50 protein-coding genes are annotated in these 57,671 nt (G+C 40.8%); 30 read left to right on the top strand and 20 right to left on the bottom strand.

Annotated elements, in window-relative coordinates:
• Positions 1-190: 190 nt before the first annotated feature.
• Both I3259_RS10880 and I3259_RS10885 read right to left on the bottom strand, forming a co-directional pair.
• Positions 191-736, bottom strand: a complete 546-nt coding sequence (locus I3259_RS10880; RefSeq protein WP_238029640.1) for a regulatory protein ToxS — start codon at positions 734-736, stop codon at positions 191-193.
• Positions 727-1,596 (bottom strand): transcriptional regulator, encoded by an 870-nt coding sequence (locus I3259_RS10885; protein WP_238029641.1) that lies wholly within the window; start codon positions 1,594-1,596, stop codon positions 727-729. The genes I3259_RS10880 and I3259_RS10885 overlap by 10 nt, the downstream gene beginning before the upstream one ends.
• Positions 1,597-1,790: 194 nt before the next feature.
• On the opposite strand from I3259_RS10885, the gene htpG reads away from it, so the two are divergent.
• The 4 genes from htpG to I3259_RS10905 all read left to right on the top strand — a co-directional run bounded on the left by htpG (position 1,791) and on the right by I3259_RS10905 (position 7,133).
• Positions 1,791-3,692: a molecular chaperone HtpG gene (htpG, locus tag I3259_RS10890; protein WP_238029642.1), complete on the top strand. Its 1,902-nt coding sequence runs from the start codon at positions 1,791-1,793 to the stop codon at positions 3,690-3,692.
• A 140-nt stretch (positions 3,693-3,832) separates the two neighbouring features.
• The gene (gene adk, locus I3259_RS10895; protein ID WP_238029643.1) at positions 3,833-4,477 is read left to right on the top strand and encodes an adenylate kinase; all 645 of its coding nucleotides are present in this window, start codon (positions 3,833-3,835) and stop codon (positions 4,475-4,477) included.
• Positions 4,478-4,703: 226 nt separating this feature from the next.
• The gene (hemH, locus tag I3259_RS10900; RefSeq protein WP_238029644.1) at positions 4,704-5,681 is read left to right on the top strand and encodes a ferrochelatase; all 978 of its coding nucleotides are present in this window, start codon (positions 4,704-4,706) and stop codon (positions 5,679-5,681) included.
• A 147-nt stretch (positions 5,682-5,828) separates the two neighbouring features.
• Positions 5,829-7,133: an inosine/guanosine kinase gene (locus I3259_RS10905; RefSeq protein WP_238029645.1), complete on the top strand. Its 1,305-nt coding sequence runs from the start codon at positions 5,829-5,831 to the stop codon at positions 7,131-7,133.
• Positions 7,134-7,212: 79 nt separating this feature from the next.
• Here the strand turns inward: I3259_RS10905 and asnB are convergent, their stop codons facing one another.
• The 5 genes from asnB to nagB form a co-directional block, all read right to left on the bottom strand.
• On the bottom strand, positions 7,213-8,883 hold the full coding sequence (gene asnB, locus I3259_RS10910) for an asparagine synthase B (RefSeq protein ID WP_238029646.1): 1,671 nt from the start codon (positions 8,881-8,883) through the stop codon (positions 7,213-7,215).
• A 320-nt stretch (positions 8,884-9,203) separates the two neighbouring features.
• On the bottom strand, positions 9,204-10,796 hold the full coding sequence (locus I3259_RS10915) for a cation:proton antiporter family protein (RefSeq protein ID WP_238029647.1): 1,593 nt from the start codon (positions 10,794-10,796) through the stop codon (positions 9,204-9,206).
• A gap of 112 nt (positions 10,797-10,908) precedes the next feature.
• The gene (locus I3259_RS10920; RefSeq protein WP_238029648.1) at positions 10,909-12,123 is read right to left on the bottom strand and encodes an ROK family protein; all 1,215 of its coding nucleotides are present in this window, start codon (positions 12,121-12,123) and stop codon (positions 10,909-10,911) included.
• A gap of 120 nt (positions 12,124-12,243) precedes the next feature.
• Positions 12,244-12,504: a hypothetical protein gene (locus tag I3259_RS10925; RefSeq protein ID WP_238029649.1), complete on the bottom strand. Its 261-nt coding sequence runs from the start codon at positions 12,502-12,504 to the stop codon at positions 12,244-12,246.
• 55 nt (positions 12,505-12,559) lie between these two features.
• The gene (gene nagB / locus I3259_RS10930) at positions 12,560-13,360 is read right to left on the bottom strand and encodes a glucosamine-6-phosphate deaminase (RefSeq protein ID WP_238029650.1); all 801 of its coding nucleotides are present in this window, start codon (positions 13,358-13,360) and stop codon (positions 12,560-12,562) included.
• A 256-nt stretch (positions 13,361-13,616) separates the two neighbouring features.
• Between nagB and nagE the strand changes: the two genes are divergently transcribed.
• The 3 genes from nagE (at position 13,617) to glnS (ending at position 19,891) form a co-directional block, all read left to right on the top strand.
• Positions 13,617-15,107, top strand: a complete 1,491-nt coding sequence (nagE, locus tag I3259_RS10935) for an N-acetylglucosamine-specific PTS transporter subunit IIBC (protein WP_238029651.1) — start codon at positions 13,617-13,619, stop codon at positions 15,105-15,107.
• 171 nt (positions 15,108-15,278) lie between these two features.
• Complete coding sequence (locus I3259_RS10940; RefSeq protein ID WP_238029652.1) at positions 15,279-17,942, top strand: beta-N-acetylhexosaminidase; 2,664 nt, start codon at positions 15,279-15,281, stop codon at positions 17,940-17,942.
• A gap of 284 nt (positions 17,943-18,226) precedes the next feature.
• On the top strand, positions 18,227-19,891 hold the full coding sequence (gene glnS / locus I3259_RS10945; RefSeq protein WP_238029653.1) for a glutamine--tRNA ligase: 1,665 nt from the start codon (positions 18,227-18,229) through the stop codon (positions 19,889-19,891).
• Positions 19,892-19,991: 100 nt separating this feature from the next.
• Here the strand turns inward: glnS and I3259_RS10950 are convergent, their stop codons facing one another.
• Both I3259_RS10950 and fur read right to left on the bottom strand, forming a co-directional pair.
• A complete protein-coding gene (locus I3259_RS10950) occupies positions 19,992-21,032 on the bottom strand; it encodes a linear amide C-N hydrolase (RefSeq protein ID WP_238029654.1) in 1,041 nt (346 codons plus the stop codon).
• A gap of 143 nt (positions 21,033-21,175) precedes the next feature.
• Complete coding sequence (fur, locus tag I3259_RS10955) at positions 21,176-21,622, bottom strand: ferric iron uptake transcriptional regulator (protein ID WP_238029655.1); 447 nt, start codon at positions 21,620-21,622, stop codon at positions 21,176-21,178.
• Positions 21,623-21,814: 192 nt separating this feature from the next.
• Here fur and I3259_RS10960 point away from each other — a divergent pair, with 192 nt between their 5' ends.
• Entirely contained in the window at positions 21,815-22,282 is a 468-nt protein-coding gene (locus I3259_RS10960) for a DUF4442 domain-containing protein (protein ID WP_238029656.1), read from the top strand.
• 96 nt (positions 22,283-22,378) lie between these two features.
• Here the strand turns inward: I3259_RS10960 and fldA are convergent, their stop codons facing one another.
• The 3 genes from fldA to I3259_RS10975 all read right to left on the bottom strand — a co-directional run bounded on the left by fldA (position 22,379) and on the right by I3259_RS10975 (position 24,254).
• Positions 22,379-22,906 carry a flavodoxin FldA gene (gene fldA / locus I3259_RS10965; RefSeq protein ID WP_238029657.1) on the bottom strand — a complete coding sequence of 176 codons (528 nt, stop codon included), beginning with the start codon at positions 22,904-22,906 and terminating at the stop codon, positions 22,379-22,381.
• Positions 22,907-23,099: 193 nt separating this feature from the next.
• The gene (locus tag I3259_RS10970; RefSeq protein WP_238029658.1) at positions 23,100-23,318 is read right to left on the bottom strand and encodes a DUF2788 domain-containing protein; all 219 of its coding nucleotides are present in this window, start codon (positions 23,316-23,318) and stop codon (positions 23,100-23,102) included.
• 171 nt (positions 23,319-23,489) lie between these two features.
• Entirely contained in the window at positions 23,490-24,254 is a 765-nt protein-coding gene (locus tag I3259_RS10975; RefSeq protein ID WP_238029659.1) for an alpha/beta fold hydrolase, read from the bottom strand.
• Between the two features lie 104 nt (positions 24,255-24,358).
• Between I3259_RS10975 and seqA the strand changes: the two genes are divergently transcribed.
• Both seqA and pgm read left to right on the top strand, forming a co-directional pair.
• On the top strand, positions 24,359-24,904 hold the full coding sequence (gene seqA, locus I3259_RS10980; protein WP_238029698.1) for a replication initiation negative regulator SeqA: 546 nt from the start codon (positions 24,359-24,361) through the stop codon (positions 24,902-24,904).
• Between the two features lie 37 nt (positions 24,905-24,941).
• Positions 24,942-26,588 carry a phosphoglucomutase (alpha-D-glucose-1,6-bisphosphate-dependent) gene (gene pgm, locus I3259_RS10985; RefSeq protein WP_238029660.1) on the top strand — a complete coding sequence of 549 codons (1,647 nt, stop codon included), beginning with the start codon at positions 24,942-24,944 and terminating at the stop codon, positions 26,586-26,588.
• A 56-nt stretch (positions 26,589-26,644) separates the two neighbouring features.
• Here pgm and I3259_RS10990 read toward each other — a convergent pair whose 3' ends face one another.
• Positions 26,645-27,433: a DUF1853 family protein gene (locus I3259_RS10990; protein WP_238029661.1), complete on the bottom strand. Its 789-nt coding sequence runs from the start codon at positions 27,431-27,433 to the stop codon at positions 26,645-26,647.
• Between the two features lie 126 nt (positions 27,434-27,559).
• On the opposite strand from I3259_RS10990, the gene I3259_RS10995 reads away from it, so the two are divergent.
• Both I3259_RS10995 and I3259_RS11000 read left to right on the top strand, forming a co-directional pair.
• Positions 27,560-27,757 (top strand): DUF2517 family protein, encoded by a 198-nt coding sequence (locus I3259_RS10995; RefSeq protein ID WP_238029662.1) that lies wholly within the window; start codon positions 27,560-27,562, stop codon positions 27,755-27,757.
• A 156-nt stretch (positions 27,758-27,913) separates the two neighbouring features.
• Complete coding sequence (locus tag I3259_RS11000) at positions 27,914-28,672, top strand: Nif3-like dinuclear metal center hexameric protein (protein WP_238029663.1); 759 nt, start codon at positions 27,914-27,916, stop codon at positions 28,670-28,672.
• Between the two features lie 85 nt (positions 28,673-28,757).
• Here I3259_RS11000 and I3259_RS11005 read toward each other — a convergent pair whose 3' ends face one another.
• Positions 28,758-30,047: a citrate synthase gene (locus tag I3259_RS11005; protein WP_238029664.1), complete on the bottom strand. Its 1,290-nt coding sequence runs from the start codon at positions 30,045-30,047 to the stop codon at positions 28,758-28,760.
• A 391-nt stretch (positions 30,048-30,438) separates the two neighbouring features.
• Between I3259_RS11005 and sdhC the strand changes: the two genes are divergently transcribed.
• From sdhC to sucD, 8 genes are all read left to right on the top strand, one after another.
• Positions 30,439-30,840, top strand: coding sequence for a succinate dehydrogenase cytochrome b556 subunit (gene sdhC / locus I3259_RS11010; RefSeq protein WP_238029665.1), 402 nt, complete (start codon positions 30,439-30,441; stop codon positions 30,838-30,840).
• Complete coding sequence (gene sdhD, locus I3259_RS11015; protein WP_238029666.1) at positions 30,834-31,181, top strand: succinate dehydrogenase, hydrophobic membrane anchor protein; 348 nt, start codon at positions 30,834-30,836, stop codon at positions 31,179-31,181. The genes sdhC and sdhD overlap by 7 nt, the downstream gene beginning before the upstream one ends.
• Positions 31,182-32,948 carry a succinate dehydrogenase flavoprotein subunit gene (sdhA, locus tag I3259_RS11020; RefSeq protein WP_238029667.1) on the top strand — a complete coding sequence of 589 codons (1,767 nt, stop codon included), beginning with the start codon at positions 31,182-31,184 and terminating at the stop codon, positions 32,946-32,948. It abuts the gene before it with no gap.
• A 15-nt stretch (positions 32,949-32,963) separates the two neighbouring features.
• The gene (locus I3259_RS11025; RefSeq protein WP_005370542.1) at positions 32,964-33,677 is read left to right on the top strand and encodes a succinate dehydrogenase iron-sulfur subunit; all 714 of its coding nucleotides are present in this window, start codon (positions 32,964-32,966) and stop codon (positions 33,675-33,677) included.
• A gap of 117 nt (positions 33,678-33,794) precedes the next feature.
• Positions 33,795-36,626, top strand: coding sequence for a 2-oxoglutarate dehydrogenase E1 component (gene sucA / locus I3259_RS11030; protein WP_238029668.1), 2,832 nt, complete (start codon positions 33,795-33,797; stop codon positions 36,624-36,626).
• 27 nt (positions 36,627-36,653) lie between these two features.
• Positions 36,654-37,859 carry a 2-oxoglutarate dehydrogenase complex dihydrolipoyllysine-residue succinyltransferase gene (gene odhB, locus I3259_RS11035; protein WP_238029669.1) on the top strand — a complete coding sequence of 402 codons (1,206 nt, stop codon included), beginning with the start codon at positions 36,654-36,656 and terminating at the stop codon, positions 37,857-37,859.
• 151 nt (positions 37,860-38,010) lie between these two features.
• On the top strand, positions 38,011-39,177 hold the full coding sequence (gene sucC, locus I3259_RS11040; RefSeq protein WP_238029670.1) for an ADP-forming succinate--CoA ligase subunit beta: 1,167 nt from the start codon (positions 38,011-38,013) through the stop codon (positions 39,175-39,177).
• Positions 39,177-40,049, top strand: a complete 873-nt coding sequence (gene sucD / locus I3259_RS11045; protein WP_238029671.1) for a succinate--CoA ligase subunit alpha — start codon at positions 39,177-39,179, stop codon at positions 40,047-40,049. Before sucC ends, sucD begins: the two co-directional genes overlap by 1 nt.
• Before the next feature lie 72 nt (positions 40,050-40,121).
• On the opposite strand, the gene I3259_RS11050 is transcribed toward sucD, so the two are convergent.
• The 3 genes from I3259_RS11050 to znuC form a co-directional block, all read right to left on the bottom strand.
• The gene (locus I3259_RS11050; RefSeq protein WP_238029672.1) at positions 40,122-42,179 is read right to left on the bottom strand and encodes a PhoX family phosphatase; all 2,058 of its coding nucleotides are present in this window, start codon (positions 42,177-42,179) and stop codon (positions 40,122-40,124) included.
• 142 nt (positions 42,180-42,321) lie between these two features.
• Complete coding sequence (gene znuB, locus I3259_RS11055) at positions 42,322-43,107, bottom strand: zinc ABC transporter permease subunit ZnuB (RefSeq protein ID WP_238029673.1); 786 nt, start codon at positions 43,105-43,107, stop codon at positions 42,322-42,324.
• The gene (gene znuC, locus I3259_RS11060) at positions 43,104-43,868 is read right to left on the bottom strand and encodes a zinc ABC transporter ATP-binding protein ZnuC (RefSeq protein ID WP_238029674.1); all 765 of its coding nucleotides are present in this window, start codon (positions 43,866-43,868) and stop codon (positions 43,104-43,106) included. Before znuC ends, znuB begins: the two co-directional genes overlap by 4 nt.
• A 165-nt stretch (positions 43,869-44,033) precedes the next feature.
• Between znuC and znuA the strand changes: the two genes are divergently transcribed.
• From znuA to I3259_RS11085, 5 genes are all read left to right on the top strand, one after another.
• Positions 44,034-44,990: a zinc ABC transporter substrate-binding protein ZnuA gene (gene znuA, locus I3259_RS11065; protein ID WP_238029675.1), complete on the top strand. Its 957-nt coding sequence runs from the start codon at positions 44,034-44,036 to the stop codon at positions 44,988-44,990.
• 3 nt (positions 44,991-44,993) lie between these two features.
• The gene (gene mepM, locus I3259_RS11070) at positions 44,994-46,355 is read left to right on the top strand and encodes a murein DD-endopeptidase MepM (RefSeq protein WP_238029676.1); all 1,362 of its coding nucleotides are present in this window, start codon (positions 44,994-44,996) and stop codon (positions 46,353-46,355) included.
• A 264-nt stretch (positions 46,356-46,619) separates the two neighbouring features.
• Positions 46,620-46,847, top strand: a complete 228-nt coding sequence (locus tag I3259_RS11075) for a FeoA family protein (RefSeq protein ID WP_105060630.1) — start codon at positions 46,620-46,622, stop codon at positions 46,845-46,847.
• Positions 46,847-49,132, top strand: a complete 2,286-nt coding sequence (feoB, locus tag I3259_RS11080; protein WP_238029677.1) for a Fe(2+) transporter permease subunit FeoB — start codon at positions 46,847-46,849, stop codon at positions 49,130-49,132. Before I3259_RS11075 ends, feoB begins: the two co-directional genes overlap by 1 nt.
• Complete coding sequence (locus tag I3259_RS11085; protein WP_238029678.1) at positions 49,129-49,371, top strand: FeoC-like transcriptional regulator; 243 nt, start codon at positions 49,129-49,131, stop codon at positions 49,369-49,371. Before feoB ends, I3259_RS11085 begins: the two co-directional genes overlap by 4 nt.
• Before the next feature lie 67 nt (positions 49,372-49,438).
• Here the strand turns inward: I3259_RS11085 and I3259_RS11090 are convergent, their stop codons facing one another.
• Complete coding sequence (locus tag I3259_RS11090; protein ID WP_238029679.1) at positions 49,439-49,870, bottom strand: HIT family protein; 432 nt, start codon at positions 49,868-49,870, stop codon at positions 49,439-49,441.
• Positions 49,871-50,012: 142 nt separating this feature from the next.
• Between I3259_RS11090 and I3259_RS11095 the strand changes: the two genes are divergently transcribed.
• Positions 50,013-50,618, top strand: a complete 606-nt coding sequence (locus tag I3259_RS11095) for a DUF924 family protein (RefSeq protein WP_238029680.1) — start codon at positions 50,013-50,015, stop codon at positions 50,616-50,618.
• 79 nt (positions 50,619-50,697) lie between these two features.
• Here the strand turns inward: I3259_RS11095 and argS are convergent, their stop codons facing one another.
• Positions 50,698-52,428 (bottom strand): arginine--tRNA ligase, encoded by a 1,731-nt coding sequence (gene argS / locus I3259_RS11100; RefSeq protein WP_238029681.1) that lies wholly within the window; start codon positions 52,426-52,428, stop codon positions 50,698-50,700.
• Between the two features lie 418 nt (positions 52,429-52,846).
• Between argS and I3259_RS11105 the strand changes: the two genes are divergently transcribed.
• Complete coding sequence (locus I3259_RS11105; protein WP_238029682.1) at positions 52,847-53,431, top strand: VOC family protein; 585 nt, start codon at positions 52,847-52,849, stop codon at positions 53,429-53,431.
• An 81-nt stretch (positions 53,432-53,512) separates the two neighbouring features.
• On the opposite strand, the gene purU is transcribed toward I3259_RS11105, so the two are convergent.
• A complete protein-coding gene (gene purU, locus I3259_RS11110) occupies positions 53,513-54,346 on the bottom strand; it encodes a formyltetrahydrofolate deformylase (RefSeq protein ID WP_238029683.1) in 834 nt (277 codons plus the stop codon).
• A gap of 227 nt (positions 54,347-54,573) precedes the next feature.
• On the opposite strand from purU, the gene I3259_RS11115 reads away from it, so the two are divergent.
• From I3259_RS11115 to I3259_RS11125, 3 genes are all read left to right on the top strand, one after another.
• Positions 54,574-56,529, top strand: coding sequence for an ATP-dependent DNA helicase (locus I3259_RS11115; RefSeq protein ID WP_238029684.1), 1,956 nt, complete (start codon positions 54,574-54,576; stop codon positions 56,527-56,529).
• Entirely contained in the window at positions 56,530-57,231 is a 702-nt protein-coding gene (gene tsaB, locus I3259_RS11120) for a tRNA (adenosine(37)-N6)-threonylcarbamoyltransferase complex dimerization subunit type 1 TsaB (RefSeq protein WP_238029685.1), read from the top strand.
• A gap of 75 nt (positions 57,232-57,306) precedes the next feature.
• Positions 57,307-57,600, top strand: coding sequence for a hypothetical protein (locus I3259_RS11125; protein ID WP_238029686.1), 294 nt, complete (start codon positions 57,307-57,309; stop codon positions 57,598-57,600).
• The last annotated feature ends 71 nt before the right edge of the window (positions 57,601-57,671 follow it).

Below are 57,671 nucleotides of genomic sequence, written 5' to 3' on the forward strand. Positions count from 1 at the left end.
GACTAAACAATGGTTTTTAGAGCAAGGTTTAGTTGATCTTGGGCACGTTGCAACATGGTATGTGTTCAGTGAATATACTGAATGGAAATGTGCATGAGCCGTATACGAGACCCGTACGTACGGTTCTGTGAGAGGGATGAGGGGGCAACGCCTCACCCTACTCGATATGTGTTATTTAAAGTTTGTATTTTTACAGCGAGTAAAGAATATTGGAACCGTAGGTCAAACTGGTTAATAACAGTGAATTTTTATTAATCACATCAATCCGGCGGCTTTCTTGTGCATTCATCCTGAAAATATCTTTTACAACATTGAGTTGTTGGTCATCAAAATCAACATTTGTTCCTGATGTGACGTCTTTAAATTCGGTAGGTTCAGTCAGTAAGTAGCCACCACTGACATCCCAATGCCCTGATTCAGAAATATGAATCGTTACGGGTTTAGGTGTATTGCTGTATAGCTCTAACATCGTAATACGTGAGTATGTATGATTGGGTAAATACACCATATTACTGCTTTGTTTTACTTTACGTAGTGTGCCTAAATTATCGAGTTGTGTTGGTTCAATACGGCTAAATGTCGTACTTTGCCATTCTCGAGACATTAGCAGTTGCTCTTGCTTGTAATCAGTTGAAAAATAAACCCAACTACAAATAGTGATAGAGATAGCAAGGATCACAAAAGGCCAATACTTACGAATAATGTGAGGGAAGGTAGCCGGAGAATTTACTGACATAATTTCGCATTATCCTCATGGCTAGTTAATAAACGCAATGTAATGTTTTCCATTGGCACGCTACTACCATGTAAGTAATTTAAATACAGTTGATTATTCTGCCCACCAGTGACAATGACTTCGGTTGGTTTACCTTCATCTTGATGATTTTTCAAATAATTACTTACACAACTGCTGATCATATTGTTCCAATCTTTCATCACTGGATTACTTATAGGCGTGTAAACTTTTATACCTTCTACTTGGAGAAGAGGACGAAAAGCTGCTGACTTTGGTGGCATACTTAAATTCACCGCTACTGGTAATATCAAGGCGATCACCAATGCAATCCAACCAAGCCATGTTACTTTTGTTTTGGTTTCTGTTGATGATGGTATAGAGGATTCAAATACTAATTTTTCTTCTACGATCTCGCTATCTGGAGCATCAACACTTGGTGACTCAAGAGGAGGGGTATGCTCTTGATGTGGTAGGTTTTCAAGAGGTGTGACATTACTATCAGCCTCTTCCTCACCGACATAAGTTTCAACAGTAGCAATGATTTGATAACCGCGTTTAGGCACGGTTTTTACAAATGCGGGTGACTTAGTTGAGTCTTTTAATGCTTTACGTAATGTTGAAATCGCTTGCGTTAAACTTGAGTCATCGACTTCAAAGCCTTGTTCACGCCAGACATAATCGTGAATACGTTGGCGAGTAATAATAAGGCTTGGGTCTTCGATTAGAAGATTCAAGGCACGGCTCTCATTACTGCCCAAACGAATTAACTCATTATTTTCTAGTTTATCAATCAAACTGTTATCGTTTGGATCAAAAATGAATCGTTGTCCGATTAAAAACTTTTTTGCGTGTGTAGGCATTTATGTAACCTTAGCAATGGTCTTCTAATTATTCATTGTTCTATAAGTTTGCTGAATGGTTTCTTAATCTAAAAATATAAAACGTAATCTGAAAAAATATAAAAAATAAAAAACGTGCTATTTTAGGTTGAAATTATACCGTTTGACCATATTTATCTTAAAAATAACACCTAACAATTTTCAATGGAGTAGAGATGAGCGAGCAAGTCGTTGATAATAATAAGGAAACTCGTGGTTTTCAATCAGAAGTAAAACAATTACTTCACCTAATGATCCATTCACTTTACTCGAATAAAGAGATTTTCTTACGTGAATTGATCTCAAATGCATCTGATGCTGCAGATAAGTTACGTTTCAAAGCGTTATCGCAACCTGATCTGTACGGTAACGATTCTGACCTATGCGTTAAGTTATCAATCAATGAACAGGCGGGTACATTAACTATTAGTGATAATGGTATTGGTATGACCCGTGAGCAGGCGATTGAGCATTTAGGCACTATTGCTAAGTCCGGCACGAAAGAATTTTTCTCTCAGCTAAAAGAAGATGAAAGTAAAGACTCACAATTGATTGGTCAGTTTGGTGTCGGTTTCTACTCAGCATTCATCGTGGCAGATTCGGTAACGGTTAATACACGTGCAGCTGATGTTGCTGCTGATGATGCGGTAAGTTGGCAGTCTGCTGGTGAAGGTGATTACAGCATTGAAACCATCACTAAAGCGAATCGTGGTACTGATATTATCTTGCACTTACGTGAAGATGATAAAGAGTTCCTAAATGAGTATCGCTTACGTGAGATCGTGGGTAAGTATTCAGACCATATTGGTATTCCTGTTCTTATTCAAACCGAAGAAAAAGACGAAGAAGGTAAAGTAACAGGAACGAAGTGGGATCAGATCAATAAAGCCCAAGCATTGTGGACACGTAATAAGTCCGACATCAGTGAGGAAGAATATAAAGAATTCTACAATCACGTTGCGCATGATTACGCAGAGCCATTGGTATGGTCACATAACCGCGTTGAAGGTAAGCAAGATTACACTAGTCTGCTTTATATCCCGTCGACTGCGCCTTGGGATCTGAATAATCGTGATGGTCAGCATGGCTTAAAGCTGTATGTACAACGTGTATTTATTATGGATGATGCACAGCAGTTCATGCCGACATATCTTCGCTTCGTGCGCGGCTTAATTGATTCAAACGATCTGCCACTGAATGTATCACGCGAAATTTTACAAGATAACAAGGTAACTCAAGCGCTACGTAAAGCGTGTACCAAGCGTGTGTTGCAAATGCTTGAGCGTATGGCGAAAAATGATGCTGAGAAGTATCAGACGTTCTGGAAAGCGTTTGGTCAGGTATTAAAAGAAGGTTTAGCTGAAGATTTTGCGAATCGCGACAAAATTGCTAACTTGCTGCGTTTTAGCTCTACAGAAAATGACTCACAAGAGCAAACAGTATCGCTTGCCGATTACGTGAGCCGCATGAAAGAAAACCAAGATAAGATCTATTATCTAACCGCAGATAATTTCAATGCAGCGAAACATAGCCCACACCTAGAGCAATTCCGTGCGAAAGGGTTGGAAGTGATTTTGATGTACGATCGTATTGATGAATATCTAATGGGCCACTTGCCTGAATTTGAAGGTAAGCAGTTCCAAGCTATTACCAAATCTGATCTTGATCTTTCAAGCTTTGATGATGAAGAAGTGAAAGAGAAGCAAAAAGAGACAGAAAAAGAATTTGCTTCAGTGACTGAGCGTACAAAAGGTTACCTAGGCACACGTGTAAAAGATGTACGTGCAACGTTTAAACTTCATGACACGCCAGCCGTTGTTGTGACAGATGAAAACGAAATGGGTACCCAAATGGCGAAACTGCTAGCAGCAGCAGGCCATGATGCGCCAGAGGTTCAATACATTTTTGAATTAAACCCAGAGCATGCATTGGTTAAGAAAATGGCTGATGAAGCGGATGAAGAAGTGTTTGGTCGTTGGGTTGAATTCTTGCTGGGTGAGGCGATGTTAGCAGAACGCGGTACGATGGAAGATCCTTCTCAGTTCCTTGCTGCTATTAACAAGTTGCTGATTAAATAACCAAATAACTTACTTATATCAAATACTATTCTGATAAAGTATGTAATCCAAGCTCAGTAATTGTACTGGGCTTGCGAGTCTCGCTTAATCAGTGTATTTTCACTTTTTTGCAAAATTCCACTCTATTAAAGGGGTTCACAATGCGCATCATTCTTCTGGGCGCTCCAGGTGCAGGTAAAGGTACTCAAGCTCAATTCATTATGGAAAAGTTTGGTATTCCTCAAATTTCAACTGGTGACATGCTACGTGCTGCAATCAAAGCAGGTACTGAGCTAGGCAAACAAGCGAAATCAGTGATCGATGCAGGTCAGTTGGTATCTGACGATATCATTCTTGGTCTTGTAAAAGAGCGTATTGCTGAAGAAGACTGTGCAAAAGGCTTCTTACTAGATGGTTTCCCACGCACAATTCCTCAAGCTGATGGCCTAAAAGAAAATGGCGTTAATGTTGATTACGTTATCGAGTTTGATGTGGCTGACGATGTGATCGTTGAGCGTATGGCGGGTCGTCGTGCTCACCTTCCTTCTGGTCGTACTTACCATGCAGTTTACAACCCACCAAAGGTTGAAGGTAAAGATGACGTAACAGGTGAAGATCTTGTTATCCGTGAAGACGACAAAGAAGAAACAGTTCGTGCACGTCTAAATGTTTACCACACACAAACTGCTCCTCTTATCGAATACTACGGTAAAGAAGCAGCAGCGGGTAACACGAAATACCTTAAGTTTGACGGTACACTTCCTGTTGCTGAAGTGAGCGCTGAGCTAGAAAAAGCATTAGCTTAATATTGATATAGGCTGTTTTAGATAGCTTGTAGCAATGAAAAAAAACGGGCTTACCTATTGGTATAGTCCGTTTTTTTATGGTTTAAATAGTGGTTAATAAAGGCGGGATACGTCTTTTTCTGATCAAAGTGATCTAAAAGCAGTGGGCTTTCGTTTAGGTCCAGTTGCATGATTATTATTTTCTTGATCAGAAAGCTTGATATAGGACAGATAAGAGCGAAAACCGATGAATAAAGACAATAAAAAATACGGTGTATTGTTAGTTAACTTAGGCACTCCTGATGCGCCAACGGCTGCTGGAGTAAAACAATTTCTATCTCAATTTTTACATGATCATCGTGTCGTTGATATGACCCGTTGGTTATGGTGCCCAATTTTACACGGCGTAATTTTGCCGATTCGCTCACCGAAAGTTGCTAAATTATATCAATCTGTTTGGATGGAAGATGGCTCCCCATTGATGGTGTATTCAAAACGCCAACAAAAAGCATTAACAGAGATACTTCAAGTCCCAGTTGAACTGGGTATGACTTATGGTAACCCGAGTACTCAGGCTGGTTTGGAGCGTCTAAAGCAGCAAGGTTGTGATAAGGTTTTAGTTTTACCGTTATATCCGCAGTATTCAGGCACTACAACGGCTGCTGTATTTGATCGTATTGCGAAAGATTTAAAGTCAATATCGTATATCCCAGAGTTGCGCTTTATTAATCATTATTATGATCACCCTGATTATATTTCAGCGTTAGCCGAGTCGGCAAAAACGGTGTGGGCAGAAAAAGGCGAGCCTGATTACTTTTTATGTTCATATCACGGTATTCCTAAACGTTATGCTGATAATGGCGATCCGTATCCAGATCATTGTAATGGTACAACGGAGCTATTAGCGAAGATGCTTGAGATGCCGCGTGAAAAAATGAGTATGAGCTATCAGTCGATTTTCGGACGTGAAGAATGGTTAAAACCGTATACTGAAGGCACGATAAAATTATTGGCTGAGAAAGGGGTAAAACGTCTTGATGTGATGTGTCCTGCATTCTCTGTTGACTGTTTAGAAACCCTAGAAGAAATTGCCGAACAGTGTAAAGACGTCTTTATTGAAGCGGGTGGGGTAGAATTTAATTTGATCCCTTGCCTCAATGATAGCCAAGCCCACATCGCAATGATGGAAAACTTGGTGAAACAACACGTTCAAGGTTGGGAGTAGTCAGTTTCTTTTCTGTAAATCACATTGACGGTAACGTTTACGCTCTCATTTGTGTTGATATATCTCAAAACCAATGAGAGCTTTTGCTTTTATGTTCTATATTCTGTGATAGAATTCGCAAAATTTACAACTTGATAGCGCATAGACATGAAATTTCCAGGCCAACGAAAATCTAAGCATTACTTTCCGGTACATGCTCGCGATCCACTTTTAAGTCAAACAAAACAAGAGAAGCGTCTAGCACGTACTCATGTTGTTGGTATTGACCAGACATTGGTAGATATTGAAGCTTATGTGGATGATGAATTCCTGGAACGCTATGAGTTAAGTAAAGGCCATTCTTTGGTTATTACTGATGAAAAAGCAGAAGCGCTATATCAAGAGTTAAAAGAGAACAACCTTGTTACTCATGAGTTTGCTGGTGGCACGATTGGTAACACGCTACACAACTACTCTGTGTTGGCGGATGACAAATCTGTTCTTCTTGGTGTGATGAGTAAAGACATTGAGATCGGTAGTTACGCGTACCGTTACCTTTGTAATACATCCAGCCGTATGGACATGAACTACCTTCAGCCTGTAGATGGTCCTATTGGTCGTTGTTTTGCTCTTATTTCAAAAGATGGTGAACGTACGTTTGCTATCAACGAAGGTAAGATGAACCAACTTGAACCAGATAGTATTCCTGAATGTGTGTTTGAAAATGCTTCTGCGCTTGTGCTAACCGCTTATTTAGTGCGTTGTAAGCCTGGTGATCCTATGCCAGCAGCAACAATGCGTGCCATTGAATATGCGAAAAAATACGATGTGCCAGTGGTATTAACATTAGGTACTAAATTTGTTATTCAAGACGATCCACAATGGTGGCGTGACTTCCTTCGTGATCATGTAACGGTAGTTGCTATGAACGAAGATGAAGGTGAAGCGTTAACCGGTGAATCTGATCCGCTTGTGGCTGCTGATAAAGCATTAGAATGGGTTGACCTTGTTCTATGTACAGCCGGTCCTGTCGGTTTATATACTGCAGGTTACACCGAAGATAATGCTAAGCGTGAAACAAGCTTACCGTTACTTCCTGGTGATATTGCTGAATTTAACCGCTATGAATTTAGCCGACCAATGCTTAAAGCAGCTTGTGATAACCCAATTAAAGCATATTCACATATTGCACCATACATGGGTGGTCCTGAGCGTATTAAGAATACTAACGGTGCTGGTGATGGTGCTCTATCTGCTTTATTGCATGATATGTCTGCAAACCGTTACCATAAAGAAAACGTACCAAATTCGAGTAAACACCAATACACGTTTTTAACTTACTCATCGTTCTCACAGGTTTGTTTATATTCAAACCGTGTAAGCTACGAAGTATTGGCACAGTACTCTCCTCGTTTATCTCGTGGTCTGCCAGAGCGTGAAGATAGCTTGGAAGAAGCATACTGGGAACGTTAAGTTTCATATAGATATAAAAAAAACCGCCAACGCATTTTCATGCTTGGCGGTTTTTTATTACATGCAGTTTAGAGCAAGTTTATTTTTTATAAGCTTCGTTATGTACTGCAGCAATAGCACGACCTGATGGATCAGCAGCATTTTTAAAGCTTTCATCCCATTCAATCGCTTTTGCGCTTGAACAAGCGATAGATGGACCACCCGGAACACATTTCGCTGCACTTTCTAGCGGGAACAACTCTTCAAAGATCTCACGGTATGCGTAAGCTTCTTTGGTTGTTGGTGTGTTGTAAGGGAAGCGGTAAGCCGCCGTTTCAAGTTGTTGATCCGTTACTTTCTCTTCCGCAACTTCTTTGAGCGTATCAATCCAGCTGTAACCTACACCATCAGAGAACTGCTCTTTTTGACGCCATGCAATAGATTCTGGTAGGTAGTGTTCAAAACACTCGCGTAAGATGTGTTTTTCCATCTTACCGTTACCACACATTTTATCTTCAGGGTTCAGACGCATTGCCACATCGATGAATTCTTTATCTAGGAATGGTACTCGACCTTCAACACCCCATGCCGCTAGTGATTTGTTTGCACGTGCACAGTCAAACATGTTAAGCGCAAGTAGTTTACGTACAGTTTCTTCGTGGAACTCTTTAGCGTTTGGCGCCTTGTGGAAGTATAAGTAACCACCAAAGATCTCATCTGCACCTTCACCAGAAAGTACCATTTTGATACCCATCGCTTTGATTTTACGTCCCATTAAGAACATTGGGGTAGAGGCACGAATGGTTGTAACATCGTAAGTTTCAATGTGATAAATAACATCACGGATCGCATCAAGGCCTTCTTGAATGGTGTAAGTCATTTCATGGTGAACGGTACCAATCTTATCTGCAACTTCACGCGCAGCTTTTAAATCAGGCGCGCCTTCAAGACCCACGGCAAAAGAGTGAAGTTGTGGCCACCATGCTTCAGATTGATCATTATCTTCAATACGCATTGCAGCAAAGCGTTTTGCCACTGCTGATGTAATTGATGAATCTAAACCACCTGATAGTAGTACACCATAAGGTACATCTGTCATTAACTGACGCTTAATAGCCGCTTCTAGTGCTTCAGTTAATTCTTCTTTGCTGGTTGAGTTACCTTGTACGGCTGCGTACTCATTCCAATCACGGGTGTAATAACGCTGAGGCTCTGCGTCAGTACTACCGTAGTAACAACCAGGAGGGAATTCGCTTACTGTTTTACACACAGGCACCAGCGCTTTCATTTCTGATGCAACATAGTAGTTACCGTTTTCATCAAAGCCTTGGTACAACGGAATAATACCAATGTGATCACGACCTACAAGGTAAGTATCTTTTTCTTCGTCATAAAGAACAAAGGCGAAAATGCCGTTAAGCTCTTCAAGTAACTCTTCGCCCATATCTTGGTATAGCGCAAGAATAACTTCACAGTCTGAATCTGTTTGGAAATCGTATTTGCCTTCATAGCGAGCACGGATTTCTTTGTGATTGTAGATTTCACCGTTAACAGCAAGGATTAATTTTTTATCTGGGCTATAAATGGGCTGAGCACCACTGTTTAGACCAACGATAGCAAGACGTTCATGCGCAAGAATGGCATGTTCTGATGCATAAATACCTGACCAGTCTGGGCCGCGGTGACGAAGCTTTTTCGACATTTCTAATGCGATAGGACGCAATGCTGCTGCGTCGCTCTTAATGTCTAGGATCCCAAATACAGAACACATAGTAATACCACTCCAACGTTATCTTTTTATATCCATAAATCTTAGAAACACTGATGTAACCAAAAGGTTTTTATAATGAAAACAAATCTTTTTATTTCTGTGTGTTTCTCTTTGATTGTTAAAATTGCGTATTCTGAAGTAAATTGCAATAAAAAATCTTCAATCCATTAAAATAAAACGTCTTAGGTGAATAATATTCAGTTTAAGTATCGTTAACTGAATTAAATCTAATGTCTTTGGCTTTTTATTTAAAAAAAATAAACAGTAGTTGTTACCACTGTTTATTTTTTGCTGCGAAATAAGGAGGCGTTCCTATAGGATTATGATTTGATTGCTGTTATGTCAGGCTTTAAGTAATCACACACATTACGAGCAAAACCACTGCCAGCCTCACTGAAGATGTTGAATACAGCATCGATACCTTGTTCATACAGTAACTCTTCATCATCATTGTACTGAGCTATTGCCGCTATTTTACCTTGGAAGTGACGAGCTTTAATCTGCTCTAAGGCATAAACATTCGCCTGACTATGCGGCATTGCTAATAAAATAAGCGTGATGCGTTCTTTGCTGATCACTCGCGCCCAAAAATCAGGATCAGTCGCATCGCCTTGAATTACATTGCGTCCTTCTTTGCGTTGCTGCTCGGCAGATTCTTCTCGAGTTTCTACACCAATGATTTGCTTGCCGTAACGCGCTTGTAATTCATCATATGCGCCTGTACCTATTCGACCCATACCAAGAATTAACACTTTTGATTGTCCGAGATCGATCAGTTTATCGTCGGCATTTAACTTTTCGGGTTCAAATTCTTTTAGCCATTTTGATGCTTCCGTATAAAGTTTATGGCTCATACTATTAAGGGGGGCTGCGAGCAAAAATGAAAAAGAAACGGCGATAGCAATCGCGACTAAGAAAGTACCTGGCAATAGTCCTAGCTTATAAGCTACACCACCGACAATTAAACCAAACTCGCTGTAATTAAATAACGTTAACGTCGCAAGCATAGAGGTACGGACGCGATAACGACATAAATGGAATACACCGTAGTACAACAGACCTTTAAGCGGTAGTAAGAGTAGTAATACAAATGCCATCAGCAGCCCATTGAGGGTAGGGGTTTCTGATAAGCCAATATTTAAGAAGAAGCAAACAAGCAGCAGTTCTTTAAAGTTAAAGAGTGATTTTGCCATTTCAGAAGACTTGGCATGTCCAGCCATTAACATACCGATTAATAGGGCGCCTAAATCGGGCTTCATGCCAACCCATTTAAATAACCCAGCCCCAAGCACTAAAGCGAGAGTAATGGCATAGAGAACAAGAACTTCACCATGACCTGCTTTGTCTAATATTTTGTATAGGATCGGGCGTAATAGCGGTAGTGCAAAGAGACCAAGTGCGTACACTTCCGGCATTTTTCCACTTGAGATAGTCAAAAATATAACGGCGAATATATCTTGCATAACCAGTATACCGATAGATACGGTACCGTATTTTGCATTTAATTCGCCTTTTTCTTGTAATAGCTTAATAGCAAATACTGTACTTGAAAAAGATAGTGCAAATCCGATGAGGATTAATTGGCTTAAGTCCATATCGCCAAACATAGTTAAGCCAAGCTGTTTCAATACCAATAAACATAGGGTAAATAAGGCGGTTGATAACAGGTTATGTAAGGTAGCGCCACCCCACACTTCTTTTTTAAGTAAGGATTTTACATCCAGCTTTAAACCGATGGTAAAAAGCAGCAATGTGACACCTAAATTAGCCAAAGTTTCTAATGCAGGTGTAGAGGTAAAACCAAAACTGTTAAGGCTAAAGCCTGCGACAAGGAAACCAACCAAAGGAGGGAGTTTACAGCGTAAGGCTATAAAGCCGATGATGAAAGCAGTAAGTATGTAGATAAATTCCATATCTTGTACAACATCCTTGCAAGATAATTATTGGATAGAAATAGAATAGTGAGATAAGGGGCGTATTGAATAAATACGCCCCTTATCTATTGTTATAATCGTTTTATTGAAATCAGTCTTCGAGTAAACGCTGTAACAACACACCATTTAGCATTGCGCGTTTAATCATAGAAAACGCACCAATGGTTGGTTGGTTATAAAGTTCAGATGCAACAATCGGTAAATCATGATGAAACCTTGATAGTGATTGCGTTTCAATGCAGCGACGAATTGCTGGAAAGACAATGTCTTGAGCGTGTGTAATGTTACCCGCAAGAATGATTTTTTGAGGGTTGAACAAATTAATCGTCATCGCAAGTGCTTTACCCAATTGATTTCCAACTTTTATCAATGCTTGGGTTGCTAATTCATCACCACTATTAGCCGCATCACAAATAGCAAGCATTGTTAAATCTTCAAGCTCTTGTAATGAGCTAGGATAACCTTGGTCGAGTAACTGTTGAACATGTTTAACTATAGCGGGATCGGCTGCTACTGTTTCTAGGCAACCAAAATTACCACACTGGCATTTATCGCCTAAAGGATCGATCTGAATATGGCCGATCTCGCCCACGTTACGGTTAAAGCCTAGGAATACTTGACCATTAACAATAATGCCAGCACCAGTGCCGTGGTGAACACTGACTAAAATTGAATCTTTACAATCACGGCTGGCACCAAAGTAATGTTCAGCTAATGCTAAACCTCGAATATCATTACCAACAAAACAAATAACACCGAATTGTTTTTTAATAATGTCGGCTAATGGAAAGTTATTAACATCAATATGTGGCATATATTCCACAATACCATGTTCAGGGTTCACTAAACCGGGAAGTGCAATACCAAATGCAACCAGCTCTTTCATTACATTTTGGTTATTACTGATGAAGTTTTGGATATGCTCGAGTAAGCCATCAATTAAAGCTTGTTGATCGGTATAAGAAAATGGGTGAGCAGTACCTGTGATATGGGTACCACTTAAATCATAAAGGGTTATTTCAATATAATTTCGACCAATACGTACTGCAATCGAATGAAATGCTGCTGATTCTGTTGTTAGCGATATTGCTCGTCGTCCACCGGTTGATGCTTGTTGCGCGACTTCTTTGATTAGCCCACGCTCAAGTAGTTGGCGGGTGATTTTTGTAACACTAGCAGGTGCTAGCTGACTAACATCAGCAACCTGAATACGTGAAATAGGGCCCTGTAAGTCAATCAAGCGATAAACAGCTGCGCTATTAAGCTGTTTTACGAGATCAACATTACCAATTTGTCCGCCTGTCATAATTAGTTCTGCTCATTTTCACTGTTAATAATAACGCTTGAATACTATTGTTAATCGATAAGGTTTGTTATGACCTATTGCTAACTTCATTCAATACGTTCCCTTGTTTCAACACTGTATCTATTCATCGTTATTCGTGTTGCTTGGCTTAATATGTAGTTTTATATACATAAATGCCTTCAAGTAATATACCTGTGTGGTTGCAAAAAGAAAGTTATCGAGGTTTACGCCTGCTTGAGCTGTGGCATTGGTCACTAAAACTAAGTAGTTGCTCGTATGGTAGCGATTGATATCGTGGCTATGGAAATTATCAGTAATTAAATAGGCAAGAGGGACAAGATGGAATGGGACATGAAGTATTGCAGTTAATTTGCTTTGCATTGAAATAAAAACGCCGTCAATAATGACGGCGTAATATTACCACTTTAATGCGCGATTAAAGGTGATTGATGTTCTCAGCTTCTAGCTCTTGGAAGTACTTAACTGTCTTCACTTTAAGCTCTTGCGTTGCTGGCTCATCACAAACAATCATTGATTTAGGATGTAGCTGAAGTGCAGATACCGTCCATAGGTGATTCACACTGCCTTCAACAGCGGCTTGTAGCGCCTGTGCTTTGTTGTGGCCAGTGATCAGGATCATTACTTCTTCAGAATCAAGTAGTGTACCAACACCGATAGTTAGCGAGTACTTAGGTACTTGATTGATATCGCCATCGAAGAAACGAGAGTTAGCAATACGCGTTTCGTGCGTTAGTGTTTTGATACGCGTACGAGAAGCAAGAGATGATGCTGGCTCGTTAAATGCAATGTGACCATCGTTGCCTACGCCACCCATGAACAGGTTGATTTTACCGTAAGATTTGATCTTATCTTCGTAACGCTGACATTCTGCTGCGTGATCTTCTGCATTGCCGTCAAGAAGGTTGATGTTGTCTTCTTGAATGTCAACGTGGTTAAAGAAGTTGTTGTACATGAAGTTACGGTATGATTCTGGGTGATCAGAAGCCATGCCTACGTACTCATCCATGTTGAAAGTAACAACATGCTTAAAGCTTACTTCGCCAGCTTGGTATAGCTCGATAAGACGTTTGTAAGTTGCAAGTGGTGTACCACCTGTTGGTAGACCCAATACAAATGGACGCTCAGCTGATGGTTCGAATTTATTGATACGATCTGCGATGTAGCGAGCTGACCATAAACCAACATCTTTAGCGTTATTAAGCGGGATTAGTCTCACGTTGATACCTCGTTGAAGAAAGTTAAAACAGGAAAAATCTTAGCGACATAGCGCCTTTGTTTCGAATGATAAAATAAGTTTTATGATCGAGCTAGCAAAATCACTCACTTCTAACCTCCGTCGGTGATTGAGATCACAAATGGTGAGCTTTTAATTTGCGGGGCGAAATTAATTTCTTAAACTGCGGATAACTAAATACGGATAGCTTAAATCAGCTATTCAATCGCATCTAAGAAAACCATAGGGGGAACTAAGGGTGAATATTCTTGGATATTTTCAAAAAGTAGGTAAGGCATTAATGGTGCCAGTTGCAGTACTTCCTGCAGCGGCAATCTTAATGGGTATCGGTTACTGGATTGATCCGAACGGCTGGGGTGCAAACTCTGCATTAGCTGCTTTCTTGATCAAGGCAGGCGCTGCAATTATTGATAACATGTCTGTACTGTTTGCTGTTGGTGTTGCATACGGTATGTCTAAAGATAAAGATGGTGCAGCAGCACTATCCGGTTTTGTTGGTTTCCTTGTGGTAACAACGCTTCTTGCACCGGGTGCAGTAGCGCAAATTCAAGGTATTGACCCAAGCGCAGTTCCAGCTGCATTTGGTAAAATCAATAACCAATTCGTAGGTATCCTAGTAGGTATCGTGTCAGCTGAGTTGTACAACCGTTTCTCAAGCGTAGAACTACATAAAGCACTAGCGTTCTTTAGTGGTAAGCGTTTAGTACCAATTCTAACATCTGTTGCTGGTATCGTTATTGCTGGTATCTTGATGTTTGTTTGGCCATCAATTTACGGCGGTCTTGTACACTTTGGTGAAAGCATCCAAGGTATGGGTTCTGTAGGTGCGGGTATCTACGCATTCTTCAACCGTCTATTAATTCCTGTGGGTCTACACCACGCACTAAACTCAGTATTCTGGTTTGATGTTGCAGGTATTAACGATATTCCTAACTTCTTAGGTGGTGCGAAATCTATCGCTGAAGGTACAGCAACTCCAGGTATCACTGGTATGTACCAAGCTGGTTTCTTCCCAATTATGATGTTTGGTCTACCAGGTGCAGCACTTGCGATGTACCACACTGCGAAAGCGAAGAACAAAGAGCGTGTAGCATCACTACTTATCGCTGCTGGTTTTGCATCATTCTTCACAGGTGTTACTGAGCCGCTAGAATTTGCATTCATGTTCCTTGCACCAGTACTGTACGTAATTCACGCAGCACTAGCGGGTCTATCTGTATACATCGCAGCATCAATGCAGTGGATTGCAGGCTTTGGTTTCTCTGCAGGTCTAGTTGATATGTTCTTGTCATCACGCAACCCACTAGCTGTTCAGTGGTACATGCTGATTGTTCAAGGTATTGCATTCTTCTTCATCTACTACTTCATCTTCCGTTTCGCGATTGTTAAGTTCAATCTTAAAACGCCAGGCCGTGAAGATGACGACGAAGAGACTTCATCAGTTGCAGGTTCTGCAGAAACTGGCGAACTAGCTAAGCAGTACTTAAAAGCACTGGGTGGTCACGGTAACCTAGAGAACATCGATGCTTGTATTACACGTCTACGTCTAACGTTAAAAGACAGCAGTCTTGCTAACGAGAAAACGTTGAAAGCACTAGGTGCAATGGGTGTAGTTAAGCTAGGTTCAAATAACCTTCAGGTTATCCTTGGCCCTCTAGCTGAAATCGTTGCTGGCGAAATGAAGAAAATCCCAGCGTCAGAAGATCTATCTTCTGTAAAACTTCCATAATTACCTGAATTCTTCAGTAATTAAGTAATACCGCAAGACCTTTAATAAAACCGGCCTTATTATTTTTTAATAGAAATGATAGGGCCGGCATTTTGAGTACCCAACGTTTGGGCTCGTATTGATTTTCTCTTCACTTTTTTAGAAGAGATATCGGGAGAAAAGGAATATATCATGACTATTAAACTTACGGCGTTAGCATCTTTTATTGCACTAGCGGTGACTGGTTGTGCAACTCAGGGAAACAATGATCAAACTGTAGTTAATAATCTAGCGTCAAACCTAGATCTTAATTACGAAGTTGCTATTCAGCATGGTGCTGAAGAAGGCTTACAATGTAAAACACTGGGTGCGGAATGGGCATCGTGTGATTTGATTAATTTAACGCTGGAAAATAAAGGACCAGCGGTGACGAATAAAGACTGGAAAATTTACTTTAGCAGTATTCGTCAAATCCTAGAAGTGCAGAATGATCAATTCAAAGTTACTCACGTAACAGGTGATCTACATACACTGGAACCAACAGATAAGTTCGATGGTTTTGCTGAAGGTGAAAAGGTTGTTATCCCTTACATCGGTGAATATTGGACCTTATTTGAAAACGATTACATGCCTCGTGCATACGTAACAGCAGGTAATGCAGAACCAAAAACAATCGTTAGCACAGATACAGCTAACCCTGCTGATTACTTAACGCCATTAAAAGGCGATCAATTTAAGCGTGTTAAAGCGGATAACAACGTATTAGCGACACCAGAAACACGTTTTGAGAAAAACAGCGATGTAAACTTAGTGGCTTCTGAAGAAGTAGCTGGCACTATTTTACCTACACCGCTAAGTACTAAATTAACTGGCGATACTGTTTCTCTAGCTAACGGTATTAAGATCGACAACCTAACACTACCTGCAGATATGATGGCTGCAGTAGATGCTCGTTTAGCACAGCTTGGTGTGAACGCGCAGGGTGAGTACCCAGTAAAAGTAACAATTTTACCAGGTTCGTTTAAGAAGGATCAGCAAATTGTTGGTGCCTATAAGCTAGACGTAACTAAGAAGGGCGCAACCGTTACTGGTTTTGATAACCAAGGTGCGTTCTACGGTATGCAGTCTCTGATCTCACTGATGTCTACTGGTGCAGAGAACAGCATTCCAACATTAAATGTATTGGACGCACCACGTTTTGATTATCGTGGTGTAATGGTTGATGTGGGTCGTAACTTCCACTCTAAAGAAGCGATCCTACGTACGCTAGAACAAATGGCAGCGTACAAGATGAACAAATTTCACTTCCACCTATCAGATGATGAAGGTTGGCGTATCGAAATTCCGGGTCTTCCAGAATTGACAGAAATCGGTGGTAAGCGTTGTCATGATTTATCAGAAACAAGCTGTCTTCTTCCTCAACTAGGCTCAGGCCCAACATCTGAGAACGATGGTTCAGGTTTCTACAGCAAGCAAGATTACTTAGATATTCTAAAATATGCGAAAGCACGCGGTATTGAAGTGATCCCTGAAATTGATATGCCAGCTCACGCACGTGCAGCGGTAGTAGCAATGGAAGCACGTTACAAGCGTCTAGCGGCTGAAGGCAAGATGGATGAAGCGAATGAATATCGCTTGATGGATCCACAAGATACGTCAAACGTAACGACAGTACAGTTCTACGATAAGCGTAGTTTCATTAACCCATGTATGGATTCGTCTGCAAAGTTTGTTGATAAAGTCATTACTGAAATTCAAGCAATGCATAAAGATGCGGGTATGCCGCTAAATACATGGCACTTCGGTGGTGATGAAGCGAAGAATATTAAGTTAAATGCGGGCTTCCAAGATATTAACGCTGCAGAGCCAACAGCTTGGACGGGTTCTATTGATCAATCTAAGCAAGATAAGCCATACCAAAAGTCACCAATGTGTCAGAAATTGATCGCAGAAGGTGTGGTAAGTGATTACGATCGCCTACCAAGCTACTTTGCTGAGCGTGTAAGTGCTGTGGTGAATGGCAAAGGTATTGAGAACTTCCAAGCATGGCAAGATGGCTTGAAGTACTCGAAAGATGCGAAAGCATTTGAAACAGATAACGTACGTGTGAACTTCTGGGACGTTCTATACTGGGGTGGTGGTGCATCTGCATACGAGTGGGCTAACAAAGGCTACGATGTAGTAGTATCAAACCCAGATTACGTATACATGGATATGCCATACGAAGTAGATCCATCAGAGCGTGGTTACTACTGGGCAACACGTGCAACTGACACCCGTAAGATGTTTGGTTTTGCGCCAGAGAACTTACCTCAGAACGCAGAAACATCACTCGATCGTGATGGTAATGGTTTTGCAAGTAAAGGTACGGTTGAATCAAAAGGCTTCCACGGCCTATCTGCACAGCTTTGGAGTGAAACTGTAGGTAATGATGATCAATACGAGTACATGGTATTCCCTCGCGTACTAGCAGCCGCTGAGCGTGCATGGCACAAAGGTGAGTGGGAGAATGAGTACCAAGCAGGTATTGAATACTCACAAGATTCAAATCTTGTGAATAAGAAAGCCCTTCACAACGAGTGGGAGCGTTTTGCTAACGTTCTTGGTCAACGTGAACTGGCTAAGCTAGATGCTGCAGGAATTCAGTACCGTGTACCAGTACCAGGTGCGAAAATTGAAAATGGTAAGCTTACAATGAACGTAAGTATGCCTGGCCTAGCGCTACAATACTCAACGGATGAAGGTAAAACGTGGAACACTTACAATGCGAAAGCACAACCAAGTGTGACGGGTAACGTTGAAATCCGAGCAGTAAGTGCAGATGGTAAACGTTTCAGCCGTGTAACATCACTATAAGTTACGATGTAAACACGCTTTAACTGTTAAAATATCAGCCGATGGAGGGGAACCTTCATCGGCTTTTTTCATTAAGTTAAGTAAAAATCATGGCTATCATATTAATGGTCATGTTTTTAATGCGCCGAATTAGGGCATTAATGTATAGTGTCTGTATACAAACTCCGTTATTACGGGGCTTTTTTATCCATATCGACAAACAATGCATACTATTTGTTGAGTCATGAGCCATATTTATGGATCATATACAGTTCTCAATCCTGTAAGCACACGAGGTGTAATTGATGAGTGAATCTGAAGCTCGTCCAACTAACTTTATTCGCCAAATCATTGATGCGGATTTAGCAAGTGGCAAACATACAAGCGTACATACCCGATTCCCGCCAGAGCCGAATGGTTACCTGCACATCGGTCATGCGAAATCTATTTGTTTGAACTTCGGTATTGCTCAGGACTATCAGGGCCAATGTAATCTTCGTTTTGATGATACAAACCCTGAGAAAGAAGACATCGAATACGTTGAGTCTATTAAGAACGATGTTAACTGGTTGGGCTTTGAGTGGAGCGGTGAGATTTGTTATTCATCAAACTACTTCGATAAGCTATACGGGTTCGCAATTGAATTGATTAATAAAGGCTTAGCGTATGTTGATGAGCTAAGTCCAGAGCAGATGCGTGAGTACCGCGGCACATTAACTGAGCCGGGTAAGCATAGCCCATACCGTGATCGTAGCGTTGAAGAAAACTTAGCGCAATTCGATAAAATGAAGAACGGCGAAGTTGAAGAAGGCAAAATGTGTCTTCGTGCCAAGATCGACATGGCATCACCATTTATGGTTATGCGTGATCCTGTGATCTACCGTGTACGTTTTGCTACTCACCACCAAACCGGTGACAAGTGGTGCATTTACCCAATGTACGACTTTACGCACTGTATTTCTGATGCGTTAGAGGGCATTACGCACTCTATCTGTACGCTTGAGTTCATGGATAACCGTCGTTTGTACGATTGGGTTCTTGAAAACATTACTATCGATTGTACACCGCACCAGTACGAGTTTAGCCGCCTAAACCTTGAATACACTGTGATGTCTAAGCGTAAGCTAAATCAACTTGTGACTGAGAAATTGGTTGATGGCTGGGATGATCCACGTATGCCAACCATTTCTGGCCTACGTCGTCGTGGCTTTACACCAGCATCTATGCGTGAATTCTGTAAGCGTATTGGTGTGACTAAGCAAGACAACACCATCGAGATCAGCTCACTAGAATCTTGTATTCGTGATGATCTAAATGAAAATGCTCCACGTGCAATGGCTGTTCTTGATCCAGTTAAAGTTGTGATTGAAAACTTTGATGGCGAAACAGAAATGCTAACAGTGGCTAATCACCCGAATAAACCAGAAATGGGTTCGCGTGAAGTGCCATTTAGCCGTGAGCTGTACATTGAGCGTGAAGATTTCCGCGAAGAAGCGAATAAGAAATACAAGCGTTTAGTGTTAGGTAAAGAAGTGCGTCTACGTGGTGCATACGTTATTCAAGCTGATCGTATCGAGAAAGATACAGAAGGTAATATCACAACAATCTTCTGTTCTTACGATAAAGACACATTAGGTAAGAATCCAGCAGATGGCCGTAAAGTAAAAGGTGTTATTCACTGGGTATCAGCAGAAGCCGGTATTCCAGCTGAAATTCGTCTATATGATCGCTTATTCACAGTGCCAAACCCTGGTGCTGCAGATGATTTCGTATCAGTGATCAACCCTGAATCACTAACGGTAGTGAACGGTTTCGTAGAGCCATCGTTGGTTGCAGCTGAAGCTGAAAAAGCATTCCAGTTTGAGCGTATGGGTTACTTCTGTGCAGATAATAAAGATTCAAGCCCTGAGCATTTAGTCTTTAACCGTACAGTAGGTTTACGTGACACATGGGCTAAAATTGGCGACTAATTTAGTCTCTAGTTTTTGCTAATAAAAAGCCGCATCACTCGTGTGATGCGGCTTATTTTTTATAATTGTCCCGTACTGAATCTACGATCTCACATCGCTATTATTGCCCTGAGTTAATCACTTGCTTTGTAATATCTCCTGCAAGATCAGCATCGCTTAATTTGAAGAAAATCATTTTTCCTGATTTTTGAATCTCTTGGGTGTTGTATTTAAATTGACTAAATACATCTCCCCATTGATAGCGTACAAAAGTCTCGCCTGATTGTAGATGTCTATTTACCGAATATTCCGTTGCGTAACCTGCCATTTTACCGTTAATTGGACGGTTGGGGGCATCATGAGGAATACGGAACATCGTTGACTCAAGTTTTAAAATGCCATTGATGATACTTGTAGGTTCTTTTAAATGCTCTGAGAAGTAGGTGGCATGAATAAAACGATCTTCAGGGTTAGTGTTACCGCCTGTGCCTAAATTTGTTTGACTCCATTGTTGGGCTTGTTCCCCCCAACCACGCGCTGAGCGTTTAATATTCGCAAGGTGTTGTGCATAGCCTGGTTGATTTGTCATGACGGTATATTGTTTACCATGCCAAATGAGAGGTTTACCATCACGCCATTCAATAATAGCACTATCACCTGTTGGATCTTGGAAGGATAAATGAAGTGCAATGCGGATAGGTATACCTTCAATAAACTCTTCGTTAGGTGCTAACGCGGTAGCAGCTTTTACAACGTCATTCACTGTTTTGTATTGTGACAGCATATGACGAAGGTAAGTAATGGCCCCATTGGTTTGTTTATTATTCGCTTTGCCGAGATCCATCTCGCCGTCATATAAAATATTGCCAGATAGACCTTCAGCATTTATACCATCTATAACAATGCCATAAGCTGTGATACCGGTAACAGCATACTTTGAAGTGACAATATTTTTATCACTAAGGTGGGTTGAATATTCGGTACCAGTAGGAAAGTTTGCTAAATAAGGGTTTGTGGACTCAGACCAATCCATAGTACGAGAAACAAAGACACCATGATCTTCAGTTTGCCAAAGAATTCGGGTACAAGCATTGGCGGAAGATATCATGCTAGAACACGATAGAGTGGTAACTAACGCGAATACTAAAGGTTTTACTTTCATCTACAATATCCATATAGAAATAATTGGTATAGATATATAGTGAAAAACCATTCTTTGTAATGTGGTTATTTGTAACAATGTTTGAAAGGTGAACTAGGTATCAATAAAAAGCCAGTGAAATATCACTGGCTTAATAAATGGAATTATTTAGGATTATGTAAAGAGTCATCGGCACAACAATCGCCTTCAATGCAATGACCATACAAATAAAGGCTATGGTTTGTTAAGCGAACATTGAAACGAGTAGCAATTTCTTTTTGGCGTTGCTCAATGAAATCATCAGAAAACTCGATAACTTTACCACAATCTAGACAAACAAGATGATCATGGTGATGTTGTGTTGCTAATTCAAAGACAGACTTACCACCTTCAAAATGGTGACGAGTAACAATACCTGCATCATCAAATTGGTTTAGTACGCGATAAACGGTTGCTAGACCAATTTCTTCGCCAATATCGATAAGTTTTTTGTACAAGTCTTCAGCACTGATATGTTGGCAATCAGGTTCTTGCAGTACTTCCAAAATTTTAAGGCGTGGAAGAGTAACTTTTAAGCCTGCTTGTTTTAGCGCATGATTATTATCTGACATCAAAATTTCCTATTGGCTATCCGCAAAAATGTTGCAGTAGTCTTTCTAATTTCTATCCATTATAAGTGACGCAACGATAACAATAAACCTTAAAAGTAGTGGAAACTAGGAGATATGTATAATTTCTAGTGTTTGAATATATGTAAAAATTATGTAAACATAAACTCATCGTACCAGATGGGGCTATTCAGATTGTTTGATGTATATAAGCCAAGTGTTGTGAAGTGTGCACTTAATCTATGGCCACCCTTTTGGGGAGCCGGTATTAAGATTATTACGATTAGTGATGATTTTCGCTTTGTTCGTATAAAGTTAAAGCTACGCTGGTGGAATAAGAATGCAAATCGCACGCAATATGGTGGCAGTATTTTCTCACTTACTGATCCAGTTTATTCTTTAATGTTAATGGGAATACTCGGGCGTGAATATTTTGTATGGGATAAGCAGGCGAGTATTAATTTTATTCAACCTGGTGATAGTGATTTAACTGCAGAATTTGTGATTTCAGAGCAATACATTGAAGAAATTAAATTGGCAACTCAAGATGGAGAAAAATATTTTCCTTCTTTTACGGTGAATGTATTAAATAGCCGAGGAGAGTTAGTTTCTCAAGTTGAGCGGACTTTATATGTAAGGAAAAAGCCAGAATATCGAACCTAATTCAATGTGATATTTTGCGTGAAAAGTCTCTTCGATAATAACGAAGTATAAAAAAACGCGCTTAATAAGCGCGTTTTTTTGATGAGATCAATGTGATTAATCAGCCAGTTCAGCTAAGCACATTTCATCATAAATTTGATCAACCCATTGCTTAACACGCTGTGCTGTAAGCTCTGGTTGGCGATCTTCATCAATACATAAACCGACGAAGTGGCTGTCATCAACAAGTGCTTTTGATGCTTCAAATTCAAAGCCTTCCGTTGAGAAGTTACCAACAACAGTTGCACCACGACCTTCAACGATGTCACGTACAGTGCCCATCGCATCACAGAAGTATTCTGCGTAATCTTCTTGGTCACCACAACCAAAGATTGCTACAAGCTTAGTTGAGAAGTCAACTTGCTCTAGCTCAGGGAAAAAGTCATCCCAATCACACTGTGGTTCACCGTAGTACCAAGTAGGAATACCAAGTAGTAGTAGATCAAAATTGTCGATATCTTCTTTGCTGCTTTTTGCGATATCTTTTACTTCAACTAGCTTGTCACCAAGTTGCTTTTGAATCATTTTAGCGACAGCTTCGGTATTACCTGTGTCGCTACCAAAGAAGAGTCCAACGCTTGCCATAGTAGAGATTACCCGTATATAAATAGTTAACTGCTGCATCGCAGTTTACAGAAATCAGTAGAAACGGTGCAATGATAATTACTGTTTACTGACGTTTTGTTTGTTTTTTCGCCTAAACAGTAACATTACCCGCAAGAACCGAGAGGTTAGGTGTTGATATAATCATCATAAGTTACACAATTAACCCTAATAATTAAATCCCAGTACCTTCCCAACTTAGTTGAATAACACCTTTGGCTATAAATCCAGCACAGCCAAGGAATAAGACTAGCCAAACAATTTTTTGTCCAAAGGGAGGAACATTACCTTGTTTTAAGACATCTTTTATTGCCATACCGATAAAGAAAAAAATAGCGGCAAAAACAAGATCCAGCCCAATAGATTCAATTAAGTCCATGTATTCATAAAGCATAACAAATCCTTTTGATATATACCCAAGTAACCTCAAGATACTTGGCTTTTAAAGTCACTGAGGTATATCAATTTGTGAGACTATAGCATAGTTAAAAAAGGTATTTAACACTGTGGTTATGTAATATCTCGTTGTGAGTGAGCATGCTAACAACGAGATAAGTTATGTTGTTTATTTATCAAGAAAGTTTGTGATGATACGAGTAACCGCTTCAGGCTTTTCTGCATGGAGCCAATGCCCAGTATTTGCTACCATATGCGCTTTGGCTTGAGGGAATTGACGCATAATTTCATCCCGATGTTCGGGCATAATATAGTCAGATTCCTGACCTTTAATAAATAATGTTTTACCTTTGAACGGCTCTACAGCAGGCTGCCAATCCATAATGGTGCTGTAGTTGGCAATAATCCCATCAACATTAAATCGCCATTGATAATATTCCCCCTGTTTGGTGAGAGATTTAAGTAGAAATTGTTTAACACCAGCGTCTTCAACATATTGAGCAAGAAATTGTTCGGCTTCACTGCGCTTGGTAATGGTATGTTTATTCACTTCTTGTAAGCCGTTAAACACATTTTGATGGCGATGTGCTTGATAGCTAACCGGAGCCATATCAAGGACAACCAAATGCTCTAAGTGATTTGGTGCTAATGCAGCCAATGCCATGGCTACTTTTCCACCCATTGAGTGACCGATCACTGAAAATTGATCTATATCTAAGTGATTGATCACGTTAAGTACATCCTGTGCCATTTCCTGATAGGTGAAATGATCATTGTGCGGAGATAAACCATGATTGCGAAGATCAACGCTAATTACTTTATAGTTATTTTTCAACGATCTGGCTAAAAGCCCTAGATTAGCGGCACTGCCGAATAAGCCATGGATCAAAATGATCGTTTTTCCATCGCCTTCAACTTGATAATGAAGATTCACTGACTATTTTCTCTAATTAGTTGTGGTATTTACCGTAGAGTATAACCTCGGATCAAGCTATAATCGTAGCCAGATTTTTTAACGGAACGATAATGAATAATACGATGAAGACTATTGAAGTAGACGAAGAACTATATCGTTATATTGCTAGCCAAACTCAACATATTGGTGAAAGCGCTTCTGATATTTTGCGTCGCTTGCTTATGGTGCCTGAAGATCAACAGCAACAGCAGCCTGTTGTGGTAATGCCTGTTCGTCCGAAAGGGATCGTTGTTAGTAAAGATGCTGGCAATGTACCAACGATGGATCGTGTTAAAGAAATGCGAACAGTATTGATCTCTGATGAATTTGCAGCACAAGAAAAAGCAATTGGTCGTTTTATGATGATCTTATCTTCTTTGTATAGCATTGATGCAGATGGTTTTGCTGAAGCTGCTGCAATTAAAGGTCGTACCCGCGTTTACTTTGCTTATGATGAAGAAACACTACTAGCAAGTGGTAAAACGACAAAACCTAAGTCGATTCCATCAACACCATTCTGGGTGATTACAAATACAAATACCGAGCGTAAGCGTCAAATGATTGACCAGCTGATGACTAAGATGGGATTTGGTTCAGATATTATTGATAAGGTATGTGGCGAAATCTAATCGTCAGATATTGAGATCAAATAACAAGGATAAAACTATGGCTATTCATCCTCGTGCTGGGCAACGTGCTCAGCAAGAAGATATGCATAACATTCCAGCACTTATCGCTAATTATTTTCTTATAGAGCCGAGTGCTCAAGATGCATCGCAGCAAGTAGAGTTTGGTACTTCAGGTCATCGAGGAACAGCAGATAAAGGCACATTTAACCAGCATCACATTTGGGCTATTGCACAAGCAGTAGCCGAAGTACGAGCGGCTAATGGAGTGACAGGGCCACTTTTTTTAGGAAAAGATACCCATGCATTGTCAGAGCCTGCTTTTACTTCAACATTAGAAGTACTTGTTGCTAATAATGTTCAAGTTGTTATTCAAGAAGGTAAGGGATATACCCCGACACCTGGCATTTCTCATTCTATCCTTTGTTACAACAAAGCTCATGATGATAAAGCAGATGGTATTGTTATCACGCCATCGCATAACCCCCCTCAAGACGGCGGTATTAAATATAATCCTGTCCATGGTGGCCCAGCTGAAAGTGAATTAACAACAGCTATTGAACGTCGTGCTAATGAAATCATTGCAAATGGTTTGGTTGATGTTAAGCGTGTATCTATTGTTGACGCTTTGGCTTCTCAACTGGTTGTTGAGCAAGATTTAGTCGCGCCGTATGTCGCAGATCTTGTAAATGTTATTAATATGGAAGCGATTCAAAAGTCAGAGCTAAAGTTGGGTGTAGATCCTCTTGGTGGCTCAGGTATTGAATACTGGCGTCAAATTGCCGCATATTATGCGCTCGATCTAACACTTGTTAATGAATCTATTGATCCATCATTTCGTTTTATGTCATTAGATAAAGATGGCGTAGTACGTATGGACTGTTCATCACCATACGCAATGGCAGGGCTACTGGCGTATAAAGATAACTACGATCTAGCGTTTGGTAACGACCCTGATTACGACCGTCACGGTATCGTAACACCTGCAGGTCTAATGAATCCTAATCATTATCTTGCTGTATGTATTGATTACTTATTCCGTCATCGTAATGATTGGGCTAATCAAGTTGCAGTGGGTAAAACATTAGTATCTAGTGCGTTGATTGATCGTGTTGTTGCAGCATTAGGTCGTGAACTCGTTGAAGTACCAGTAGGTTTTAAATGGTTCGTTGATGGCTTATTTAGCGGTAAGCTCGGCTTTGGTGGCGAAGAAAGTGCGGGTGCATCTTTCTTACGTAAAGATGGTACACCTTGGTCAACGGATAAAGACGGTATTTTATTGTGTTTGTTAGCCGCTGAAATTACAGCAGTAACAGGTAAAACGCCGCAAGAGTATTACGAAGAATTAGCCGATAAGTTTGGTCGTTCAGAATATTCTCGTTTGCAAGCTGTCGCGAATAAAGAGCAGAAAGCGGTATTAAGTAAGCTTTCTCCTGAAATGGTTTCAGCTGAAACATTAGCTGGTGAGCCAATCACTGCACGTCTAACTCATGCACCAGGTAATGGTGCTGCGATTGGTGGTTTAAAAGTGACGACTGAAAATGGTTGGTTTGCTGCTCGTCCATCAGGTACAGAAGATATTTACAAGATCTATTGTGAAAGCTTTAAGGGCAAAGAACATCTAGCGCTTATTGAGCAAGAAGCACAGGAAATTGTCAGTAAAGTCTTTGCCGACGCTGGTTTATAACCCCGTTATATGCATAAAGAAAACGCCCACAATGGGCGTTTTTTTATATATGCAGGTTAAGCTATCAATTCACTATTATGCTTTGGCCAGTGATTCGGAACGATAAACCACACCCTGTCTTTTCTATCAACAGCTTGTGTTGGTACGGTAATTTGATCTGGGTCGAGGTATTCATCAAGTTCAGCAAAGGCTGGTGGCGCTATCCACTGTTTTTTCGTCAATGCTTTCAAAACCAGATGTACAGCATCAGACTGATAACACCATAATCCAGTGTTAGCGTTTGGGTTGATATTAATGGTTGAACCTTGCTGTGGGTCAGGCCAAGCATGAAATAATCGCCCCTGCATAATGAGTCGACGTTGGGTTGGTTGTTCATCAAACTTAGCATTAAAGGCATCGTGCTCGCTGAGTGTGAGTTGATGATCAATCATTCTAGCTGTTTTTTTATCCAGATTGTCTTTCGCATTTGGCCCTGGCCAATGATTTTCAAAGGCTAAATAAAATTTGATAGCGACTTCCCAATGTTCAATTTCATTACTCAGCAAGTTTTTAACGAGGAAATCAATAGAGCCAACAGTTTTTTGATTCCAATGAAGTTGAACTTCTTCTTCTAATAGTTCGTAATCCGGGTGATGAACAATCCATTGTTGCCATAGCCATTGATAATAAAAGCCTAGGCGGTGATTACCTATATAAGATTCAATAGGAGGAAGCTGCGCATGACGTTTAAACATTTCAAGCCAAGTATCATTACACACATAATCATATGATGAGATTAAATTTGGCATATTGAGTACGGCGAGATAATCCTTAGTTAATTGTTTATCCTTTTCTTTTTGTAACATTTCTACATAACTCGCTTTTATATGGGCGTATAACACAATTTTGACGGAAAATTACCCAAAAATCTGTAGTAATATTTCATAAACTCAATTAGAGTGGTAAAAGATTTACCATAAAGAGGTTCTGTTATGTACACTCAGTATTCAAAGCTCAATATTACCTTTCGTCGTGTTTTTGTTGTACTAGCAGGATTGCTTTCATTACCTGTTTTGCTTTTATTACCTGTCAATAAACGTACGCGATTGGGCAGTTTCTTACACCGTTATTGGGTACAAACTAGTGCTCAGCCTGTATGGCTAAAAAAAATAGAGCAAGGTTTAAAGTAATTTATATCTATAAATGAAAAGCTGCCATTGGCAGCTTTTTTTATACCATTAATTTGCAGTTAATACAGAGAAAACTCTTAATATAAAGATAGCTTTAGTACACTAATACCATAGTATTAATAAAGATTTTAGTTAGAAGATTAAGGACAACATCAGATGAATAATTTTTCTTTAGAGGCCGAACTCAATGCGTTTCTTTCTCCTCACTTGATCAAAGATTATTGTCCTAATGGGTTACAAGTTGAAGGCAAAGCAGACGTCAAAAAAATTATTACCGGCGTAACGGCTTGTCAGGCTCTGATTGATAGGGCCATTGAAGAAAAAGCAGATGCACTTGTTGTCCATCATGGCTTTTTTTGGAAAGGTGAGGCTGCTGAAATTCGTGGTATGAAATATCGTCGTATTAAAGCCTTGATTGAAAATGGAATTAATTTATATGCTTATCATTTGCCATTAGATGTACATACACAAGTTGGCAATAATGTACAACTTGCACAACGTTTAGATTTAGATATCACTGGTGGTTTAGAGTTAGGTAACCCTCGCTCTGTTGCGATTTATGGTGAGTTAGATCAAGCGATCTCTGGTGAGGATTTTGCTGCAAGAATTGCAATGGCGTTACAACGCGAACCATTACATATCGCACCGAGTTCATCTAATTTAATAAAAAAAGTAGGGTGGTGTACTGGCGGTGGGCAAGATTATATTGAATTAGCTTTTCAGCAAGGCTGTGATGCCTTTATTTCAGGTGAAGTATCGGAAAGAACCACGCATATTGCACGCGAACTAGGTATTCATTATTTTGCTGCAGGTCATCACGCAACAGAGCGTTATGGTGTGAAAGCATTAGGTGAATGGTTAGCACAAGAATACAACTTTGATGTGACGTTTATAGACATTGATAATCCAGTGTAGACTAGCAAGTCTTTCGGTAAATGAAACAAAAAAAAGGTTGAGTATTTAACTCAACCTTTTTATTTATCATTACTTTTTAGAAAATTTATTCGCGCTCATGAAGAGGCTTAAATTCTCTGTATGATTCACCAGTATAAAGCTGACGAGGTCGACCAATACGATTTGTTGGATCACTGTGCATTTCGTTCCAGTGAGCAATCCAACCGATGGTACGAGACATCGCAAAGATCACAGTAAACATTGATACTGGAATACCAATCGCTTTTAAAATAATACCAGAGTAGAAATCTACGTTAGGGTATAATTTCTTACTGACAAAATATTCATCAGAAAGCGCAATACGCTCTAGTTCCATTGCAACATCTAGTAATGGATCTTCAATCTTTAGTTCTTCAAGCACTTCATGACAAGCTTCACGCATAACGGTAGCACGAGGGTCGTAGTTCTTGTAAACACGGTGACCAAAGCCCATTAGGCGGAATGGATCATCTTTATCTTTTGCACGTTCAATGAATTCAGGAATGTTTTCTACATTACCTATTTCTTCAAGCATCTTCAGACAAGCTTCATTAGCGCCACCATGTGCTGGACCCCAAAGAGATGCAATACCCGCTGCAATACAAGCAAATGGATTTGCACCAGAAGAGCCCGCAAGACGGACGGTTGACGTTGAAGCGTTCTGCTCGTGATCAGCATGTAGGGTAAATATTTTATCCATAGCACGCGCAACGACAGGGCTTACTTCATACTCTTCACAAGGTGTTGCAAACATCATGTGAAGGAAGTTTTCCGCGTAATCAAGATCATTACGAGGATAAATAAAGGGTTGTCCGATAGTATACTTATGACACATTGCCGCAAGTGTAGGCATTTTAGATAATAATCTAAATGCTGCAATTTCACGGTGTGTATCGTTGTTAATATCAAGAGAGTCATGATAAAACGCAGATAAAGCACCCACAACACCACACATTACTGCCATTGGGTGTGCATCACGACGGAAGCCATGGAAAAAGCTTGCGATTTGTTCATGCACCATCGTATGGCGTGTAACTGTTGTTCTAAACTGCTCGTATTCAGCTCGGGTAGGGACCTCACCGTATAACAATACAAAACAAACTTCTAAATAGTCTGCGTTATTGGCTAATTGATCAATCGGGAAACCTCGATGAAGCAAGATTCCTTCTTCGCCATCAATGTATGTAATTTGAGATTCACACGAGGCTGTTGCTAGAAAACCTGGGTCAAATGTAAAAAAGCCGTTTGCGCCAAGTTTACGCACATCAATTACATCTTGGCCCTCAGAGCCCCCGATAATCGGCAGTTCGATAGGTGCTTTCCCTTCAATATGAAGAGTAGCTTTCTTATCTGCCATAACAATCTCCTTTGCTATTTTTATAATCCTAATCCAATGCGGATGTGCATTTGTTGTACCGCTAGGCGCAACCTTTGTCAATTATTGTGCTTCTTTGTGTGCGCTTGTTAATAACTTTTAATCAAAAAGTATGATTTTATGAGAATCGTGTTTGACATCATGTAACTGGGTTTGTTTTTGAATGTTACGGGGCGTATAGTGAGGCTAGGTCTCTGGTTATACTACCCGCCAGGATTTTACAAACATGCTGTCATTTATTTTTAAGAGTTAGGTAATGGCGTTTATAACGTCTGCTCAACATAATAATAACCTAATATTGAATTTTTGTTGCACTTGTTTGTTGGCTTGTACGTATATCTCAGAGAATTTAATAAAAAAATAAATTGCTTCAATGGAGCTGAGTGGGCAAACCGTGAAAGTAAAAAAGCCAAGACCTGTCAATCTCGACCTACAAACGATTCGCTTTCCGCTAACTGCGATAGCGTCAATCCTACACCGCGTTTCAGGTGTGATTACATTCGTATCCCTTGCCATCTTGCTATGGCTGCTAAACCTATCTCTATCTTCTCCTGAAGGTTTTACATCGGCCGCCAGTGTTACTGATGGCTTTTTTGTGAAATTTATCCTGTGGGGAGTACTGACCGCATTGTTTTATCACATTGTTTTAGGTGTCCGTCATTTATTGATGGATTTAGGTTATTTCGAAGAAATGGACACAGGCATTGCAAGTACCAAAATTAGTTTTGCAATTGTCGCTGTACTAGCAGTATTTGCAGGAGGCTTAGTATGGTAACTAACGTATCTTCCGTCGGCCGTAATGGTATACACGATTTTATTTTGATCCGCGCTACAGCGATCATTTTGACCCTTTACACCGTATATATGGTCGGTTTCTTTGCGTTTGGCCCAGAGCTAACATTTGAAACTTGGAGTGCATTCTTCAATCAAATCAGTACCAAAGTTTTTACGATGTTAGCTTTGGTTTCCATTCTTGTTCATGCTTGGATTGGTTTGTGGCAAGTGTTAACAGACTACATTAAACCTGCCGTTTTAAGAGTGGGATTGCAGTTTGTTGTTGTAGCCATTCTTTTTGTTTACCTATTTGCGGGTTTCTTCATTGTGTGGGGTGTGTAAGTGAGCATTGCAGTTCGTGAGTTTGATGCCGTTGTTATCGGTGCAGGTGGTGCGGGTATGCGCGCCGCATTACAAATTTCAGAGCAAGGACTAAAATGTGCCTTGCTATCAAAAGTGTTCCCTACGCGCTCTCATACTGTATCTGCGCAGGGCGGTATTACTGTTGCGCTGGGTAATTCACACCCAGATAATTGGCAATGGCATATGTATGACACAGTAAAAGGCTCTGATTACATTGGTGATCAGAACGCTATTGAATACATGTGTCAGAATGGCCCTAAGTCAGTTATTGAGTTAGAAAAAATGGGGCTACCGTTTTCGCGTTTTGATAACGGTACTATCTATCAACGCCCATTCGGTGGTCAATCTAAAGAGTTTGGTGGTGAACAAGCCGCGCGTACAGCCGCTGCTGCTGACCGTACTGGTCACGCCTTACTTCATACTCTTTATCAGCAAAATATTAAGCATCAAACGACGATTTTTTCGGAGTGGTATGCGTTAGATTTAGTAAAAAACCAAGATGGTGCAATTCTAGGTTGTACTGCTTTGTGCATGGAAACTGGCGAGATTTGTTACTTCAAATCTAAAGCTACTATTCTCGCAACGGGTGGTGCTGGTCGTATTTACGCTTCAACAACAAATGCTCATATTAACACTGGAGACGGTGTTGGTATGGCGCTTCGTGCAGGCGTTCCAATGCAAGATATGGAAATGTGGCAATTCCACCCAACAGGTATTGCTGGCGCGGGTGTGCTGGTAACGGAAGGTTGTCGTGGTGAAGGTGGTTATCTTTTAAATAAAGATGGCGAACGCTTCATGGAGCGTTATGCACCGAATGCTAAAGATTTAGCTGGTCGTGACGTAGTTGCGCGTTCAATGATGGTTGAGATCCGTGAAGGTCGTGGTTGCGATGGCCCATGGGGACCACACATTAAACTGAAGCTGGATCATTTAGGAAAAGATGTACTTGAATCGCGTCTACCAGGTATTTGTGAATTATCGCGAACCTTTGCCCATATTGATCCTGTTAAAGAGCCGATTCCAGTTATTCCAACTTGTCATTACATGATGGGTGGGGTGCCGACTCAGGTTTCAGGCCAAGCCCTTAAGCAAACGGCATCAGGGGTTGATCAAGAAGTACAAGGTCTGTTTGCTTGTGGTGAGATCGCCTCAGTATCTGTACATGGTGCTAATCGTTTAGGTGGTAACTCATTACTTGATCTGGTGGTCTTTGGTCGTGCAACTGGTTTACATCTGGGTGAAACTTTAGCGGCACAAGCAGAAGCACGTCCTGCAACGGATTCTGATATTGAAGCATCGCTTGCACGAGTAAACCGTTGGAACACTACGCAAAAAGGTGAAGATCCTGTTCAAATTCGTAAAGATCTTCAAAGCTGTATGCAAAACAACTTCTCGGTATTCCGTGAAGGTGATGCGATGGCAACGGGTCTTACAGAGCTAAAAGAAATTCGTGAACGTTTAAAATATGCGCGTTTAGATGACACTTCTTCTGAGTTTAATACACAACGTATTGAATGTTTAGAACTTGAAAACTTAATGGAAACAGCAATGGCAACGGCAGTAGCGGCTAACTACCGTACTGAAAGTCGTGGTGCTCATGCTCGTTTTGACTTCCCTGAGCGTGATGATGCTAATTGGTTATGTCACTCTATTTACAACCCTGAGACAGAAGCTATGTCTAAGCGTGATGTAAATATGTCGCCAGTTCATCGTGAAGCTTTCCCGCCGAAAGCACGTACTTACTAAGGGAGGATAGATAAGATGAAACTCAACTTCTCAATATATCGCTATAACCCTGATGTGGACAATGCACCACATATGAAAGGGTATACCTTAGAAGTGCCTGAAGGCTCAGACATGATGGTACTTGATGCACTTATTCTGTTAAAAGAGCAAGATTCTACGCTGTCTTTCCGTCGCTCATGTCGTGAAGGTGTGTGTGGTTCTGATGGCATTAACATGAATGGTAAAAATGGTTTAGCGTGTATTACACCATTATCGGCTTTAATGGATAAGAGCACGATTGTTATCCGCCCTTTACCGGGGTTACCAGTTGTTCGTGATCTTATTATCGACATGGAACAGTTCTATACCAATTATGCAAAAGTAAAACCTTTCTTAATTGATGATGGAGCTGTGCCACCGGCACGTGAAAACCTCCAAGCGCCTGAAGATCGTGCGCAGTTAGATGGTTTGTACGAATGCATTATGTGTGCATGTTGCTCAACATCATGCCCATCATTTTGGTGGAACCCTGATAAATTTATTGGACCAGCAGGCTTATTGGCAGCATATCGATGGTTAATTGATAGTCGTGATACAGCAACAGATGAACGATTATCAAATCTTGATGATGCATTTAGTGTTTTTCGTTGCCATGGCATAATGAACTGTGTAAATGTTTGTCCTAAAGGACTAAATCCAACAAAAGCGATTGGTCACATTAAATCTATGCTGCTAAAACGCGCAGTATAAAAATATAATATCGATATGCTGGTGATATTAATTCAATGAATGAGTGATTGAACCAGCCTTAATGCTCAGATTGTAAAATCGGTGCGAACGGCGATAACTAGTGGTTAAGGGAAAATAATGCAGAACGGCGTTATGAAGGCATGGCTTGAGTCTTCACATTTAGCTGGCGCCAATGCGACTTACGTAGAAGATCTCTACGAGTTGTATCTTAGCGACCCAGAATTAGTTGACGAGCAATGGCGTGATATTTTTGTTGAGTTACCAGTAGTCAATGAGACTGCAGTAGAGCAACCTCATTCACGTGTTCGTGATTATTTCCGACGTTTAGCGAAAGAAACCAACTTTTTAAGTGCTACCGTCAGTGATCCAGATGTAGATGCGAAACAAGTAAAGGTATTGCAGCTTATTAATGCATACCGCTTCCGTGGGCATCAAAATGCAAAACTTGATCCATTAGGATTATGGCAGCGTGATTTAGTTCCAGATCTTGATCCGGCATTCCATAATCTTACTGATGAAGATTTTAATGAAACATTTAACGTAGGCTCATTTGCTGTTGGTCAAGAGACCATGAAGCTTTCTGAAATTTATGCTGCGTTAAAGAAAACATACTGTGGCTCTATTGGTGCAGAATACATGCACATTACGGATACTGAAGAAAAGCGTTGGATCCAACAACGTCTTGAATCAGTAATGGGGCACGGTTCCTTCTCGCAAGAAGAGCAACTTTCATTTCTTGATGAATTGACTGCAGCTGAAGGTCTTGAGCGTTATTTAGGCGCGAAATTTCCTGGTGCTAAGCGATTCTCATTAGAAGGCGGTGATGCGCTTATTCCAATGATGAAAGAGCTGATCCGTCACGCTGGCTCTCAAGGTGTACGTGAAGTTGTTATTGGTATGGCTCACCGTGGTCGCCTAAACATGCTGGTTAATGTGTTAGGTAAAAAGCCACAAGACTTATTTGATGAGTTTGCCGGTAAGCACGGCGAAAGTTGGGGGACGGGTGATGTTAAATATCACCAAGGTTTCTCAGCAGACTTTGCAACACCTGGTGGCGATGTTCACCTTGCTCTTGCCTTTAACCCATCTCACCTTGAAATTGTAAATCCAGTTGTTGTGGGCTCTGTTCGCGCTCGTCAAGATCGCTTAGGTGATGATACCGGCTCTAAAGTATTACCTATTACATTACATGGTGATTCTGCTATTGCTGGACAAGGTGTCGTTGCTGAGACGTTCAATATGTCTCAAGCGCGTGGTTATGGGGTTGGCGGTACTATTCGTATTGTCGTTAATAACCAAGTAGGCTTTACTACATCGAATCCAAGTGATACTCGTTCAACAGAATACTGTACTGATATCGCCAAGATGGTGCAGTCACCGATCTTCCACGTTAATGCTGATGATCCTGAAGCGGTTGCTTTTGTAACACGACTTGCGTTTGATTTCCGAAATGAGTTTAAACGTGATGTTGTTATTGATTTGGTTTGTTATCGCCGTCATGGTCACAATGAAGCGGATGAGCCGAATGCAACTCAGCCTCTTATGTATCAGAAGATTAAAAAGCATCCTACACCACGTAAGATTTATGCAGATTATCTGACTGATACTGGCGTATTTGGTTTAGATACGGCAACAAGTTTAGTCAATGAATATCGCGATGCGTTAGATCGTGGTGAGTGTGTGGTAAAAGAATGGCGTCCAATGAATCTTCATTCTGTTGATTGGGCACCGTATTTGGGTCATGACTGGACAGCTGATTGGAATAACAAAGTTCCTGTTGAGCGTTTAAAAGAGTTAGGTGCTCGTCTTTGTCAATATCCAGATAGCCATGTTTTACAGAGTCGTGTTCAGAAGCTGTACAACGATCGCGTCGCTATGATTGCAGGTGATAAAGCGTTTGATTGGGGTATGGCTGAAACATTGGCTTATGCCACATTAGTTGACGAAGGTAATCGAATTCGTATTACAGGACAAGATTCTGGTCGTGGTACATTCTTCCATCGTCATGCTGTACTGCATAACCAAGAAGATGCAAGTACTTATGTGCCGTTAGCTAATCTTCACAATGGACAAGGTCCATTTGAAGTGATTGATTCTGTGTTATCTGAAGAAGCAGTATTAGCCTTTGAATACGGTTATGCGACAGCTGAGCCTAGTGGCTTGACGGTATGGGAAGCGCAATTTGGTGACTTTGCCAACGGTGCTCAAGTCGTTATTGATCAGTTTATCAGTTCTGGTGAGCAGAAGTGGGGACGTATGTGTGGTTTAACTATGCTGCTACCACATGGTTATGAAGGTCAAGGTCCAGAGCACTCATCCGCACGCTTAGAGCGTTATTTACAATTGTGTGCTGAGCAAAATATGCAAGTCGTTGTACCATCAACACCTGCACAGGTTTACCACATGATCCGTCGTCAAGTGGTTCGCCCAATGCGTCGACCATTAATTGTAATGTCGCCAAAATCATTGCTACGTCATCCGTTATGTACGTCTACATTAGATGATTTAGCAAACGGAACGTTCTTACCTGCGATTGCTGAAGTTGATGATTTACCACCAAATAAAGTGAAGCGTGTGGTGTTCTGTTCAGGTAAAGTTTATTACGATTTACTGGAACAACGCCGTAAAAATGAACAAGAGGATGTGGCGATTGTTCGTATCGAGCAACTGTATCCATTCCCGAAAGAAGACGTTGAAGCTGCAATTGCTGAATATAAGCACGTAACTGATTTTGTTTGGTGTCAAGAAGAGCCACAAAACCAAGGCGCGTGGTATTCAAGTCAACATAACTTCTACTCTGCGTTACCTGTCGGTGCGCGTTTAAGTTATGCCGGACGTCCAGCATCAGCCTCACCGGCGGTAGGTTACATGTCGGTGCATTTGAAACAACAAAAAGCACTTGTAGAAGATGCTTTAACAATTGCTCCTCAAGAGCAAAATAATAATTAGAACTGGAACAAAAAGGACAAAACCGATATGACAATCGAAATTCTGGTTCCCGACCTCCCGGAATCTGTGGCTGACGCAACCGTTGCCACTTGGCATAAACAACCTGGCGATGCCGTATCTCGTGATGAGGTACTGGTTGATATTGAAACAGATAAAGTAGTACTTGAAGTTCCAGCTCCTGAAGATGGTGTATTAGAAGCTATTTTTGAAGGTGAAGGTACAACGGTTCTTACTAAACAGTTAATTGGTAAAATTAAAGTTGGTGCAGTTGCTGGAGAACCAACAAAAGATGTACCAACAGAAGCTGAAGCGTCACCAAATAAGCGTAACACCGCGTCTTTAACAGAAGAAACAAGTGAAGCATTAAGCCCTGCGGTTCGTCGCTTGTTAAGTGAGCATGGCATTGATGCTGGTGCTGTTAAAGGCTCTGGTGTGGGTGGTCGTATAACCCGTGAAGATGTAGAAGCTTACTTAAAAAATCAACCAGCTCCAGTAGCGGTGAAAGCACCTGTTGTTGATGCACCATTAGCTCATCGTAGTGAAAAGCGTGTTCCTATGACACGTTTACGTAAGCGTGTAGCTGAGCGTCTACTTGAAGCGAAAAACAGCACGGCAATGCTAACCACGTTTAACGAAGTTAACATGAAGCCAATTATGGATCTGCGTAAGCAATACAAAGATATCTTCGAAGAGCGCCATGGTATTCGTTTAGGTTTTATGTCTTTCTACGTGAAAGCAGTAGTCGAAGCGCTCAAGCGTTACCCTGAAGTAAATGCATCGATTGATGGTGACGATATTGTTTATCACAACTTCTTCGATGTAAGTATTGCAGTATCAACGCCGCGTGGTTTAGTAACACCTGTTCTACGCGATTGTGATAAGTTAAGCCTTGCTGAAATTGAAAAAGGTATTCGTGATCTTGCAATTAAAGGTCGTGACGGTAAGTTAACCGTTGAAGATTTAACTGGTGGTAACTTTACTATCACGAATGGCGGTGTATTTGGTTCATTGATGTCAACGCCGATCATTAATCCACCACAAGCTGCAATTTTAGGTATGCATAAAATCCAAGATCGTCCAATGGCGGTTAATGGGCAAGTTGAAATCTTACCTATGATGTACCTTGCGCTATCTTACGATCACCGCTTAGTTGATGGTCGTGAATCAGTGGGTTATTTAGTAACGATTAAAGAACTGCTAGAAGACCCAACACGTTTACTATTAGACGTATAACTTTGGCACTTAGGCTGAATAAATGCTCATTATTCAGCCTCATTAACAACAGCTAGTTTATAGTTGCCAAACATAATGACGAAGAGGTTCCCAAGAGTACCTCGTATGGATATAACAAGTCCCAAAGGGATAATAAAACGGATAGAACATCATGAATTTGCACGAATATCAGGCAAAACAGCTATTCGCTGAATATGGTTTACCAGTTCCAGAAGGTTATGCTTGCGATACGCCACAACAGGCGGCAGAAGCTGCAGGTAAAATTGGTGGTAGTAAGTGGGTCGTTAAATGTCAGGTTCACGCTGGTGGTCGCGGTAAAGCGGGCGGTGTGGAGTTGCATGACACTAAAGATGGTATTAAACAGTTTGCTCAAAACTGGCTAGGTAAAAATCTAGTGACTTACCAAACAGATGCAAATGGACAACCGGTAACCAAAATCTTAGTTGAAGAAGCATCGAATATTGCCAATGAGTTGTACTTAGGTGCAGTGGTTGATCGTGGCTCTCGTCGTATTGTTTTCATGGCATCAACTGAAGGTGGTGTGGAAATTGAAAAAGTAGCAGAAGAGACACCTGAACTTATTCATAAAGCAGCGATTGATCCATTGGTTGGGCCTCAGCCATACCAAGGACGTGAGCTAGCATTCAAACTGGGCCTTAAAGGCGATCAGATTAAACAATTTACTAAGATCTTTATGGGCTTAGCAAATATGTTTGCTGAATATGATCTTGCACTCCTTGAAATTAACCCACTAGTTATCACAGGCGATAATAACTTATTGTGCCTAGACGGTAAGATTAATATCGATTCTAACGCAATGTACCGCCAGCCTAAGCTACGTGAAATGCATGATCCATCACAAGAAGATGAGCGTGAAGCACATGCTGCGCAGTGGGAATTAAACTACGTTGCGCTAGATGGAAACATTGGCTGTATGGTTAATGGTGCTGGCCTTGCAATGGGTACGATGGATATCGTTAACCTGCATGGTGGACAACCTGCTAACTTCCTTGATGTTGGTGGCGGTGCAACGAAAGAGCGTGTTACTGAAGCATTTAAAATTATCCTCTCTGATAGCAACGTAAAAGCCGTATTGGTTAATATCTTCGGTGGTATTGTACGTTGTGATTTGATTGCTGATGGCATCATCGGCGCTATTGCAGAAGTTGGCGTTAAAGTACCAGTTGTTGTTCGCCTTGAAGGTAACAACGCAGAAGTAGGTGCGGCGAAACTTGCAGATAGTGGTCTTAATATTATTGCTGCGACTTCGTTAACAGAAGCGGCGGAAAAAGTTGTTGCTGCAGCGGAGGGTAAATAATGTCGGTTTTAATTAATAAAGATACTAAAGTGATTTGTCAGGGCTTTACTGGCGGACAAGGTACATTCCACTCAGAGCAAGCGATTGAGTACGGAACACAAATGGTTGGTGGTGTTTCTCCAGGTAAAGGCGGAACAACACACCTAGGTCTACCTGTATTTAATACGGTACGTGAAGCGGTTGAAGTGACTGGTGCAACAGCGACAGTTATCTATGTACCCGCACCGTTTTGTAAAGATGCAATTTTAGAAGCAATTGATGCTGGTATCGAGCTTATCGTAACGATTACAGAAGGCATTCCAACACTGGATATGCTAGATGTTAAAGTTCGCCTTGATGAAGCTGGCGTTCGTATGATTGGTCCTAACTGTCCGGGTGTTATTACACCTGATGAGTGTAAGATTGGTATTATGCCGGGTCATATCCATAAAGCAGGTAAAGTAGGTATCGTATCGCGTTCAGGTACATTGACTTACGAAGCGGTTAAGCAAACAACAGATGAAGGCTTTGGTCAATCTACATGTGTAGGCATCGGTGGTGATCCAATCCCAGGTTCAAATTTTATTGATATCCTTGAGATGTTTGAAAAAGATCCAGCGACAGAAGCGATTGTAATGATTGGTGAAATCGGTGGTACTGCTGAAGAAGAAGCGGCAGCTTATATTAAAGAGAACGTGACAAAACCTGTTGTTTCTTACATTGCGGGTGTTACAGCGCCTCCTGGCAAGCGTATGGGTCATGCAGGTGCGATTATCTCTGGCGGTAAAGGTACGGCTGAAGATAAATTTTCTGCACTTGAAGAAGCGGGCGTTAAAACAGTGAAAAGCTTAGCAGATATCGGTAAAGCTTTACGTGAAGTAACTAACTGGTAATTTCTATATACTGGTTGAAAAGAAAGCCCTGCTATTTAAGCAGGGCTTTTTGTTATGGCTTAATATAGAAAATTAAACACCAATTTCACCACCATCGTCACGGCGAATAACGACTGTTGATGAACGCGGTCGAACCTCTGTGCCGCTAGGTGCTGCTTCGGCGGCATTATCACTATATGGCCAATTGTCTGGATGTTGAATATTAACAAATAGAGATTTGTAGTCAGGACTAATGGTAAAACCTGTGACTTCACAGCCATTTGGTCCGACAAAGAAACGTTTTAACTCTGCTTGATTTGAGCTTGAAATAACCGTTTGTTTATCCTCTCCATCTAACAGTTGAGATGGTACAACGGCAAGCATTTGATCATTGGTGTATTCTTCAACTTCATCTGCACCATTGTCGGTTTGAATCCACATAATTCCGCGTGTATCAAAAGCTAAGCCATCAGGACTAGCAAACTGATTTAGATCGGTTAAACCTGAGCGGTTTGTTTCTTCATCACCATTACTTGGTGAGCCGAAAACGAAAATATCCCAGTTAAACTCTGTTGGTTTTTCACCTTCATCCCAGCGAATGATATGACCAAATTTATTATTTAGGCGAGGGTTGGCAGGGTTAGTGCTGTCTTTACGTTTAGTGTTATTGGTTAGGGTGAGGTAAACAGAGCCCGTAAATGGATCAACCGCTGCCCACTCAGGACGATCCATCGGCGTAGCTCCAACTAAATCTGCTGCACCTGCAGTATTAATGATAATTTCAGCCAAAGAATTAAAGTGTGAAGCCAGTGTATCACCTGAAGTTGTGATGCTATCAAGTGTTAATGGCAGCCAAGTTCCTGTACTGCCTTCATTAAATCGAGCAACATATAGTGTGCCTTCATCCATATACTTATCACCGGTTAATAAGCGGTTTGAAGGTGAAGCATCCGCAGGATCCCATAGTGCTGCTGACTCAAATTTGTACAGGTATTCAAAGCGTGAATCATGGCCTGAATAAAAGATTACAGGCTTGCCTTCTTCTAGCTTGCCAAAGGTACAGCCTTCGTGGCGGAAACGCCCTAACGCGGTACGTTTTTTAGCTCGAGAGTTTTTTGTATATGGATCAATTTCAACAATGTAGCCATGACCATTGGCTTCATTTCGGTAATCGTCAAGCGATGAATTACCTTTTGGTGCTAGATTAAAACGGGAAAACTCATCAAGACGTTCGTCATCATGACCCGCTAATGTTTCCCACTTATAGCGACCTTGTAAATACTTACCAGTACCTGAAATACCAATACGATCTTGCTCTTCGGTACGTGTACCTGTGTTTGTAAAATAGCCCGGCCAGTTTTCTTCACAGGTGAGGTAAGTTCCCCACGGTGTATAACCGTTACCACAGTTGTTAAGTGTTCCACGTGCTTGACTACCGTCAGGTGAGAAGCGAGTGACAGTTAACTCTGAATGTGCGAGAGGGCCTGATAAATCCATTACAGTCGCACCAGTGTAGCGACGATTAAGTGGATCGTTGTCGATTAACGTCCATTGGTTATTTTCAAGTTGGATACGAACAACAGAAATACCATGAGCGTTGATCTCTTTACGGATTTCATCTATGTCAGTACGTACTGTTTTGGCTCTTTCGGCATCTTTGTCCCAGTTTGGGTGCAGGGCTTGTTGATCGATGTATTCATGGTTGATACACAGTAATCCATCAGTAGATTCTTCGTTTAATGGAAAGAAATGCATGCCGTCATGGTGCATACCTAATGCATTTAACTGATCTGTACTGTTATTTGTCCCATCATTTTTCCATGCATTAGCCGTAGCGTTTAATGGAGTCCCCCAAGGCACTAATACTTGCGCGCTGTAACCTGAAGGAATAGAAACGGCATCAGTTAATGAGCCTGGAATAGAGTCAAAATTTAAAACAGCTTGAGAACGATCAGCTACCTTAGCGGTTGTTGCTGTAGTGCTTGATGAGTTACAACCTGCAAGACCAAAGGCACCGAGTGCAGTCATTGCACTCATGCCTAAACCGCCTTTTAGGATGCTTCGGCGTTGTAAATTTGCCTGCAGTACATCATCAAATGCTTTGTTATTACTGTTGTTGTAGCGGGTAGGATCGAACGTTTCCTTACTCATAGCTTTGCTTTCCTGTGTTCAGTCATTATTGATTTAATTAGTGAGCAGGAAAAGAGTAAGGATGGGTAGTGACAGAATTTGTCTATTATTATGACATTTATATTTAATAATATTGTCAGCTACCCAATGAATGAAGGTAAGGTTAACGCGCTGTTCGTTTTAGCTGGCTAAGCATAAACATCGCAGCGGCAGATACAACAACAGAAGGGCCTGCTGGTGTGTCGTAATGCCATGACATTGCAAGACCAAGAACCACTGCTATCGCGCCAATAATTGACGCAAATACGGCCATTGATTCTGGACTGTGTGAAAAACGTCGTGCGGTTGCGGCAGGAATGATAAGTAATGATGTAATGATCAATGCGCCAACAAATTTCATAGCAACAGCGATTACCATACCTACCATTAACATCAATAATAGGCGCATTAAGTCAACATTTACGCCTTCTACTTGAGCCATCTCTTCACTAATCGTCATAGAAAGTAGCGGTCGCCATAGATAAATTAATAATGCTAAAACGACCGCACCACCACAATAAATCCACAAGATATCGGTGGTTGTGACAGCAAGTAAATCACCAAATAAGTATGACATTAGGTCAATACGGACATTATCTAAGAAGCTAACAGCAACCAGACCTAGCGATAAAGCACTATGGGCTAAAATGCCCAGTAAAGTATCTGTGGCCACATAACGCTGTTTTTGTAGTGTAACGAGTACAACTGCAAGCACTAAACAACAGATAACCAATGCTAGATTTAAGTTGATATTAAAGAGAAAACCTAAAGCAATACCAAGTAGCGATGCATGAGATAATGTATCGCCGAAATAAGCCATTTTTCGCCAAACAACAAATGAGCCTAATGGTCCAGCAAGGATTGCAATACCAATACCTGCTATCAGTGCGGGAAGAAGAAACTCAATCATGCTTTCGATTCCTGATGGTTATTACAGCATTTATGAGTTTTACCTGAATCGTCATGCTGGTGATTATGTTTATGTTCATAGACAGCAAGTTGCTCTGTCGAGGTTTGACCGAATAATGCAATGTATTTAGGGTGACTTGTCACGGTCAGTGGGCTACCAGAACAACATATGTGATGTTGCAAACAAATCACATTATCTGTTTTTGCCATTACAAGGTGTAAGTCGTGAGATACCATTAAGATGGCACAGTTAAGTAAATCACGTAATTGTTGGATCAAGCGATAAAGTTCTAATTGACCATTGACATCGACCCCTTGTACAGGCTCATCAAGTACTAGTAAATCAGGTTTTTGTAATAAAGCACGCGCAAGTAATACTCGCTGCATTTCACCACCAGATAGGCCATGCATATCACTGTTTAGTAGGCGGCGACCGTTGACCATTTCAAGTGCTTCAATACGTTGCTCTTGAGAGTAGCGTCCAGCAAGACGCATAAAACGATCAACAGAGAGTGGAAGCGTATCATTTAAACGTAATTTCTGAGGTACGTAACCAATGCGGATCCCTTTTTTACGAACCACTTTTCCTTTTGTGGGTTTACTAAGTCCTGTAATGACTTTTACAAGAGTGGATTTACCTGCGCCATTAGGACCAATTAAAGTGGTAATTTCACCACGTTTAACTTGAAGCGAAATGTTATCTAATACATCGCGCTCACCGAATGAAACGGTTACTGATTGTAGTTCGACTAGGGTTGTCATAAATGAAGCTTACTTAAATAGGCTTTGCAATAAATTAAATGTTATAATATAACATCGCTTGATTTGTTATATTATAACATTATCTCATTTGTTAGGGAATATGCGATTAGACTGTAAAAATAGGCTAGTTGCGTAATAATGTAATTACAATTATTAGGACAAAACATGCAGCGTATATCATCATTTGCTTGTGTAGCCGCGTTAGTATTATCAAGCTCTGCGATGGCAAAAGAATTTAATGTAGTGACTACAATAAAACCGTTAAACCTTATTGTGAGTGAATTAACGCAAGGTGCAGCAACCTCTACCGCTATTCTTCCACCTGGGGTTTCTCCTCATGACTATGCTTTACGTCCTTCTGATGTAAAAAAATTAAATAATGCAGATCTTGTTATTTGGGTTGGACCTCAATTAGAAACTTTTTTAACCAAATTAATGGCAACCAATCCAAATAGTTTTGCATTAACGCAACAAGCTGGGATTAACTTCCTAAATTATGGCGGTGAGAAAGCAACGCAACATGCTGAACATAGCGATCATGAAGGTCATGATGACCATGCTGATCACGATGGTCATGACGATCATGCTGGACATCATCATGATCATTCAGGCTTGAATCCACACTTTTGGATGGGGCCAAAACAGACAATTGAAGCTGCAAATGTGATCACGAAGGCATTGATTAAACATGATCCATTGCATAAAACTGTTTATCTCGATAATCTTTCAACGTTTACTTCAGAAGTGAATCAGGCTGTCACCGATTTGAATGCTGAGTTAAAACCCGTTTCAAATAAAGGTTATTATGTTTTTCATGATGGTTATGGCTATTTTGAACATCAATTTGACCTAAATAATCTTGGGCATTTTACGGTTGAACCTGATCGTCGACCTGGCGCAAAAACCTTGATAACAATTCGAAAAGCACTACAAGATAATAAAGCTTATTGTGTGTTTAGTGAGCCACAGTTTTCACCTGCAGTTGTTGATAGCGTAACAAGCGGTACTGATGTAAACATAGGAACTCTTGACCCAATGGCGACCAATGTCAAAGAGGGCAAGGGAGGATACGTTCGATTTATCAAGGAACTCGGACAGAGCTTTGCCAAGTGTTTAAAATAGAAAATGAAATTATATAAAGCGGCAGCAACTTCTATTAAAGAGCTGCCGCGTCAGCACAAAATTGCGTTAGTTTCCACCACTGTACTTATGATGGCTGCCATAATGTGGCAGCCATCAAAGCAACAAGTAACTTTCCCATCATCAAGCGTCAATAAACGCGTTGATATAGCATTACCATCTAAACTAGATTTATTATCTGAACAAGATAGTGAGCCACTAGGTGTTTCTCTTGATCAAAATGATCCTGAATTTCAAGCGCCAAAAGATGAAATAGAGCAACAACTTGTTGAAGCTAAAGCGGAAGTTGAGCATAAACACCGTGTCGCATCAGGTGAAACACTGGGGATTATTTTCTCACAGTACGGCTTACCTATTTCTGATATGTACCGTTTAATTGATGCAAACAAGTCAGTGCAGCACTTACGTGTTGGACAAACCCTTGAGTGGGAAGTCAATGATGATGGCAAATTAACAGAACTTAAAATAATCCGTAGTAAAAAAGAAACCGATGCTTTTACACTATCGAAAAAAGGTTATGTTTATAAAGAGATAGTTCAAAAAGGAGAGATAAAACCCGTTACGATTATCGGACGTGTTAATGGCAGTTTTTATAACTCAGCTCGAGCCGCTGGCCTAACACCGACTCAGATCCAAACATTAGTTAAAGCCTTACAATGGAAGTTTAACCTTGGCCGTGAAGCGCATAAAGGGGATCGTTTTGCTGTAGGCATTGATCGAGAATTTATTGATGGTAAAGCAGTGAGTAAAGGTGACGTTAACGCTTTTTACTACAAATCAGCGAATGGTAAGAACTCAACCTTTATTATTAGAGGCGATGATGATCAGTTCTATGATAGTAGTGCGCACAGTTTAAATCGCTCATTTAGACGTATACCGACACCAAAACGTTACCGTATTAGTTCGTCATTTAACCCGAATAGACTGCATCCGATAACAGGGCGTCGCTCACCACATAATGGTACTGACTTTGCCGTGCCTATTGGTACATCAGTCTTGGCTGCAGGTGATGGCATAGTTGTAAAATCACGTTATCATCCATTAGCAGGTAACTATATTGTCGTTAAGCATGGTCGAGAATACATGACACGTTATTTACATCTAAGTAAACGTGAAGTGAAAGTGGGTGATAAAGTTAAAATGGGACAACGTATTGCTAAAAGTGGCAATACAGGACGTTCAACAGGCCCACACTTACATTTTGAATTGATAAAAAATGGCCGTCCTGTGAATGCAATGAAAGTACCATTACCACAAGCTGATCCATTATATGGTAAAGAACGTAAAAACTTTATGAAACAAGTTAGCTTTTATAAGAATAAGTTTAAAGATGTAATATCGAGCTAAGCTGTTTAATCATAAAAAAAGCGCACATATTGTGCGCTTTTTTATTGCTTTGATTATTGAATTTAATTAATTAAAAAACCCATATATTCCTGTGTGGAATTAAGTTGTTGTATTGCCAGTGTTTTCGGTATTTTTTTGTCGTATTTAAAATATAAAATGGCAAAAAAGAAATATTTTTTTGATTTATAACAAGACATGAAATATATCAATATGTAAAATTCGAATCAGAAATGCTAATAATTCTTATTAAGGTAACGATTTACTATGAAGCTGTCAGAGATGTCATGCGGAAACTGTGGGACCGTCATTAATATGTCTGCGTTACCCTCAGCGACGCGCAAAAAATTAATGGTTATGGGGTTACTACCTCGAACAGAGATTACCGTTGTTCGTGTGGCACCTTTGGGTGATCCGCTTCAAGTACGTGTGCGTGGTGTTGATATCGCTTTACGTAAGCAAATTGCAGAAAATATCGAGGTTGAGGCGCTGTAATGCAATACAATATTCTGACTGTTGGTAATCCCAATAGTGGTAAAACGACTCTATTTAATGGTTTAACAGGCGCTAAACAGCAAGTAGGTAACTGGGCTGGTGTAACGGTTGAGAAGAAAACAGGTCGATACCAACATAATGGCGATGATTTCTCCCTGACCGATCTTCCAGGTATCTACAACCTTGATAGTGCAAATGATGCTAACAGCCTTGATGAGGCTATTGCTTCACGTGCAATTTTAACCACGCCTGCGGATGTGATTATCAACGTTGTTGATGCATCGAGCTTAGAGCGTAGTTTATACATGACGCTACAGCTCCGTGAGCTAGGTCGTCCAATGGTAGTCGTGCTTAATAAAATGGACGTACTTAAACGTCAGCGTCAGGTGCTAGATATTAAGGCGCTTGAAAAAGCACTGGGTTGTCCTGTATTAGCATTATCTGCTAACAACATGGAACGTATTGCAGAGTTCAAAACTAAGCTACACAAGATGTTAACGCAAGGTGTTGTGGTTAACGAGTTTGAGCTCGATTATGGTCAAGATTTTGAGCAAGCTGTGAGTCAATTAGCACCGTTGTTCAAACATAACGATAAGCTAAATGCTCGTGCACAAGGTATCCGTGTATTAGAAAATGATACTTTAGTGATCAATACGCTATCTGATGAAGATAAAGCGACAGCATGTGGTTTACGTGCGAATTTATTGAATACTGTTGATCCTGATATTCAAGTGGCTGATGTACGTTACACCTTCTTACATCAGTTATGTCAAAAAGTGCGTCGTCAAGAAGGTCGTTTAAGTAACAGCTTAACGGATAAAATTGACCGTGTATTACTGAACCGCTTTGTTGGTATCCCATTTTTCTTCTTAGTAATGTACGTGATGTTTATGTTTGCGATAAACATTGGTAGTGCATTTATTGATTTCTTTGATATTAGCTTTGGTGCGTTATTAGTTGATGGTGGCCATCATCTATTAGACGATCACTTGCCTGTATGGTTAGTAACAATTATTGCCAACGGTATCGGTGGTGGTATCCAAACAGTTGCAACCTTTATTCCTGTGATTGCATGTTTGTACTTATTCCTTGCGGTTCTTGAAAGCTCAGGTTACATGGCACGTGCTGCGTTTGTTCTTGATAAAGTGATGCAAAAAGTAGGTTTGCCGGGTAAAGCATTTGTTCCCCTAGTGCTTGGCTTTGGTTGTAACGTACCTGCGATCATGGCGACACGTACTCTAGAGCAAGAGCGTGAGCGTAAACTTGCTGCGGCAATGGCACCGTTTATGTCATGTGGCGCACGTTTACCGGTATATGCATTGTTTGCAGCAGCATTCTTCCCTGAAAATGGTCAGAATGTGGTATTTGCACTGTACCTATTAGGTATTGTGGCAGCAGTGATGACGGGTCTTATTTTACGTTCAACGCTTTACCCAGGCTCTAGTGATAGCTTTATCATGGAAATGCCAAACTACGAATTACCAACTATTCGTAACGTTGTGATCAAAACTTGGCAAAAGCTAAAGCGCTTTGTATTTGGTGCTGGTAAAACCATCGTTGTCGTTGTGGCGGTATTAAGCTTCTTTAACTCATTAGGGACTGATGGTTCATTCGGTAACGAAGATACATCTAACTCTGTGCTATCTAAAGCATCACAAGTGGTAACGCCTGTGCTTGAGCCTATTGGCGTGAAAGCGGATAACTGGCCTGCAACAGTTGGTATCATTACGGGTATTTTCGCAAAAGAAGCCGTTGTAGGTACGCTAAACAGCTTATACGCACCAGCAACAGATGATAGCAATGAAGAATACAACCTTGTTGCTAGCTTAAAAGAAGCGATTCAATCGGTTGGTGATAACCTAGCAGCATTAAGCTTTAGCGATCCACTGGGTATCGAAGTTGGTGATTTAGAAAACAAACAAGCCGTTGCTGAAGAGCAAGGTGTTAACGAATCTGTATACGGTAACATTCAAGCGCACTTCGTAAGTGGTGCAGCAGCAATGGCATATTTGATTTTCATTCTGCTTTACACACCATGTGCGGCTGCAATGGGTGCTTATGTACGTGAATTTGGTCAGAAGTTTGCTCTGTTTATTGCAGGTTGGACTATGTTAATGGCTTACTCGTTTGCTACTTGGTTCTACCAAATTGCTCACTTTGTTGATCATCCTGCAACGAGTGCATTTTGGATTGGCTTCTTCGTCTTGATTAATGGCGGTATCTTCCTGTTGTTGAAACGAGAAGGGAAAAAGCAAACTAACCTTGAAGGCTTGTTAGTAGAATGATCTTACAGCAGCTAAAACAATACATTGAACAGCATGGACGAGTGAGTCGTAAACAGCTTTCGCAACACTTCGGAATGTCGGAAGACGGGGTTGAAGCGATGCTTGAGGTTTGGATCCGTAAAGGTTCTGTTGGACGAGAGTTGGTTGGCTGCGATACTACAGATTGCTGCCAAACCGCCAAAGAGGTTTGGTATCGTTGTCTTGCTGATAACGAGCTTTCCATCACGGTGATGCGATAATCACACCATGAGATAAAACAAAGGCAGCTTACGAGCTGCCTTTTTGTTTATCTATGTTTTTAAGTTATTAACTGATTGCGTTAAAGCCTTCAATTTGACTTAGCTCTGCACGTAACTCTTCTGCTAATGCTGCTTGTAATTCATCACTACGTTGGATGCCATCAGTGTTACCCCAAATTGGGCCTGGCCATGCAATATCATCACTAAATCGTGCAATGTGGTGTAAATGCAGCTGTGGAACTAAATTACCTAATGCACCAACATTAATTTTTTCTGCTTGATAATCATTTTCTAGCAAAGTAGCAACTGCACTGGATTCACGCATTAGTTGAAATTGATCTTGTTCTGGTAGATGGTGGATCTCACGTAGTTCGTCAACACGAGGAACAAGGATAATCCACGGGCCTAAAGCTTCTTTTGATAGTAAAACACGAGAAAGAGGAAAGTCACCAAGCACTGTAGTATCTGATTCTAGACGAGGATGAAGAGTGAAATGCATGTAATTATTCCTTAATGGTACATTATGGCTCACAAGCCAGAGCAATAGTTATCATAGTATGCCTAATTCCAGCTTATTGGTATTATCCTTAACGTATTCTCTAACATTTTGTTAATTACACGAATTTATTGTGAGGCTATGTATGGCAAGCGAATATCAGTTTGTACTCGATTATTGGTTTGGCGAACTTGATGGTGAAGTGACAAGAGAAAATAAACACTCGCTTTGGTTTTTAGGCGGTGATGAGGTTGATGCTTATATCAAAGAGCATTTTCAGTCATGGGTAAGTAAAGCGGGTAAAGGAGATCTCAATCATTGGTGTGAAACAGCGAAAGGACGTTTAGCTCTGATCATCTTATTGGATCAATTTAGCCGTAATATTTATCGAGGTTTAAGTGCGGCGTTCCGTTACGATTCATTAGCTTTAGCACTATGTAAACGTGGCTTAGCGTTAAATCAAGATATGGAATTAACGGCAATTGAGCGTGTATTCTTCTATTTACCACTAGAGCATGCTGAAGATTTAGAAGATCAAGAAGAGAGCGTATTCCGTTTTAAGCAATTAACAGAATGTACTTCAGCTGAAAATAGTGAGCTTTTTGACGGCTTTTATAACTATGCGAAAAGCCACTTTGAGGTGATTAAACAGTTTGGTCGTTTTCCTTACCGTAACGCAGTACAAGGACGCTTATCAACTCAGGGCGAACTTGCTTGGCTCAACGACGGTGGTCAGCGATTTGGACAATAATTTTAGTCGTGTTACTTAATCGTCAGATATAAAAAAGCCTTCCAGATGGAAGGCTTTTCAATGTAAAGAGGAATGTGAATTACATACGCTCTAGTGTTTCGATACCAAGAAGATCTAGACCTTGTTTGATAGTTTTTGATGTTAGCAATGCAAGCTTCAAACGGCTTTGCTTGGTTGCTTCGTCAGCGTTAAGGATTGGGCATGCTTCGTAGAAGCTAGAGAACATACCTGCAAGTTCGAATAGGTAAGTACACATTAGGTGTGGCTGACCTTCACGCGCTACAGATTGAACAGCTTCTTCGAATTGAAGTAGTTTAGACAGTAGTGCTTGCTCTTTTTCGTCAGTGATAACGATAGGTTGAGTAAGATCTGCTAGCTCAACGTTCGCACGCTTAAAGATAGATGCTACACGAGTGTATGCGTACTGCATGTATGGTGCAGTGTTACCTTCGAATGCCAACATGTTGTCCCAATCGAAGATGTAGTCTGTCGTACGGTGCTTAGAAAGATCAGAGTACTTAACTGCAGCCATAGCAACAGTTTGTGCAATGTTTGCTTTCTCTTCAGCACTTAGTTCAGGGTTCTTCTCTTCGATTAGCTTGTTAGCACGCTCTTCTGCTTCATCAAGTAGATCAGCTAGACGAACTGTACCACCGGCACGAGTCTTAAATGGACGACCGTCTTTACCTAGCATCATACCGAATGCGTGGTGCTCTAGAGATACACTCTCTGGCACGTAACCCGCTTTACGTACGATTTCCCAAGCCATCATTAGGTGTTGGTGTTGACGTGAGTCGATGAAGTAAAGCACGCGATCCGCATGTAGTTGTTCGTAACGGTACTTAGCACAAGCGATGTCGGTAGTTGTGTATAGGTAACCGCCGTCACGCTTCTGGATGATCACACCCATAGGCTCGCCGTCTTTGTTTTTGTATTCGTCTAGGTAAACAACTGTTGCACCGTCGCTCTCTACTGCTAGACCTTTTTCTTTAAGATCTGCAACAACGCCAGGTAGCATGTCGTTGTACATAGATTCGCCCATTACGTTGTCATCAGTTAGCGACACGTTTAGACGATCGTAGTTACGTTGGTTCTGCTTTAGTGTGATCTCAACAAGTTGCTTCCACTTCTCTAAGCAGTACTCGTCACCGCTTTGTAGGCGAACAACGAAGTTACGCGCAGTTTCACCGAACTCAGCGTCTTCATCGTAAAGTACTTTAGATTCACGGTAGAAGCCTTCAAGATCGCTGATGTTCATAGAAACATCAGTGCCTTCTTGCTCTTTACGCTGCATGTTAGCAATAAGCATACCGAATTGCGTACCCCAGTCACCTAGGTGGTTAGCTCGGATAACATTGTGGCCTAAAAATTCAAGAGTACGTACAACAGCATCACCGATGATAGTTGAGCGTAAGTGGCCTACGTGCATCTCTTTTGCAACGTTTGGCGCTGAGTAGTCAACAACAATGTTTTGTGCTGTTTCAGTATTAACGGCTAGACGCTCATCTTTCAGTGCTTCTTCGCCACGTTCTGCTAACCATGCTTTGTTTAGGAAAATGTTGATAAAGCCTGGGCCTGCAATTTCAACTTTCTCAGCAATACCATCTAGCTCTAAGCAGTCGATAACTTTTTGTGCGAATTCGCGTGGATTAGTACCTAGTTTCTTTGCTACGCCCATAACACCGTTCGCTTGGTAATCACCAAACTGCGCTTTAGCTGATTGGCGAACTGCGGCTGGGCTGCCTGCAGGTGCGCCAGCGGCTTCTAAAGCCTGAGATACTTTATCGTTAATAAGTGCTTGAATGTTCACACGCTGATCCTTAAATCATTTGTAACGCCAATTATTAATAAAAGGCAAAAATGTCTACGTATTACAAGATCACCGTCAAAAATAATCACGAAATAAAACAAAATGACAACATAAGTAAATCAAATATTTAACGTGAGTATTTTTGACGGGGTCGCGAATATCTAAATATGCACCGAAGTCTTGAATACGTAGTAGGTATTGTCCTAATAATACCCACAGATGGAGGTACTTTGGCAACTGGAAAAACCCATTGTTTACGTTTTTTTTTAAACTTTTTTTGTTATGGGTAAATAATGTGTAACACGCTATTGTATTGAGAATGAAGTGCGTTAAATTCATGTTTCATTAAATCACGAAAAATGGATAATTATTCACTTCGTCTAATTATAGTTATAGCCATCAATAATGGGATTAATTTATGCACAAGCTTAAACAATATAATCTTCACCCAACGCAGATGCTTGCGCAGTTACCTGAGTTTATGAAAGCGATTAATGCATTGATTGATGATTTAGGGATTTCACTGGCTGATTACCAAGCCGATCACATTGCATTACGTGTCAATGATCAATACGTGGCGCAACAGTTACATCAAGCCTGGCTGAGTTATGGTGAAGAATGGTCTAACAATATGATCAATGGTCGTCCTATTGTGATTATTGGGTTTGAACAGCCATTAGCCGTCGATGGCTGGACAATCGAAGCGTTAGAGTTGCCTTATCCGAGTGATAAAGTTTATCCGCAACAGGGCTGGGAGCATATTGAGTTTGTGGTGCCATCCAGTGCAAAAACGATTGAAGAATTAAAAGCAGATTTACTAGAAAAATTACCACAATTAGATTGGGATGGGTTAGGTGCGAAGGGGATCAAAGTCAAAGCCAGTTCACCATCAGGTGAAGATGAACGTTTAGCGAATCCTACTTTTGCGTTTAAACGTGATGGGGTATGTATTAAATTACACGGACACTCGTTAAAAGCAGTATTAGAAAGTGAACAAGCATAGTTGCTGTAAATACGAATAATAAAAAGCGTAGTAATACCCAAAGATTACTACGCGAGTTTGGTTACTAGTGTATTTTTCTGATTATAAAATAACCGTGCGGTTACCATAGACAAAAATACGATCGTCTACCGCAAGACCTAATGCTTTACTGAGTACAGATTTTTCTACATCACGACCAGACTTTGCCATTTCAACTGCACTGAAACTATGATCAACAGGGATGACGTTTTGGGTAATGATAGGCCCTTCATCAAGATCGTTAGTGACAAAGTGAGCGGTTGCACCAATGATTTTCACACCACGTTCAAAGGCTTGTTGATAAGGCTTCGCGCCAATAAATGCTGGTAAGAAGCTGTGATGAATGTTGATGATTTTATTAGGGAATTGAGCAACAAAATTAGGGGTTAAAATGCGCATATATTTCGCCAGTACCACGTAATTTGGTTGATACTGTTGTACCGCTTCTAATAGTTTTGTCTCGTGCTCTTCACGGCTTAATCCTTCATGGCAAACATGATGGAACGGGATATCAAACTTTTCCGTTAGCCCTTGTAGAGTGTCGTAATTACCAACAACCGCAGCAATGTCGATATCTAATGAACCATCGAAGGCTTTAACAAGAATATCACCTAAGCAGTGTGCTTCTTTTGTCACCATGATCACTACTTTCTTGCGATCAGAACTGATTAAGCGACGTTTGCTACCTTTAGGTAAAGCATGATCAATATCTGCGAGGAAGGTTGTATCATTAAAATAGCCTTCAAGCTCGGTACGCATGAAAAATTGATTATGAGTGTTATCAACATATTCTTTATTGTTGATAATATTTAGTTGGTGCTTATGACAAATGTTGGTAATTTTGGCGATTAGTCCCATTTCATCTGGGCATTCCGTGAGGAGTGTTTTCTTTTCCATGTCGTTTCCTGACTGCGATTCACGCATATAATACATTGCGTGTTACAAAGATCTTAATTAACTATTACCTAGATTTAACCTTATGGTCAAAGTATTTATTTGTTAGGTGATGTTATTAATAAGAAAGTGATGTTGTTAATTTTCGTAATGAGAGGATAGAAGACTAGTCGAGAACTAGGATAATTGGCATAATGAATACTGTATATATAACCAATAGTGCGAAGTAGATGATAACAAAGTTTTTTGCCTCTGGTGGCGCATTAGATAAAGCCATCCCTGGTTTTCAGGCTCGTCAACCTCAAATAGATATGGCGAATGCTGTGGCTGACGCAATCAAACATGAGTCTCAGCTGGTGGTTGAAGCCGGAACGGGTACAGGCAAAACCTTTGCTTATGTGATCCCCGCTTTGCTTAGTGGTAAGAAAACTATTATCAGTACAGGCTCTAAAAACCTTCAAGAGCAATTATTTCACCGTGATTTGCCATTAATGGCTGATGCGATTGGCTTTACGGGGCGTGTCGCGTTGTTAAAAGGGCGAGCAAACTATTTATGTGTGGATCGTTTGAATCGCCAAGTGATAGAAAGCCATGATGTGGAATCCGATCCGACGTTATTAACGCAGTTGGTTAAAATTCGACAATGGTCTTCATCATCAAAAAGTGGTGATTTTGGTGAATGTGAAGATATCGCAGAAGATAGCCCCGTTATTCCGTTAATTACCTCTACCAATGATAACTGCTTAGGCCGTGAGTGTCCCTCGTATGATGATTGCTTTGTCGTTAAAGCACGTCGCAAAGCAATGGAAGCCGATGTTGTGGTGGTGAATCACCATTTATTCTTGGCTGATTTAGCCATTAAAGAAACAGGTTTTGGTGAATTAATTCCAGAAGCTGAGGTGTTTATCTTTGATGAAGCCCACCAAATGCCTGATATTGCCAGTCAGTACTTTGGCCAGAGTCTAACCAGTCGCCAATTAATTGAACTCGCGAAAGATATTGATATTGGCTATCGCACAGAAGCGCGTGATATGCGCCAACTACAAAAAACGGCAGACAGATTACAGCAAGCTGCGTTTGAAATGCGAATCATTTTAGGTGATCCCGGATTTCGGGGGAACTGGCGAGAAGCTTCGCAAACACCCACTGTTCAACGTGAATTAACTCGATTGTCAGATGCGTTAGATCTTACCTACGATGTACTCAAGCTGGCATTAGGTCGAAGCCAATTATTAGATGCAGCCTTTGAACGTGCAGCAACGCTAAAAGCCAAACTAAAACGAGTATCAGATACTGCAATTACAGGCTATTCCTATTGGTATGAATGTACGCCGCGCCAGTTTAGTTTAAATATCACGCCGCTCTCTGTAGCGGATAAATTTAAAGAGCAAATGGCTGAGCAAAAAGGGGCATGGATTTTCACTTCAGCCACTTTAGCAGTTGATGAAAATTTCACCCATTTTAGTCATCGTCTAGGGTTAGAGCCAAAGCAACAATTTTCGCTTGAAAGTCCGTTTGATTATAACGAGCAAGCGCTATTGTGTGTGCCTCGCCATTTACCTGAACCTAATAGTTATGGTCTCGCTAATAAATTGGTTGAGATGTTGGCACCTGTGATTGAAGCAAATAATGGTCGTTGTTTTTTCTTGTGTACCTCTCACCAAATGGTACGCGATCTTGCTGAAGGATTTCGTGAAAAGCTTAATTTACCCGTGTTAGCGCAAGGTGAAACAACCAAACAAAAGTTACTTAATGAGTATTTGGCTCATGGTAATGCATTATTAGTGGCAACAGGGGCGTTCTGGGAAGGGATTGATGTTAGAGGGCAAGCCCTTAGCTGTGTTATCATTGATAAATTACCGTTTACAGCACCAGATGACCCGTTATTAAAAGCACGTATTGAAGATTGTCGCATGCGTGGTGGTGATCCTTTTGCCGATGTCCAAGTACCTGATGCGGTGATCACTTTAAAGCAGGGTGTTGGGCGCTTGATCCGTGATACTAAAGACAAAGGCGCTCTGATCATTTGTGATAACCGATTAGTAACAAGGCATTATGGCGCTGTATTTTTACGAAGCTTACCGCCAATCCCTCGAACACGCAGTGTTGAAGGGGTTAGTGACTTTTTGTCTACTATTAATAACAATGATGTTATTGAAGATGACAACCAACATTCAGAGGCTTGAATGAGCACCAAAATTTTGGCAGTTGATACTGCAACTGAAAATTGTTCTGTTGCCCTATTAATGGGTAATGAAGTTATCTCTCGTTGTGAATATGCGCCACGTGAGCACACAACAAAAATTTTGCCAATGGTGGATACTGTTCTGGCTGAAGCTGGCATCAAGTTAAAGCAACTTGATGCATTAGCCTATGGTCAAGGTCCGGGGAGTTTTACTGGTGTGCGTATTGGCATCGGTATTGCGCAAGGCTTAGCATTTGGTGCTGATTTACCTATGGTTGGTGTTTCTACACTGGCTGCAATGGCGCAAGGTACATACCGTGTCCATCAGGCTGACAATGTATTATCAGCTATTGATGCTCGTATGGGTGAAATCTATTGGGGGCAGTACCAGCGTAAAACGGATGGTGATTGGCAAATTATCGGTGCAGAGCAGGTGATTGTGCCTGAGGCTTTAGTTGAATCTGTTCAGACCGAATCTGGTATTTGGTTAACAGCGGGTACAGCTTGGGAAGTGTATGCTGATACTCTAGGTAAGCTACCTTTTGAAATGCAGCAGGGCTCGGTGTTATATCCTGATTCACAAGACATGGTGCACCTAGCGAAATTTGCTTTTGCTCGTGGTGAAAGTGTTAGCGCAGAAATAGCAAGCCCTGTGTATTTACGTGATACCGTGACATGGAAAAAACTGCCAGGTCGCGAATAATTAAGTAAAAGAGTAGTAGCTGGCGCTGCTACTTTTTCTTTAGCCTAATTTTTAAATGAATGATGAGAGGGGATTATGGTTACTATCAATCATGGTGTTATATCATTACCATCAAAACCATTCAGTTCAGCTTCACAAACCTCCAGTACGAAAGCTAGTACTTCAAGTGATGCGGTTTCATCAACGTTTGCTTTATCATCGTTATCGGCAACGCAACACTCAGAGTGGGCTAGTCAAGAATATCGTCAATTACAGTATGATCGCCCTGATGGAAAACATCAGAAGGCATTATCTATGTATATGGATGTCATGCAGCATAGTAGAAAAGAACAACTTTCCGATCTTATCGGTATCAATATGGTTGTTTAAACCAACTAATACTTTCCTTATTATTCTCATCGTTAGCACGTTAATTTAACGTGTCAGTAGACTATGCGTAA

Origin of the sequence: Photobacterium sp. Ph5 (assembly GCF_022129445.1) — a bacterium.
Lineage (GTDB): Bacteria > Pseudomonadota > Gammaproteobacteria > Enterobacterales > Vibrionaceae > Photobacterium.

Excerpts from the sequence above, each read along its gene's own strand:
- I3259_RS10920 (WP_238029648.1), bottom strand. The coding sequence starts at position 12,123 with ATGACAGGCGGACAAATTGGTAATGTTGATCTCGTAAAACAGCTTAAT.
- I3259_RS10915 (WP_238029647.1), bottom strand. The coding sequence starts at position 10,796 with ATGGAATTTATCTACATACTTACTGCTTTCATCATCGGCTTTATAGCC.
- znuB (WP_238029673.1), bottom strand. The coding sequence starts at position 43,107 with ATGATTGAGTTTCTTCTTCCCGCACTGATAGCAGGTATTGGTATTGCA.
- I3259_RS10995 (WP_238029662.1), top strand. The coding sequence starts at position 27,560 with ATGTACACTCAGTATTCAAAGCTCAATATTACCTTTCGTCGTGTTTTT.
- fur (WP_238029655.1), bottom strand. The coding sequence starts at position 21,622 with ATGTCAGATAATAATCATGCGCTAAAACAAGCAGGCTTAAAAGTTACT.
- I3259_RS11125 (WP_238029686.1), top strand. The coding sequence starts at position 57,307 with ATGGTTACTATCAATCATGGTGTTATATCATTACCATCAAAACCATTC.
- feoB (WP_238029677.1), top strand. The coding sequence starts at position 46,847 with ATGCAATACAATATTCTGACTGTTGGTAATCCCAATAGTGGTAAAACG.
- I3259_RS10905 (WP_238029645.1), top strand. The coding sequence starts at position 5,829 with ATGAAATTTCCAGGCCAACGAAAATCTAAGCATTACTTTCCGGTACAT.
- I3259_RS11075 (WP_105060630.1), top strand. The coding sequence starts at position 46,620 with ATGAAGCTGTCAGAGATGTCATGCGGAAACTGTGGGACCGTCATTAAT.
- asnB (WP_238029646.1), bottom strand. The coding sequence starts at position 8,883 with ATGTGTTCTGTATTTGGGATCCTAGACATTAAGAGCGACGCAGCAGCA.
- I3259_RS11000 (WP_238029663.1), top strand. The coding sequence starts at position 27,914 with ATGAATAATTTTTCTTTAGAGGCCGAACTCAATGCGTTTCTTTCTCCT.
- znuA (WP_238029675.1), top strand. The coding sequence starts at position 44,034 with ATGCAGCGTATATCATCATTTGCTTGTGTAGCCGCGTTAGTATTATCA.
- I3259_RS10950 (WP_238029654.1), bottom strand. The coding sequence starts at position 21,032 with ATGAAAGTAAAACCTTTAGTATTCGCGTTAGTTACCACTCTATCGTGT.
- I3259_RS10880 (WP_238029640.1), bottom strand. The coding sequence starts at position 736 with ATGTCAGTAAATTCTCCGGCTACCTTCCCTCACATTATTCGTAAGTAT.
- mepM (WP_238029676.1), top strand. The coding sequence starts at position 44,994 with ATGAAATTATATAAAGCGGCAGCAACTTCTATTAAAGAGCTGCCGCGT.
- I3259_RS11105 (WP_238029682.1), top strand. The coding sequence starts at position 52,847 with ATGCACAAGCTTAAACAATATAATCTTCACCCAACGCAGATGCTTGCG.
- hemH (WP_238029644.1), top strand. The coding sequence starts at position 4,704 with ATGAATAAAGACAATAAAAAATACGGTGTATTGTTAGTTAACTTAGGC.
- sdhC (WP_238029665.1), top strand. The coding sequence starts at position 30,439 with ATGGAGCTGAGTGGGCAAACCGTGAAAGTAAAAAAGCCAAGACCTGTC.
- I3259_RS10885 (WP_238029641.1), bottom strand. The coding sequence starts at position 1,596 with ATGCCTACACACGCAAAAAAGTTTTTAATCGGACAACGATTCATTTTT.
- I3259_RS10940 (WP_238029652.1), top strand. The coding sequence starts at position 15,279 with ATGACTATTAAACTTACGGCGTTAGCATCTTTTATTGCACTAGCGGTG.
- I3259_RS11115 (WP_238029684.1), top strand. The coding sequence starts at position 54,574 with ATGATAACAAAGTTTTTTGCCTCTGGTGGCGCATTAGATAAAGCCATC.
- I3259_RS11050 (WP_238029672.1), bottom strand. The coding sequence starts at position 42,179 with ATGAGTAAGGAAACGTTCGATCCTACCCGCTACAACAACAGTAATAAC.
- sucC (WP_238029670.1), top strand. The coding sequence starts at position 38,011 with ATGAATTTGCACGAATATCAGGCAAAACAGCTATTCGCTGAATATGGT.
- tsaB (WP_238029685.1), top strand. The coding sequence starts at position 56,530 with ATGAGCACCAAAATTTTGGCAGTTGATACTGCAACTGAAAATTGTTCT.
- seqA (WP_238029698.1), top strand. The coding sequence starts at position 24,359 with ATGAAGACTATTGAAGTAGACGAAGAACTATATCGTTATATTGCTAGC.
- sucA (WP_238029668.1), top strand. The coding sequence starts at position 33,795 with ATGCAGAACGGCGTTATGAAGGCATGGCTTGAGTCTTCACATTTAGCT.
- odhB (WP_238029669.1), top strand. The coding sequence starts at position 36,654 with ATGACAATCGAAATTCTGGTTCCCGACCTCCCGGAATCTGTGGCTGAC.
- I3259_RS11005 (WP_238029664.1), bottom strand. The coding sequence starts at position 30,047 with ATGGCAGATAAGAAAGCTACTCTTCATATTGAAGGGAAAGCACCTATC.
- I3259_RS11085 (WP_238029678.1), top strand. The coding sequence starts at position 49,129 with ATGATCTTACAGCAGCTAAAACAATACATTGAACAGCATGGACGAGTG.
- znuC (WP_238029674.1), bottom strand. The coding sequence starts at position 43,868 with ATGACAACCCTAGTCGAACTACAATCAGTAACCGTTTCATTCGGTGAG.
- sdhD (WP_238029666.1), top strand. The coding sequence starts at position 30,834 with ATGGTAACTAACGTATCTTCCGTCGGCCGTAATGGTATACACGATTTT.
- I3259_RS11025 (WP_005370542.1), top strand. The coding sequence starts at position 32,964 with ATGAAACTCAACTTCTCAATATATCGCTATAACCCTGATGTGGACAAT.
- sucD (WP_238029671.1), top strand. The coding sequence starts at position 39,177 with ATGTCGGTTTTAATTAATAAAGATACTAAAGTGATTTGTCAGGGCTTT.
- I3259_RS11090 (WP_238029679.1), bottom strand. The coding sequence starts at position 49,870 with ATGCATTTCACTCTTCATCCTCGTCTAGAATCAGATACTACAGTGCTT.
- purU (WP_238029683.1), bottom strand. The coding sequence starts at position 54,346 with ATGGAAAAGAAAACACTCCTCACGGAATGCCCAGATGAAATGGGACTA.
- I3259_RS10925 (WP_238029649.1), bottom strand. The coding sequence starts at position 12,504 with ATGCAAAGCAAATTAACTGCAATACTTCATGTCCCATTCCATCTTGTC.
- glnS (WP_238029653.1), top strand. The coding sequence starts at position 18,227 with ATGAGTGAATCTGAAGCTCGTCCAACTAACTTTATTCGCCAAATCATT.
- I3259_RS10990 (WP_238029661.1), bottom strand. The coding sequence starts at position 27,433 with ATGTTACAAAAAGAAAAGGATAAACAATTAACTAAGGATTATCTCGCC.
- adk (WP_238029643.1), top strand. The coding sequence starts at position 3,833 with ATGCGCATCATTCTTCTGGGCGCTCCAGGTGCAGGTAAAGGTACTCAA.
- pgm (WP_238029660.1), top strand. The coding sequence starts at position 24,942 with ATGGCTATTCATCCTCGTGCTGGGCAACGTGCTCAGCAAGAAGATATG.
- I3259_RS11095 (WP_238029680.1), top strand. The coding sequence starts at position 50,013 with ATGGCAAGCGAATATCAGTTTGTACTCGATTATTGGTTTGGCGAACTT.
- I3259_RS10970 (WP_238029658.1), bottom strand. The coding sequence starts at position 23,318 with ATGCTTTATGAATACATGGACTTAATTGAATCTATTGGGCTGGATCTT.
- fldA (WP_238029657.1), bottom strand. The coding sequence starts at position 22,906 with ATGGCAAGCGTTGGACTCTTCTTTGGTAGCGACACAGGTAATACCGAA.
- htpG (WP_238029642.1), top strand. The coding sequence starts at position 1,791 with ATGAGCGAGCAAGTCGTTGATAATAATAAGGAAACTCGTGGTTTTCAA.